Origin of the sequence: Acidovorax sp. SUPP3334, assembly GCF_030159055.1 — a bacterium.
GTDB lineage: Bacteria > Pseudomonadota > Gammaproteobacteria > Burkholderiales > Burkholderiaceae_C > Paracidovorax.
Genome location: NZ_BQXQ01000013.1, coordinates 55,340 through 110,632 on the forward strand (window position 1 = coordinate 55,340; position 55,293 = coordinate 110,632).

Annotated in this window: 52 protein-coding genes, 1 tRNA gene and 4 pseudogenes (1 of these 57 running past the window's edge); 35 read left to right on the forward strand and 22 right to left on the reverse strand. The window is 64.5% G+C overall.

Annotation, left to right across the window (positions count from 1 at the left end; genetic code table 11):
- The first annotated feature begins 95 nt into the window (after positions 1 to 95).
- Both AVHM3334_RS09510 and AVHM3334_RS09515 read left to right on the forward strand, forming a co-directional pair.
- Positions 96 to 455 (forward strand): translation initiation factor Sui1, encoded by a 360-nt coding sequence (locus AVHM3334_RS09510; protein WP_284411711.1) that lies wholly within the window; start codon positions 96 to 98, stop codon positions 453 to 455.
- Between the two features lie 17 nt (positions 456 to 472).
- A complete protein-coding gene (locus AVHM3334_RS09515) occupies positions 473 to 709 on the forward strand; it encodes a DUF3820 family protein (RefSeq protein ID WP_284411811.1) in 237 nt (78 codons plus the stop codon).
- Positions 710 to 736: 27 nt separating this feature from the next.
- On the opposite strand, the pseudogene AVHM3334_RS09520 reads toward AVHM3334_RS09515, so the two are convergent.
- Both AVHM3334_RS09520 and AVHM3334_RS09525 read right to left on the reverse strand, forming a co-directional pair.
- A pseudogene (locus tag AVHM3334_RS09520) lies at positions 737 to 1,411 on the reverse strand (ArgP/LysG family DNA-binding transcriptional regulator); the annotation flags it as partial.
- Positions 1,387 to 1,548, reverse strand: coding sequence for a hypothetical protein (locus AVHM3334_RS09525; protein WP_284411819.1), 162 nt, complete (start codon positions 1,546 to 1,548; stop codon positions 1,387 to 1,389). The gene AVHM3334_RS09525 and the pseudogene AVHM3334_RS09520, both read right to left, overlap by 25 nt.
- A 24-nt stretch (positions 1,549 to 1,572) precedes the next feature.
- Between AVHM3334_RS09525 and AVHM3334_RS09530 the strand changes: the two are divergent.
- Positions 1,573 to 2,199: pseudogene (locus AVHM3334_RS09530) on the forward strand (SDR family NAD(P)-dependent oxidoreductase); the annotation flags it as partial.
- 104 nt (positions 2,200 to 2,303) lie between these two features.
- Here AVHM3334_RS09530 and AVHM3334_RS09535 read toward each other — a convergent pair.
- From AVHM3334_RS09535 to mfd, 4 genes and pseudogenes are all read right to left on the reverse strand, one after another.
- Positions 2,304 to 2,690 (reverse strand): annotated as a pseudogene (locus tag AVHM3334_RS09535) (MetQ/NlpA family ABC transporter substrate-binding protein); the annotation flags it as partial.
- A 111-nt stretch (positions 2,691 to 2,801) separates the two neighbouring features.
- On the reverse strand, positions 2,802 to 3,521 hold the full coding sequence (gene serB / locus AVHM3334_RS09540) for a phosphoserine phosphatase SerB (RefSeq protein ID WP_284411713.1): 720 nt from the start codon (positions 3,519 to 3,521) through the stop codon (positions 2,802 to 2,804).
- 132 nt (positions 3,522 to 3,653) lie between these two features.
- Entirely contained in the window at positions 3,654 to 4,526 is an 873-nt protein-coding gene (locus AVHM3334_RS09545; RefSeq protein WP_284411715.1) for a Bug family tripartite tricarboxylate transporter substrate binding protein, read from the reverse strand.
- Between the two features lie 245 nt (positions 4,527 to 4,771).
- Positions 4,772 to 8,257 (reverse strand): transcription-repair coupling factor, encoded by a 3,486-nt coding sequence (mfd, locus tag AVHM3334_RS09550; protein WP_284411717.1) that lies wholly within the window; start codon positions 8,255 to 8,257, stop codon positions 4,772 to 4,774.
- 142 nt (positions 8,258 to 8,399) lie between these two features.
- Between mfd and AVHM3334_RS09555 the strand changes: the two genes are divergently transcribed.
- Entirely contained in the window at positions 8,400 to 9,287 is an 888-nt protein-coding gene (locus AVHM3334_RS09555) for an IspD/TarI family cytidylyltransferase (RefSeq protein WP_284411718.1), read from the forward strand.
- 37 nt (positions 9,288 to 9,324) lie between these two features.
- The gene (gene ispF / locus AVHM3334_RS09560) at positions 9,325 to 9,840 is read left to right on the forward strand and encodes a 2-C-methyl-D-erythritol 2,4-cyclodiphosphate synthase (RefSeq protein ID WP_284411720.1); all 516 of its coding nucleotides are present in this window, start codon (positions 9,325 to 9,327) and stop codon (positions 9,838 to 9,840) included.
- Here ispF and AVHM3334_RS09565 read toward each other — a convergent pair.
- From AVHM3334_RS09565 to AVHM3334_RS09575, 3 genes are all read right to left on the reverse strand, one after another.
- On the reverse strand, positions 9,794 to 11,290 hold the full coding sequence (locus tag AVHM3334_RS09565; RefSeq protein ID WP_284411722.1) for a sensor histidine kinase family protein: 1,497 nt from the start codon (positions 11,288 to 11,290) through the stop codon (positions 9,794 to 9,796). The two genes, ispF and AVHM3334_RS09565, sit on opposite strands and share 47 nt — an antisense overlap.
- 76 nt (positions 11,291 to 11,366) lie before the next feature.
- Positions 11,367 to 12,098 carry an osmolarity response regulator transcription factor OmpR gene (ompR, locus tag AVHM3334_RS09570; RefSeq protein ID WP_284411723.1) on the reverse strand — a complete coding sequence of 244 codons (732 nt, stop codon included), beginning with the start codon at positions 12,096 to 12,098 and terminating at the stop codon, positions 11,367 to 11,369.
- Between the two features lie 88 nt (positions 12,099 to 12,186).
- Positions 12,187 to 12,471, reverse strand: coding sequence for a hypothetical protein (locus tag AVHM3334_RS09575; protein WP_284411724.1), 285 nt, complete (start codon positions 12,469 to 12,471; stop codon positions 12,187 to 12,189).
- Positions 12,472 to 12,586: 115 nt separating this feature from the next.
- On the opposite strand from AVHM3334_RS09575, the gene AVHM3334_RS09580 reads away from it, so the two are divergent.
- From AVHM3334_RS09580 to AVHM3334_RS09605, 6 genes are all read left to right on the forward strand, one after another.
- On the forward strand, positions 12,587 to 12,985 hold the full coding sequence (locus AVHM3334_RS09580; protein ID WP_284411725.1) for a hypothetical protein: 399 nt from the start codon (positions 12,587 to 12,589) through the stop codon (positions 12,983 to 12,985).
- An 822-nt stretch (positions 12,986 to 13,807) separates the two neighbouring features.
- The gene (locus AVHM3334_RS09585; protein WP_284411726.1) at positions 13,808 to 14,914 is read left to right on the forward strand and encodes a replication initiation factor domain-containing protein; all 1,107 of its coding nucleotides are present in this window, start codon (positions 13,808 to 13,810) and stop codon (positions 14,912 to 14,914) included.
- A 30-nt stretch (positions 14,915 to 14,944) separates the two neighbouring features.
- Positions 14,945 to 15,253, forward strand: coding sequence for a hypothetical protein (locus tag AVHM3334_RS09590; protein WP_284411728.1), 309 nt, complete (start codon positions 14,945 to 14,947; stop codon positions 15,251 to 15,253).
- 470 nt (positions 15,254 to 15,723) lie between these two features.
- Positions 15,724 to 15,960: a hypothetical protein gene (locus tag AVHM3334_RS09595; protein ID WP_284411730.1), complete on the forward strand. Its 237-nt coding sequence runs from the start codon at positions 15,724 to 15,726 to the stop codon at positions 15,958 to 15,960.
- Positions 15,961 to 16,041: 81 nt separating this feature from the next.
- A complete protein-coding gene (locus tag AVHM3334_RS09600) occupies positions 16,042 to 16,665 on the forward strand; it encodes a recombinase family protein (RefSeq protein WP_284411732.1) in 624 nt (207 codons plus the stop codon).
- Between the two features lie 125 nt (positions 16,666 to 16,790).
- Positions 16,791 to 17,507 carry an SIMPL domain-containing protein gene (locus tag AVHM3334_RS09605; protein ID WP_284411734.1) on the forward strand — a complete coding sequence of 239 codons (717 nt, stop codon included), beginning with the start codon at positions 16,791 to 16,793 and terminating at the stop codon, positions 17,505 to 17,507.
- 75 nt (positions 17,508 to 17,582) lie between these two features.
- Here the strand turns inward: AVHM3334_RS09605 and AVHM3334_RS09610 are convergent, their stop codons facing one another.
- Positions 17,583 to 18,365 (reverse strand): 3-hydroxybutyrate dehydrogenase, encoded by a 783-nt coding sequence (locus AVHM3334_RS09610; RefSeq protein ID WP_284411735.1) that lies wholly within the window; start codon positions 18,363 to 18,365, stop codon positions 17,583 to 17,585.
- 69 nt (positions 18,366 to 18,434) lie between these two features.
- On the opposite strand from AVHM3334_RS09610, the gene AVHM3334_RS09615 reads away from it, so the two are divergent.
- From AVHM3334_RS09615 to AVHM3334_RS09630, 4 genes are all read left to right on the forward strand, one after another.
- The gene (locus AVHM3334_RS09615) at positions 18,435 to 19,385 is read left to right on the forward strand and encodes an alpha/beta fold hydrolase (protein ID WP_284411813.1); all 951 of its coding nucleotides are present in this window, start codon (positions 18,435 to 18,437) and stop codon (positions 19,383 to 19,385) included.
- 11 nt (positions 19,386 to 19,396) lie between these two features.
- Positions 19,397 to 21,631 carry a RelA/SpoT family protein gene (locus tag AVHM3334_RS09620; protein ID WP_284411815.1) on the forward strand — a complete coding sequence of 745 codons (2,235 nt, stop codon included), beginning with the start codon at positions 19,397 to 19,399 and terminating at the stop codon, positions 21,629 to 21,631.
- Between the two features lie 69 nt (positions 21,632 to 21,700).
- Positions 21,701 to 21,777 (forward strand) — tRNA-Val (locus AVHM3334_RS09625).
- 445 nt (positions 21,778 to 22,222) lie between these two features.
- The gene (locus AVHM3334_RS09630; protein ID WP_284411737.1) at positions 22,223 to 22,483 is read left to right on the forward strand and encodes a hypothetical protein; all 261 of its coding nucleotides are present in this window, start codon (positions 22,223 to 22,225) and stop codon (positions 22,481 to 22,483) included.
- A gap of 351 nt (positions 22,484 to 22,834) precedes the next feature.
- On the opposite strand, the gene AVHM3334_RS09635 is transcribed toward AVHM3334_RS09630, so the two are convergent.
- The 7 genes from AVHM3334_RS09635 to AVHM3334_RS09665 all read right to left on the reverse strand — a co-directional run bounded on the left by AVHM3334_RS09635 (position 22,835) and on the right by AVHM3334_RS09665 (position 28,807).
- Positions 22,835 to 24,145, reverse strand: coding sequence for a citrate synthase (locus AVHM3334_RS09635; RefSeq protein WP_284411739.1), 1,311 nt, complete (start codon positions 24,143 to 24,145; stop codon positions 22,835 to 22,837).
- A gap of 19 nt (positions 24,146 to 24,164) precedes the next feature.
- Positions 24,165 to 24,464 (reverse strand): FAD assembly factor SdhE, encoded by a 300-nt coding sequence (locus AVHM3334_RS09640; RefSeq protein WP_284411741.1) that lies wholly within the window; start codon positions 24,462 to 24,464, stop codon positions 24,165 to 24,167.
- 5 nt (positions 24,465 to 24,469) lie between these two features.
- Positions 24,470 to 25,171, reverse strand: coding sequence for a succinate dehydrogenase iron-sulfur subunit (locus AVHM3334_RS09645; RefSeq protein WP_272548188.1), 702 nt, complete (start codon positions 25,169 to 25,171; stop codon positions 24,470 to 24,472).
- Positions 25,172 to 25,198: 27 nt separating this feature from the next.
- Positions 25,199 to 27,007, reverse strand: a complete 1,809-nt coding sequence (gene sdhA / locus AVHM3334_RS09650) for a succinate dehydrogenase flavoprotein subunit (RefSeq protein WP_284411743.1) — start codon at positions 27,005 to 27,007, stop codon at positions 25,199 to 25,201.
- Positions 27,008 to 27,035: 28 nt separating this feature from the next.
- Positions 27,036 to 27,401 (reverse strand): succinate dehydrogenase, hydrophobic membrane anchor protein, encoded by a 366-nt coding sequence (gene sdhD / locus AVHM3334_RS09655; RefSeq protein WP_284411745.1) that lies wholly within the window; start codon positions 27,399 to 27,401, stop codon positions 27,036 to 27,038.
- 44 nt (positions 27,402 to 27,445) lie between these two features.
- Positions 27,446 to 27,880: a succinate dehydrogenase, cytochrome b556 subunit gene (gene sdhC / locus AVHM3334_RS09660; protein ID WP_092745397.1), complete on the reverse strand. Its 435-nt coding sequence runs from the start codon at positions 27,878 to 27,880 to the stop codon at positions 27,446 to 27,448.
- Between the two features lie 135 nt (positions 27,881 to 28,015).
- Complete coding sequence (locus AVHM3334_RS09665; protein ID WP_284411747.1) at positions 28,016 to 28,807, reverse strand: GntR family transcriptional regulator; 792 nt, start codon at positions 28,805 to 28,807, stop codon at positions 28,016 to 28,018.
- A gap of 217 nt (positions 28,808 to 29,024) precedes the next feature.
- On the opposite strand from AVHM3334_RS09665, the gene AVHM3334_RS09670 reads away from it, so the two are divergent.
- From AVHM3334_RS09670 to acnB, 5 genes are all read left to right on the forward strand, one after another.
- On the forward strand, positions 29,025 to 30,011 hold the full coding sequence (locus AVHM3334_RS09670; RefSeq protein WP_284411749.1) for a malate dehydrogenase: 987 nt from the start codon (positions 29,025 to 29,027) through the stop codon (positions 30,009 to 30,011).
- 26 nt (positions 30,012 to 30,037) lie between these two features.
- Positions 30,038 to 30,814, forward strand: coding sequence for a trans-aconitate 2-methyltransferase (tam, locus tag AVHM3334_RS09675; RefSeq protein WP_284411751.1), 777 nt, complete (start codon positions 30,038 to 30,040; stop codon positions 30,812 to 30,814).
- Positions 30,811 to 31,821 (forward strand): HpcH/HpaI aldolase/citrate lyase family protein, encoded by a 1,011-nt coding sequence (locus AVHM3334_RS09680; RefSeq protein WP_284411753.1) that lies wholly within the window; start codon positions 30,811 to 30,813, stop codon positions 31,819 to 31,821. The genes tam and AVHM3334_RS09680 overlap by 4 nt, the downstream gene beginning before the upstream one ends.
- 57 nt (positions 31,822 to 31,878) lie before the next feature.
- A complete protein-coding gene (locus AVHM3334_RS09685; protein WP_284411755.1) occupies positions 31,879 to 32,562 on the forward strand; it encodes a hypothetical protein in 684 nt (227 codons plus the stop codon).
- An 88-nt stretch (positions 32,563 to 32,650) separates the two neighbouring features.
- Positions 32,651 to 35,236, forward strand: a complete 2,586-nt coding sequence (gene acnB / locus AVHM3334_RS09690; RefSeq protein ID WP_284411757.1) for a bifunctional aconitate hydratase 2/2-methylisocitrate dehydratase — start codon at positions 32,651 to 32,653, stop codon at positions 35,234 to 35,236.
- Positions 35,237 to 35,296: 60 nt separating this feature from the next.
- Here the strand turns inward: acnB and AVHM3334_RS09695 are convergent, their stop codons facing one another.
- Positions 35,297 to 35,446, reverse strand: coding sequence for a hypothetical protein (locus tag AVHM3334_RS09695; RefSeq protein ID WP_284411759.1), 150 nt, complete (start codon positions 35,444 to 35,446; stop codon positions 35,297 to 35,299).
- On the opposite strand from AVHM3334_RS09695, the pseudogene AVHM3334_RS09700 reads away from it, so the two are divergent.
- Positions 35,445 to 35,942: pseudogene (locus AVHM3334_RS09700) on the forward strand (transposase); the annotation flags it as partial. The gene AVHM3334_RS09695 and the pseudogene AVHM3334_RS09700 sit on opposite strands and share 2 nt — an antisense overlap.
- Before the next feature lie 373 nt (positions 35,943 to 36,315).
- Complete coding sequence (gene rimO / locus AVHM3334_RS09705; protein WP_284411761.1) at positions 36,316 to 37,728, forward strand: 30S ribosomal protein S12 methylthiotransferase RimO; 1,413 nt, start codon at positions 36,316 to 36,318, stop codon at positions 37,726 to 37,728.
- A gap of 358 nt (positions 37,729 to 38,086) precedes the next feature.
- On the opposite strand, the gene AVHM3334_RS09710 is transcribed toward rimO, so the two are convergent.
- Complete coding sequence (locus AVHM3334_RS09710; RefSeq protein ID WP_284411763.1) at positions 38,087 to 38,635, reverse strand: hypothetical protein; 549 nt, start codon at positions 38,633 to 38,635, stop codon at positions 38,087 to 38,089.
- Between AVHM3334_RS09710 and AVHM3334_RS09715 the strand changes: the two genes are divergently transcribed.
- On the forward strand, positions 38,622 to 38,795 hold the full coding sequence (locus AVHM3334_RS09715) for a hypothetical protein (RefSeq protein ID WP_284411765.1): 174 nt from the start codon (positions 38,622 to 38,624) through the stop codon (positions 38,793 to 38,795). The two genes, AVHM3334_RS09710 and AVHM3334_RS09715, sit on opposite strands and share 14 nt — an antisense overlap.
- A 103-nt stretch (positions 38,796 to 38,898) precedes the next feature.
- Here AVHM3334_RS09715 and efp read toward each other — a convergent pair whose 3' ends face one another.
- From efp to AVHM3334_RS09730, 3 genes are all read right to left on the reverse strand, one after another.
- Positions 38,899 to 39,453, reverse strand: coding sequence for an elongation factor P (gene efp / locus AVHM3334_RS09720; RefSeq protein ID WP_272552191.1), 555 nt, complete (start codon positions 39,451 to 39,453; stop codon positions 38,899 to 38,901).
- Between the two features lie 170 nt (positions 39,454 to 39,623).
- Entirely contained in the window at positions 39,624 to 40,739 is a 1,116-nt protein-coding gene (earP, locus tag AVHM3334_RS09725) for an elongation factor P maturation arginine rhamnosyltransferase EarP (RefSeq protein WP_284411767.1), read from the reverse strand.
- On the reverse strand, positions 40,736 to 41,635 hold the full coding sequence (locus tag AVHM3334_RS09730; protein ID WP_284411769.1) for a LysR family transcriptional regulator: 900 nt from the start codon (positions 41,633 to 41,635) through the stop codon (positions 40,736 to 40,738). The genes earP and AVHM3334_RS09730 overlap by 4 nt, the downstream gene beginning before the upstream one ends.
- A gap of 120 nt (positions 41,636 to 41,755) precedes the next feature.
- Between AVHM3334_RS09730 and AVHM3334_RS09735 the strand changes: the two genes are divergently transcribed.
- The 12 genes from AVHM3334_RS09735 to AVHM3334_RS09790 form a co-directional block, all read left to right on the forward strand.
- On the forward strand, positions 41,756 to 42,991 hold the full coding sequence (locus tag AVHM3334_RS09735; protein ID WP_284411771.1) for a CaiB/BaiF CoA transferase family protein: 1,236 nt from the start codon (positions 41,756 to 41,758) through the stop codon (positions 42,989 to 42,991).
- Complete coding sequence (locus tag AVHM3334_RS09740; RefSeq protein ID WP_284411773.1) at positions 42,988 to 43,992, forward strand: hydroxymethylglutaryl-CoA lyase; 1,005 nt, start codon at positions 42,988 to 42,990, stop codon at positions 43,990 to 43,992. Before AVHM3334_RS09735 ends, AVHM3334_RS09740 begins: the two co-directional genes overlap by 4 nt.
- 79 nt (positions 43,993 to 44,071) lie before the next feature.
- The gene (locus AVHM3334_RS09745) at positions 44,072 to 45,058 is read left to right on the forward strand and encodes a Bug family tripartite tricarboxylate transporter substrate binding protein (RefSeq protein WP_284411775.1); all 987 of its coding nucleotides are present in this window, start codon (positions 44,072 to 44,074) and stop codon (positions 45,056 to 45,058) included.
- 74 nt (positions 45,059 to 45,132) lie between these two features.
- A complete protein-coding gene (locus tag AVHM3334_RS09750) occupies positions 45,133 to 46,200 on the forward strand; it encodes a Bug family tripartite tricarboxylate transporter substrate binding protein (RefSeq protein ID WP_284411777.1) in 1,068 nt (355 codons plus the stop codon).
- A gap of 262 nt (positions 46,201 to 46,462) precedes the next feature.
- Entirely contained in the window at positions 46,463 to 47,419 is a 957-nt protein-coding gene (locus AVHM3334_RS09755; RefSeq protein WP_284411779.1) for a MurR/RpiR family transcriptional regulator, read from the forward strand.
- A 101-nt stretch (positions 47,420 to 47,520) separates the two neighbouring features.
- The gene (locus AVHM3334_RS09760) at positions 47,521 to 48,528 is read left to right on the forward strand and encodes an isoaspartyl peptidase/L-asparaginase family protein (RefSeq protein ID WP_284411781.1); all 1,008 of its coding nucleotides are present in this window, start codon (positions 47,521 to 47,523) and stop codon (positions 48,526 to 48,528) included.
- A gap of 60 nt (positions 48,529 to 48,588) precedes the next feature.
- Entirely contained in the window at positions 48,589 to 50,478 is a 1,890-nt protein-coding gene (locus AVHM3334_RS09765; protein ID WP_284411783.1) for a dipeptide ABC transporter ATP-binding protein, read from the forward strand.
- A 95-nt stretch (positions 50,479 to 50,573) separates the two neighbouring features.
- A complete protein-coding gene (gsiB, locus tag AVHM3334_RS09770) occupies positions 50,574 to 52,112 on the forward strand; it encodes a glutathione ABC transporter substrate-binding protein GsiB (RefSeq protein WP_284411784.1) in 1,539 nt (512 codons plus the stop codon).
- A gap of 92 nt (positions 52,113 to 52,204) precedes the next feature.
- Positions 52,205 to 53,125, forward strand: a complete 921-nt coding sequence (gsiC, locus tag AVHM3334_RS09775) for a glutathione ABC transporter permease GsiC (RefSeq protein WP_284411786.1) — start codon at positions 52,205 to 52,207, stop codon at positions 53,123 to 53,125.
- Between the two features lie 43 nt (positions 53,126 to 53,168).
- Positions 53,169 to 54,107 carry a glutathione ABC transporter permease GsiD gene (gsiD, locus tag AVHM3334_RS09780; RefSeq protein WP_284411787.1) on the forward strand — a complete coding sequence of 313 codons (939 nt, stop codon included), beginning with the start codon at positions 53,169 to 53,171 and terminating at the stop codon, positions 54,105 to 54,107.
- Entirely contained in the window at positions 54,104 to 55,210 is a 1,107-nt protein-coding gene (locus AVHM3334_RS09785) for a P1 family peptidase (protein WP_502869888.1), read from the forward strand. Before gsiD ends, AVHM3334_RS09785 begins: the two co-directional genes overlap by 4 nt.
- Positions 55,207 to 55,293, forward strand: the 5' end (the start) of a protein-coding gene (locus AVHM3334_RS09790; protein WP_284411789.1) for a M55 family metallopeptidase. The gene runs 732 nt beyond the window's last position; the window shows 87 of its 819 coding nt (coding positions 1–87); its start codon is at positions 55,207 to 55,209; its stop codon lies off the right edge, out of view. The genes AVHM3334_RS09785 and AVHM3334_RS09790 overlap by 4 nt, the downstream gene beginning before the upstream one ends.

Consider the following 55,293-nt stretch of genomic DNA (forward strand, 5'->3'; position numbering starts at 1 on the left):
GCTGACCATTCATCGCCAGACGCCATGATTTCGATTGCTCCAACGCCCACTTTCACCTTCCAGCTCGCGGCGGTTGCCGTTTCCGGGGGGCTGCCATGCGCTTGAGCGACCTGGGCGGGCTCGTCTACTCGACCGATGCGGGGCGCATGTGCCCGGGCTGCCGCAAACCCGCCGCGCAGTGCGAGTGCCGATCGGCCCGCCCGGCGCCGGCCGGCGACGGCATCGTGCGCGTTTCGCGGGAGACGAAAGGCCGGGGCGGCAAGGCGGTGACGCTGGTCAAAGGCATGGCGCTCGACGAGGCCGCGCTCGCGCTACTGGGCAAGCAGCTCAAGGCAGCGTGCGGCAGCGGCGGCACGGTGAAGGACGGCGTGATCGAGGTGCAGGGCGACCACGTGGACCGCGTGATGGAAGCGCTTCGCCAGCGGGGCCACACCGTCAAGCGGGCAGGGGGCTGATGGGCATGAACCCGGCCATGGACGTGGAGCAGCTGCAGCGCCTTCTGACGGTACAGATGCCGTATGGCAAATACAAAGGCCATGCCATCGCGGACCTGCCCGGCAATTACCTGAACTGGTTCGCCCGCGAAGGCTTTCCGCGCGGCGATCTGGGCCGGCTCCTGGCGCTGATGCACGAGATCGATCACAACGGCCTGTCGGCCCTGCTGGAGCCGCTGCGCGCTGGCAATCATCAGCCCGCTCGCCGCAGTTGAGCGGGCCGGACGCTGCCCGAGGCCCGCTCAGGCGCCTTCGTGCAACGCGTCGAGGGGCGGAGCCGCTCCATCTCTCAGCCACGCGGTGGCCGCATCCATCACGCAACGCGTCAACCGCGCAAGCCCGGCCTGCGCCGACCGCGGAAGCGCCCAGTACAGCGGCACGTCCAGCGCCGCGCCGGGGCACAGTTCCACCAGCGTGCCGTCGGCCAGCTGCCGCTTGATGAGCACGGTGGGGTGCATTCCCCAACCCATGCCGACCTCGCAACTGCGCAAGAAACCCTGGTTGGAAGGCATGAAATGCCGGGGCGGGTGCCGGCGCGAGGCGAGGCCCTGGCGCTGCAGCCATTGGTCCTGCAGCCGGTCGTTTCGGCCATAGACCATCATGGGAGCGAGCGCTGCGGTCTCGGGCGTGACGCCATCACGAAAATAGCGCGCGACGAACTCCGGGCTGCCGACCGCCACGTAGTGCATGGCGCCCAGCGGCCAGATGTTGCAGCCCGCGATGCTGCCCGCGCTGGCCGTGACGGCGGCGATCACTTCGCCTTCGCGCAGCCGCTGGGCGGTGTGCTCCTGATCGTCGATGCGAATGTCCAGCAGCTCGTTGCCACCTGCGGTAAAGGCCGTCATCGCGTCCATGAACCAGGTCGACAGCGAGTCGGCATTCACCGCCAGCTTCAACGTGGGCGCCGTGCGGCGACCAAGGTGCCTCCATCGTTGGAGATGAGCGGCCCTTGCACTTCCACCTCGAACTCGCGCCCGTTCTGCGTGTATTCCCAGCGGTAGAGGTTGCCGCACAGCCGCACACCCAGGCTGGCTTCCAGCTTGCGGACCGTCAACTTCACACCCCAAAGGAACATCCCATGAGCTCACTGACAGGCAAGGTCGCGATCGTCACCGGTTCGTCCAAAGGCATCGGCGCGGGAATCGCCGAGCGGCTGGCGGCGGACGGCGCGGCCGTCGTCGTGAACTACGCCACCAGCGCGGACGGTGCGGACGCCGTCGTGCGCCGCATCGTTGCCGCGGGAGGCCGTGCCGTCGCGGCGCAGGCCGACCTCTCGCAACCCTCGCAGATCCAGCCATTGATCGACGCCGCGCTGGCGAACTTCGGGCGGCTGGACATCCTGGTGAACAACGCCGGCATCTACCGCATGGACTCGCTGGACACCGTGACGGCGGACAGCATCGACGCGCATTTCACGCTCAACGTGCGAGGCCTGTTGCTCACCACGCAGGCCGTAGCGCGCGTGCTGAAAGAAGGCGGCGTCGTGGTCAACATCAGTTCGGGCCTGGCCAAGAGCCCGTATCCCGTGGTGCATGCCTATGCATCCACGAAGGGCGCCGTCGATACGCTGACGCGTTCGCTGGCCATCGAACTCGGGCCGCGCAAGATTCGCGTGGTGGGCATCGCCCCGGGCTTCGTGAAGACGGAAGGCAGCGCCGATGCCCCCCAGGCAATGATCGACATGCTGGTCGGCAAGACACCGCTCGGCCGTCACGGTTTCCATGACAAACGATGGCCGTCCGCCAACGAGGCGGCCCGCATCGCCCTCGTGCAGGGCGTGCGGGCCGGCAATGCCACGGTGGCCCGTGTTCAGAACGCGGGAACGACGGCGCCCTGGTATTTGTCCTGGATGAATTTCTTGACCTTGGGTGTGTGCAGTGCCTTCACCAGTTTTTGGATGCTGGGGTCGTTGGCACGGTCGGCGCGAGCCGCCACGAGGTTGGTGTACGGCGAATCGGCGCCTTCGATGAAGAGCGCGTCCTTCGTCGGATTGAGCTTGGCCTCGATGGCGTAGTTGGTGTTGATCAGGGCCAGGTCCACATCCTGCAGCGCGCGGGGCAGCAAGGCGGCTTCGAGTTCGCGGAACTTCAGCTTCTTCGGGTTCTTGGCGATGTCGATCGGCGTGGCGGTGATGTTCTTCGGATCCTTCAGCTCGATCAGTCCTTGCTTTTGCAGCAGGTTCAGCGCGCGCCCTGCGCCTTGAGCTGTGGTTTGACGAAGTTGAGGATCTCGGCGTGCGGCACCGCCGTGGCGGCGACCTTCAGCACGGCATCGGCGGCGTGGGCGCCCAGGGCGAATGCAGCCGGTTCAGCGCAGCACTTCCAGCAACCGGTCCAGCCCGCCTTCGTTGATCGCCACGTTGGCCTGCGCGCGCACCGTCGGCTTGGCGTGGTAGGCCACCGACAGCCCCGCCACCCCCATCATCGGCAGGTCGTTGGCGCCGTCGCCCACGGCGATGGTTTGCGAGGGAGAAATCCCCATCAGCGAAGCCACTTCCAGCAGCGTGCGGCGCTTTTCCGCGCCGTCGCAGATGTCGCCCCAGGGCTGATCCACCATGCGGCCGGTGAGTTGGCCGCCTTCCGCCTCCAGCACGTTGGCCCGCGACAGGTCGATGCCCAGGCCCGCGCGCACGCGGTCGGAAAAGAAGGTGAACCCGCCCGAGACCAGCAGCGTCGTCAGCCCGGCGGCCTTGGCGGCGGTGATGAGCGTCTGTGCGCCAGGGTTGAAGCGCAGGCGTTCGGTGAAGACGCGCTCCAGATGGCCCATTTCCACGCCGCGCAGCAGGGCCACGCGCTGGCGCAGGCTTTCCTTGTAATCGGTGATCAGCCCCTGCATGGCGGCTTCGGTGATGGCGGCCACCTCGGCCTTACGGCCTGCGGCGTCGGCGATCTCGTCCACGCATTCGATGTTGATGAGCGTCGAGTCCATGTCGAACGCGATCAGTTTGTAGTCCGACAGGGATTGCGGGACGGTCAGGCCTTGAACGACAAGGCCTGGAGCGAATTCGGTGGCGGCACGCTGGGACATGGGCATTGAAAAGCAAAGGAAAGAACGAAGAAAGGGAGGCGAAGGGAGCCAGCAGACCCGCCCGCCGCGCGCGGCCATGGCCGGGGCGCAGGGGGATTATCCCCAGCTCCCGTGCTGCCCCGGGCGCCGGCCTCACTGAGGCGTCAGTCCGGCCGCCTTCACCAGCTCGGCGTGCAGCTTCGTTTCCGCCGCGATGCCGTCCTGCAGTTGCCGGGTGGTGCCCGGCGCTACTTCGATGCCGTTGGCCGCCAGCTTGGCTTGCGTTTCGCCGGTCAGGGCGGCGTGGGCCGCGCCGCGCAGCCGGTCGATGATGGGCTGCGGCGTTTTGGCCGGCGCCAGCAGGCCGACCCAGGCGGAGAGTTCCATCTGCGGCACGCCGCTTTCCGCCATGGTCGGCACCTGCGGCAGCACCGCCGAACGCTGCGCGCTCATCAGCGCCAGCGCATGCAGCTTGCCCGACTGGATGTGCGGCAGCGCTTCCGGCAGCACCGCGAACATCAGGTCCACATTGCCGGCCAGCGTGTCGTTGATGGCCGGCGCGCCGCCTTTGTACGGCACATGCAGCATGCTCGATTGCGTGCGGGTGCCGAACATCAGCGCCGCCAGGTGCTGCGGGCTGCCGTCGCCCGACGATGCGTAGGTCAACCGGCCCGGCACGGCGCGTGCGGCCTGCAGCACGGCGGCCACGGTGGGGTATTTCTGCGCATCGCGGGCCACCAGCACCATGGGCTGGTTCACCAGCTTGGTGATGGGCACGAAGTCGGCCTGCGGGTCGTAAGGCAGCGTCTTGAAGATGCTTTGGTTGGTGGTCAGGAACGAAGCGGGCGACACCATGAGCGTGTAGCCATCCGGCGCGGCGCGCGCCACCATCGGCGTGCCGATCTGGCCGGACGCACCGGCCTTGTTGTCCACCACGAAGGGCTGGCCCAGTTCGGCCGCCATCTTCTGGCTCACCATGCGCGCGATCATGTCGGCGCTGCCGCCCGCCGGCAGCGCGACGATCACCTTGACGGGCCGGTCGGGATAGGTGCCCCAAGCAATTCCTGCACCCGTCCACGGCCAGTGGCGCGGGCCGCCATGCGCTCAACATCTGATTGCTATTATTTTGATAGCTATGTGCCCTAGTGCTTATTGCGCTGGAGGCCTATTCGATGCATATCTCCGTCTGGGCTGCAGGCAGCGCGGGCCCCGAGCCGCCGTCCGCCCACGGCAGCGGCCACGGCATGCCATCGCGCAACGCCGTCGAGCGGTCAGGCCGTCGCGCCCTGCGCCAGCGGCTGTCCCAGGCTGCGCAGCACATCGCGCACCATCTGCACCCGGTCCTTGACCTCGGGCAGTTCGCGTTCGATGCGCAGCTTTTCGTTGCCCGCCAGCTTGATGTGCTTGTTCTTCTGGATCAGGTGAATGATGTTCATCGGATCGATCGGCGGCTTGGGCTTGAACGTGATGTGGATCACGCCCGGCGCCGCATCCACCTTCACCACGCCGTAGGGCCTGCTTAAGGCACGCAGGCGGTGCACGTCGATCAGCGTCTGGGCCTGCGGCGGCAGCTTGCCGAAGCGGTCCACGATCTCTTCCAGCAGGCTGTCGATCTGGTCGGTGCTCTTGGCGGTGGCGAGCTTCTTGTAGAACGACAGGCGCAGGTGCACGTCGCCGCAGTAGTCGCTGGGCAGCAGCGCCGGCGCGTGCAGGTTGATGTCGGTGGTGACGGACAGCGGTGCCAGCAGGTCGGGCTCCTGGCCCGCCTTGAGCGAGCGCACTGCCTCCGACAGCATCTCGTTGTAGAGCTGAAAGCCCACCTCCAGCATGTTGCCGCTCTGGTTTTCGCCCAGCACCTCGCCCGCGCCGCGGATCTCCAGGTCGTGCATGGCGAGATAGAAGCCGCTGCCCAGCTCTTCCATCTGCTGGATGGCATCGAGCCGCTGGGCGGCATGCTTGGTCAGTCCCTCGATGTCCGGCACCATCAGGTACGCATACGCTTGGTGGTGGCTGCGGCCCACCCGGCCGCGCAGCTGGTGCAGCTGCGCCAGGCCGAACTTGTCGGCTCGACTCATGATGATGGTGTTGGCCGTGGGCACGTCGATACCGGTCTCGATGATGGTCGAGCACAGCAGGATGTTGTAGCGCTGCGCCACGAAATCGCGCATGACCTTTTCCAGCTCGCGCTCGGGCATCTGGCCATGGGCCACGGCGATCCGGGCCTCGGGCAATATCTCTTCCAGCTTCTGGCGCCGGTTCTCGATGGTCTCCACCTCGTTGTGCAGGAAGTAGCACTGCCCGCCGCGCTTCAATTCGCGCAGCACGGCCTCGCGGATCACGCCCGTGCCTTCGTTGCGCACGAAGGTCTTGATGGCCAGGCGCCGCTGGGGCGCGGTGGCGATCACCGACAGGTCGCGCAGCCCTTCCAGCGCCATGCCCAGCGTGCGCGGGATGGGTGTGGCGGTGAGGGTGAGCACGTCCACCTCGGCGCGCAGGGCCTTCATCTGCTCCTTGTGGCGCACCCCGAAGCGGTGCTCTTCATCGATGATGAGCAGGCCCAGGTTGTGGAACTTGGTGGATTCGGAGAGCAGCTTGTGCGTGCCCACCACGATGTCCACCGTGCCGTCGCCGATGCCCTTGATCGCGGACGTGATCTCCTTGCCCGAGCGAAAGCGCGATACCTCCGCCACTTTCACCGGCCATTTGCTGAAGCGATCCACCAGTGTCTGGAAATGCTGCTCGGCCAGCAGCGTGGTGGGCGCGAGAAACGCCACCTGCTTGCCGCCCGTGACGGCCACGAATGCGGCGCGCAGGGCCACCTCGGTCTTGCCGAAGCCCACGTCCCCGCAGACCAGCCGGTCCATGGGGCGGGGCGAGATCATGTCCTGGATCACCGCGTGGATGGCGGCGTTCTGGTCGGCGGTTTCCTCGAAGCCGAAGTCGTTGGCGAATTGCTCGTAGTCCTGCGGGCTGTAGCGGAAGGCATGGCCCTCGCGCGCCGCGCGCCGCGCATAGATGTTGAGCAGCTCGGCGGCCGAGTCGCGCACCTGCTCGGCCGCCTTGCGCTTGGCCTTTTCCCACTGGCCGCTGCCCAGCTTGTGCAGCGGGGCCTCGTCGGCGCTCACGCCGGTGTAGCGGCTGATGAGCTGCAACTGGCTCACCGGCACGTAGAGCACGGCCTTGTCGGCGTATTCGAGGTGCAGGAACTCCTGCAGTGCGGGCGATCCGTCGGCGTTCTTCTGGCCCACGTCCATGTTGATGAGCCCGTGGTAGCGGCCGATGCCGTGCGCGCTGTGCACCACCGGGTCGCCCACGTTGAGCTCCGAGAGGTCCTTGATCAGCGCCTCGACATCGCTCACCTGCTCCTGCTTCTTGCGCCGGCGCGTGGTGGCGCCCGCTGCGAACAGCTCGGTTTCGGTGACGAAATCGACGCCATCCTCGATCCAGCTGAACCCCGTCGCCAGGCCCGCCGTGGCAATGCCCACCTTCTCTTCAGGCGTGGCCTGGAACTCGGCCAGCGAGTCGAAGGCCGGCGGGTTCAGCTGAGAGGCGCGCAGAAAATCCAGCAGGCTCTCGCGCCGGCCGGCGCTCTCGGCCAGCAGCAGCACACGGTGCTGGGTATTGCGGATGTGCGCATGCAGGCGCGCCAGGGGGTCTTCGGCGCCGCGCGTCACCGACAGGTCGCCCAGCTTCTGGAACTGGGCGTTGTCCGCGATGTCCTGCACACCCGGCCGCAGCGCGAGCTGCGGATGGGCGTTGGCACGGGAATAGAACTGCTCGGTGGTCAGAAACAGCGATTCGGGGGGAAGGGCCGGGCGGTCCGGGTCGCCCTGCACCAGGCGGTAGCGGTCCTTGGTGTCCTGCCAGAAGCGCTGGAAGGCGGGCTCCAGATCGCCGTGCATCACCACGGTGGCCTCGTCTCCAAGATAGTCGAACACCGTGGCCGTCTCGTCGAAGAACAGCGGCAGGTAGTACTCGATTCCGGCCGTGGCCACGCCGTTGCCCATGTCCTTGTAGATGCGGCTCTTGGTCGGGTCGCCCTCCAGCATCTCGCGCCAGCGGCTGCGGAATTTGGCCCGCGCCTCGTCGTCCATCGGAAACTCGCGCCCCGGCAGCAGGCGCACTTCGGGCACCGGGTACAGGCTGCGCTGGCTGTCCGGATCGAACGTGCGGATGCTGTCGATCTCGTCGTCGAACAGATCCACCCGGTAGGGCACGAGCGAGCCCATCGGAAAGAGATCGATCAGGCCGCCGCGCACGGCGTATTCGCCGGGGCTCACCACCTGCGATACGTGCGAGTAGCCCGCCAGCGTGAGCTGCGCCTTGAATTTCGCCTCATCCAGCTTTTGCTTGACCTTGAAGTGAAAGGTGTAGCCCGCCAGGAAGGAGGGCGGCGCCAGGCGGTACAGCGCCGTGGTCGCGGGCACCAGTACCACGTCGGCGCCGGTGTCCTTGTCCTTCTGGCTGATGCGCCACAGCGTGGCCAGGCGTTCGCTGATCAGATCCTGGTGCGGCGAGAACGTGTCGTAGGGCAGCGTCTCCCAGTCGGGAAACAGCGAGCAGCGCAGCTCGGGCGCGAAGAACGCCATCTCGTCGATGAGGCGCTGCGCGTCGGTCGCGTCGGCAGTGACGATGGCGGTGGTGCGCCGCGCGGCCTTTTCTCGCTCGCCCAGGCGTGCCAGCAGGAGCGCATCGGCGCTGCCCACCGGGCGTGGCAGGGTGAAACGTTTTCCGGGGATGAGTTTGGGGAGTTCCATGCGGTGGACGGTGCGTCGTGCCTGGGGCCACCAGCCCCCCGGGGCGCGGTGTGCGCCGCAGTCAGGCGGTGTGGGCGAACGGCAATTCTAGGCGGCTGTGCTGTCAGATGAGGACGCTTGCCCCTCCTACAATGACCGCCCCATGACCGATCTGCTCACGCCACTCACTCCGCCACCGCTCTCCGGCCAGGGGCGCTTCTGGGCCCTGGTGCCGTGCGCCGGCGTCGGCGCCCGTGCCATGGCAGAGCCTCCCGCGCCGATACAGGCAGCACCGGCAGTACCGGCAGCCTTCGGCGCGTTGGTCGGCGGGCAGGGCGCTGCCCCCGTGTTGCCCAAGCAGTACCAGCCGGTGGCCGGGCATCCCATGGTCTTGCACACCCTGGCCGCGTTCGCTGGCGTGGGGCGTTTGCTGGGCACGCTGGTGGCCGTGGCGCCGGGCGATGGTTTCTTCGACGCCCAGCCCCAGCCGACGTTTTTCGTGTCGCCCTGCGGCGGTGCCACCCGCGCCGCCACGGTGCTGGGCGGCCTGCGTGTGCTGGAGGAGCGCGGCGCACTCGCCGACGACTGGGTGCTGGTGCACGATGCGGCGCGCTGCCTCGTCACCACCGCACAGATCGACGCGCTGATCGATGCCTGCGCCGACGACGCCGTGGGTGGGCTGCTGGCGCACAAGCTGGCCGATACGCTCAAAACGGCGATCGACGGCCCGGGCGGCGTGCGCGTCGCGTCCACGGTGGATCGCACGGACAAATGGCTCGCGCAGACCCCGCAGATGTTCCGCCTGGGCCCGCTGCGCCAGGCGCTCGAACACCTCGGCCCCGCCGCCACCGACGAAGCGAGCGCGATGGAGGCCATGGGCCTGCACCCGCGGCTGGTGCCGGGCGGGGCGCAGAACTTCAAAGTGACCTATCCGGCCGATTTCGCCCTGGCCGAGGCCGTGCTGGCACAGCGCATGCACGCCGCCACCCTCGACCGTTTCGGCGGTGCCCGGGGCGAGGCTTCGGCCGTGCCGGGCAAGACGATTTTTTGAAGACGACAGGCCAATCTCTTTCGCAGGAAACCCGACCATGAACATCCGAATCGGCGAAGGCTGGGACGTGCACGCCCTGGTGCCGGGGCGCCGCCTCGTCATCGGCGGCGTGGAGATTCCGCACACGATGGGGCTGCTCGGCCATTCCGATGCCGACGTGTTGCTGCATGCCATTACCGACGCGCTGCTGGGCGCGGCGGCACTGGGCGACATCGGCAGCCATTTCCCGGACACCGATCCCGATTTCAAGGGCGCAAACTCTGTCGTGCTGCTGGTGGAGGCCGCGCGGCGGGTGCGTGCCCGGGGCTATGACATCGGAAACATCGACAGCACGGTGATCGCCCAGGCGCCCCGCCTGGCGGCCCATATTCCCGCCATGCGGGCCTGCATCGCGCAGGCGTTGGGCCTTCAGGAGGACCAGGTCAACGTCAAGGCCAAGACCGCCGAGCGGCTGGGGCCGGTGGGGCAGGGGCTCGCCATGGAAGCCCGCGCCGCCACCCTGTTGTTCAAGCCTTCGCCGGCTTGGCGCGCCGCGGAGGCAGGTTCCGCTTGATCTGCGGGCGCTGCAGGCGCTGCTTGGGGTCCTTGCCGCCGGGCAGGTCGTTGGCCCGCTGCAGCTGGATGTGGGCCACCAGCCCGCCAGAACCTGAATTGGCCAGCGCGAAGATGCCGCCCATGCGCTGCACCGTCTTGTCCACGATCGAGAGGCCCAGCCCCGCGCCCGCGGCCGCCGTGCGCGCCGAATTGCCGCGAAAGAACGGCTTGGTGAGGTTGGTCAGCTGTTCGGGCGGAACGCCCGGTCCATGGTCGCGCACCTTGATGAGCACCCATTTCTCACGCCCCTTGGCCGCGATGTCCACCGTGGCCGTGCCGCTGTCGTGCGTCTTGCCATAACGGCGGGCGTTCTCCAGCAGGTTGGAGATCACCCGGGCGAGTTCGACCTCGTCGGCCAGCACGTTCAGGTCTTCGGGCACGTTCATCGAGATCTGCAGTTCGCGGTGGTCCTGCACGGCATAGACGCATGACGACACCACGCCATGCAGGTTGACCGGGTTCAGGGTCACGTTGTCGGGCCGGGCGTAGTCGAGAAACTTGTCGATGGTGGCATCGAGCTGAACGATGTCGGCCACCATGTGCTCGCGGGCCACGTTGTCGGACACGCTCATTTCGGTTTCGAGCCGCAAGCGGGCGAGCGGTGTCCGCAGATCGTGCGAAATGCCGGCCAGCATCACCGCCCGGTCCTGCTCCAGCTTGGCCAGTTTCTGCGCCATGCGGTTGAAGCCGATGTTCACCTCGCGGATTTCGCTGGTGACCGCTTCCTCGTCGAGCTGGCTGGCGGCGAAGTCGCCGTCGCGCACCCGGTTGGCCGCATACGACAACTGCTTGAGCGGTCGGTTGATCAGTCGGGCAATGGCCGCTGCACCCGCCAGCGAAAGCGCAGCCGCGGTGATGAGCCAGATCATCCAGGTCTTGCCGCCGGCAGCGCTCAGGCGCGACCGGTCCATCAGCAGCCAGTTCGGGTCGCCATTGATGGTGAAGCCGACCCACAGTCCGCTTTCGCCGTTGACGTTGCTGGCCACGATGGTCCCTGGCCCCAGGCGGGTGGTGAGCTCCTCTGTCAGCCGCATGCCGAGTGCCGAAGCGTCCAGCAGGTCGAAGCGATCGGTGGGCTCGCGCGGCAGGATGCGAACGCCTTCCTGGTCGGCCATGGTCTTGATCAGAGAGACGCGGGCAATCGCGTCGGCATGTACCAACGCAGCGCGGCTCAGGTTCACCAGCGAGGCGATCTGCTGCGCCGTCTGCAGCGTGCGTGGTTCGAATTCCAGCGCCCGCAAGGTTTGCAGCCACGCCAGGATGCTGCCTACCAGCAGCAAGGCCAGCAGAAAGAAGGTGCGCCAGAAAAGGTTGAGCCCCACCCGTGCGCGCTGTGCCCGAAGGTACACGGGCGCCTCGAGGGGGGCGGGGCTGGTGGCGTCGGAAGATGCTTCGTAATTGGCGCTCATGTCGTGAGAATCATCCGGAAATGACCGAAGGCCAGGGGCGCCACGCGCGGAAACGGCGGCCTTCGGTGCAACGCGATCAACTGGTTCCGTCCGGCACGAATACGTAGCCTACGCCCCAGACGGTCTGGATATAGCGTGGCGCTGCGGCATCGACCTCGACCAGCTTGCGCAAGCGGGACACCTGCACGTCCAGGCTGCGATCAAACGGCTCGAACTCGCGGCCTCGCGCCAGCAAAGCCAGCTTTTCCCGCGACAGCGGCTGCCGGGGATGGCGAACCAGGGCCTTCAACATGGCGAATTCGCCCGTGGTGAGCGGCAGTTCCTCGCCGTTGCGCTGCAGCGCGCGGGTGCCGAGATCGAAGGTGAAAGGACCGAAATTCACGACCTCGTTGTCGCCGGATGGCGCGCCCGGTGCCTCTTGCGGGGGGCGGCGGCGCAGCACCGCGTGGATGCGGGCGAGCAGTTCGCGGGGATTGAAAGGCTTGCCCAGATAATCGTCGGCGCCCACTTCCAGGCCCACGATGCGGTCCACGTCCTCACCCTTGGCGGTGAGCATGATGATGGGAGTGCGATCGTTGGCAGCGCGAAGGCGGCGGCAGATCGAAAGGCCGTCTTCTCCAGGCATCATCAGGTCGAGCACGATGAGGTCCACGGTTTCGCGCAGCAGAATGCGGTTGAGGGCCTTGCCGTCTTCCGCAACCATGACTTCGAAGCCTTCTTGCGTGAGATAGCGCCGCAGCAAATCGCGAATGCGGGCGTCGTCATCCACCACGAGAATCTTGTCGGTACGGTTGGTTGTTGAGGCCATTTGTTTCCCAAGTCCTATTTGTAACAGAGCCGATTCTGACCAGCTTGAACCCCGAAGTTCGGCTTTTTGCCAGATACCTGACTAATTGTTACAAGATTTGCCCGGTGTATTTGCCTAATTTCTGAGCCCAAAACTCGCGTTCTTCCTCTGTCGTGTTTTCTTGGGTGAGGTTGGTTGCGGCTATCACTTGTAGCGCGTCCAGCTGTGCTCCTTCTGCGATTTTTGCGATTGCCATGTCAGGCAGTCGGTTTCTGCCTTTCATATATTTATTGAACGTTTGGGCGTTGATGCCTAGTGCTTCTGCGACTTCTTTGTCGAAGCGCAGCCCACATTTCATTTTATAGATTCCGACTATCGATTCCATTGCATTCATGGTGAAACTCCATCAAAAAAAGTCGTAAAAGGATATAAAATAGCGTTAACAGATACAAACAGTCTTTTTAGGCTTTTAACTATCTGAGTTGACTTTACCACTCATGGAGCGACCCATGCCAGCCCTGCAATTGGATTTCGAGGAATTTGCTGCGTTTGACGCGGATAACGATTGCCCCCCTCCCGTCTGTGCAGGTGCATCTGCAACCCTGGTCGCTCAGGTTGGCGGGCAGGGTGGCATTCAATCCGCTTCCTCTACCGGGAACGAAAAGCGCAAGGGTCGCCCAGCAAAGCATGCTGATGCGGCTGCTCGCAAGGCCGCATACCGTGCCGAGAAGGCCCGTATTGACTTCACTGACAAGCCTGAAATCATTGCCAAGCTCCGTGAGACTGCTGCGACGTTGGATTGCAGCGTCAACGAGTTGCTGCAGTCCATGGTCCGTTTTGCTGAGTGCAATCGCAATTGGAAGCAGGTCGGCTTGTACGGCGCACGCAAAAACGGGGTTTTGCAATGAGTCCCGAAGCCAAGCGCGATCTTGAATACCGTTGCCGGCGTGCTATTTCGGCCCCGGTCCCGAAATCCATATGCGACGGCAGTTCCCGAAGGGTTGCGGACTATAAGCAATGCGCTGCCGTGGTCGGCGCCTACTTGCGCAGTGGTGCTCAGGCTGAAAAAGCTCGCCTGCACGTTCTGCGGCTGGAAGCTATGCAGGGCCTGCTCTCATGAAGCCCGTTATTGATCCGCAGCGCATCGCGGAAATTCGTGCAGCGTGGGCTGCTGACCGCCTGGAGCGGCGTGAGGCGTTCCGCCGCGACTGGCCTTACTACGTGGTGGACTTCGCTGTCTCTTGCGGCTTAGGCGTCGTCCTGGGCCTGTCCGGTGTGCTGTGGGCGCTTGATCGCTACGCCGAGTCCCTGGAGTTCCCCGCCGCCCTGGCCGCCCCCTTTGCTGGAGACAAACCGGGGCCCCGCCGAAGCGCGAATAGCGCGTCCCCCGAAGGGGGCTCGGTGGGGGCGGGGTATGGGGTGCCAAACCCCATGTCAACCTGCGTGCCACCCGTGCCCGATGCCATTGCCCCGGACCTTCGCGCTCCCGTGAAAGGGATCGTTACCCGGATGGGCCAAGACCCTCAGGGGCTTGGTGGCGTAGCCATAGAGCCCGGTCCCGCAGGGGTTCGCCCTGCCTCTTCTGGGGCTGCGGTGTCCTGCTGTGGTCTTCATGGCGTTTGCGCCGGTGCGGCGACCGCCGGGCAAGCCTGCGCCGCACGTGCGGGCGCCGCGCGCATCCATGCCCCCTCGAGTAACACGGGGGTAAACAAAGTTTCGGGAGGGTGGGCATGACGGTATCTGATGAAAAGTTGGTTTTGGAAGGTGGTCGTTTGAAGGTTTTGTGTCAGCGTCGCCAGCTGGATGCCAAGGCTCAAAGCGGCATCTTGTTGGACTACCTGCGGTTCACGCTCAAGCGTGAATTGATCCCTCACACCAAACTGATTCCAAAGGACTCCGATGACCAGAATTTGGCTCGCTGGTACGCCCATGTTTTTGCCCAGTTGCTGGGCTACACCGTTGGTGTGGATCGCCCTGGCCGGGACTATTACGAATTCACCACGACTATCGACAATGAGAATGGCCACGAAGTGGCAAGCGTCAGCGCAGGCGGCGAAAGTCAGCGCGGAACCATCTGCTTCACCTTGAAGGGTGAGGGCTGCACCATGGCTCGTCCTGGCTGGGAAAAGAGGGTGCATGACTACTTCGATGAGATTCATCCAACGATCACGCGGGTGGACTTGGCAAAGGATTTTTTCGAAGGTGAGTTGGTCATCGATGAGGTCGTGCATCTCTATAAGCACCACGAATTCAGCTACCGCAACCGAAAACCAAAGTACACGACCCACGGCTGCTGGAGCCTCGGTGTAGATGCTGACGGCATGCCCATGCATGGGCATTCGCGCACTTTTCAGGTGGGCAAACGCGAAAGCGGCAAGCTTGCCCGCTTTTACGAAAAGGGCCATCAGTACGCAATGATGGAAAGCCCCTGGCTTCGTGCCGAAGTTGAGTTTCGCAACGTCAATCGCGTGATTCCTTGGGAGACTTTGGTCAACGCTGCCGAGTATTTCGCCGGTGCTTATTTCGCGATGCAGATGCTCTGCAACCGCGAAACCGCCACGAAGATTTCAACTGCTACGAAGGTGGCTGAGGCTAGTGCGCAGCGCGTCATTAACTGGGTGCAACGCGTCGTTGCGCCTACGCTGGTTCAGATTGCCAAGGTCATGCCCAATGAGGATTGGCTCGTGGCCATGGTGGTTGATCAGCAGCATCGCCGGGTTCCTCGCGGTCTGCGCGGTTTGGACTCCACCACGATGGCGCACGGCATCGAGCAAGCCCTCAAAAAGTTCACGAATGCATTCACGAATCCCTGCGAACCGGCCGCAGTGGGTCTTTGAAAACGCCGGAAACATCGAAGGAAGTTCAACATGAAGTTCACCCAAAACCTGCACGTCGTCGGCATGAAGGCCAGCAAAGGCACCCTGGAAAACGGCAACGCCTACGACTCCACTAAGGTCTATTGCTTGATCGATCTGGATGCCAGCAAGGGCACAGCCAAAGGCATGAGTGCTGCTGAATTCACTTTCGGCACTGCTGACGAGTTCGATGCTTTCAAGCATCTGCCATTTCCGTTTCAAGCCGATGCCGATATGGAAATGGTCACCAATGGCAAGACCATGAAAACCGTCATGCATAAGCTCACGCCGAAGGCTGTTGCCACCGGCAAGGGCCAGTAAAAACTCATTTCGTTCCCGGTGACTTATGCAAATAGTCCCACGGTACTACGTGCAGTCAACGGATGACTACACCTTTTTGCGCGCTGACGGTGAGGGTGGTGTTGACAGCACCCCGCTCATTGTCAACGCCACGCCGTTTTCGACCCCTGAGGCTGCGGTTGATGCGGTGCAGGACCACTGTGCAGGCGAAGCGGTGGTTTTTCGCACCTATGAGGTCGATCGGGCTTAGTCATGGATGACGATTTTCTTTTTCTGCTTGGCTTGCTCTCGTTGGCCGGAAGTCTTTCTGGCATTGCAATTGGCCTTGTGCTCTTGCGCATACGTGAGTGCGGGAGGATGAGAATCTAATTTCGTTCTCGGTCTTTTTTTTGACCGACTGTTTAGAAAAACTAAACGCACTTGGGAGAAAGATTTCAGCCGGTAGGCCTCCAGCGCTGTGAAGCGTCGAGGTCTTCCGGGTGCAATCCCGAATGTCTCAGGACCACCTTTCGAAAGGTTTAAAAATGAATATGAAAACTCTGGCCGCTAAGCTGGCAGTGATCCCCCTGGTCTTTGCCGCAACTGCTCGCGTTGCTCTCGCTGAACTGCCTGCCTCTGTGAAGACCGAAACGGACGGCTATAAGGCTGACACCATTGAAGCCCTTGGGATGATCATCGCTGCCGGTATCGCAATCTGGGCTCTCAAGAAGCTCGGCAACAAGATATAGGTTTTTTTTGGCTTATTGCTTCCGGCGTATTCCTTCAAAAATCTCAAATATCGTTCCCGGTCATCGAAATTAGGAGGGTTCATGCAGCAGGCGGAGGGAAGATTGGTAGGGTATGCGCGGGTGTCAACTAAGGAGCAAGAAACCAGATTGCAGTTAGATGCATTGGAGAAAGCTGGTGTGCGCTGTGTTTTTCAGGAAAAGGCTAGCGGCGTTAGTCACAGGCCTGTGTTGCGGCAGTGTTTGGCGTCTCTTCAAAGTGGCGACGTCTTTGTCTTCTGGAGGCTGGATCGCGTTGCTAGGTCGTTGCGCGACTTGCTGGCCATCGATGAGGATTTGAGATCGCGCGGCGTCATGTTGAGGTCGTTGACTGAGCCATTTGATACGACTACGCCTTTTGGGGTTTGTGTTTTTCAAACGCTAGGCGCGTTTGCCCAGCTAGAGCGATCAACGATTAGAGAGAGAGTGATTGCTGGTCAGGTGTCAGCAATGCGGGCGGGTGTGCAATTTGGGCGCCCTAGGATGGTTTCCGGTGACTTCGCGCGCAAGGCTGCGTCTATGTTCGCTGATGGTTTGTCAAAGGCGGAGATTGGTAGGCGCCTCGGGGTTAGTCAAGCAACTGTTCGACGTTCGCTATTGGACTTGCAGGGCGTGCCTAGGACGGTTTACAAGCCAAGATATATCCGTGATCTTGTAAACCAAAACTAACAAGTTTTGCCCAGCCACGCAAAGACGCTATCGCGCCTTTACCGGCGATTGATCAAGACCGGTTACCGTAGTGTTTCGCGGCGACTCCCATCCCTTTCAAGACCGCTCAAGAGGATTCAAAAAACATGAAGATTGCTACTAAATTAATAGCTGCCAGCGCAGTATTTATGTGCGCTGGGGCCGTATTTTCTCAAACCGCCGTCATCGCGCCACCGCAGAACGTGCTGCAGTTGTCTGCCACCGGGAGCGTCGAGGTTCAGCAGGATCTGCTGGTGCTGACATTGGCGACCACCAAAGAGGGTACGGACGCCGCAGTCGTGCAAACGCAACTCAAGCAAGCCCTGGATTCCGCACTCACCGAAGCCAGGCGCACGGCGCAGCCGGAGCAGATGGATGTGCGCACGGGTACCTTCGGCATGTACCCCCGCTATGGCAAGGAAGGCAAGATCAACGGCTGGCAAGGGCGGGCCGAACTGGTGCTGCAAGGCCGTGATTTCTCGCGCATCACGACCGCTGCCGGCAAGATCCAGTCGATGTCGATCAGTCAGATCGCGTTCGATCTGTCGCGGGAAGCCCGTGAAAAGGTGGAAGGCGAGGCACAGACCAAGGCCATCGAGCAGTTCAAGGCCCGTGCCACCGAATTGGCCAAGGGCTTCGGCTTCAGCGGCTACACGCTGCGCGAGGTGGCGGTGAACAGCAACGAAATGATGCCTGGGCCACGGCCCCGGATGATGGCCATGGAAGCCAAGGCATCCTCCATGTCGTCCGACTCGGCCGTTCCGGTGGAGGCCGGCAAGGCGCAAGTGGTCGTGAACGTATCCGGCGCCGTGCAACTGCGCTGAAGACTGCCAGCCACCTCACTGCCCGGTGCCGGGGCAGTGCGAGGGCAGGGCGCTATCGGGCCATCCGTGCAGCGGTCATTGGGCCGCCCAGCCGCCGTCCATGTTCCACGCGACGCCACGAACGTTGTTGGCGGCCGGCGAGCAGAAAAACACGGCCAACTCGCCCAGTTCTTCGGGCGTGGTGAATTGCATGGACGGTTCTTTTTCGCCCAGCAGTTGCTTCTTGGCGTCTTCGTTCGACAGGCCCTGCGCTGCGGCTTTGTCATCGACCTGTTTTTGCACCAGCGGGGTGAGCACCCAGCCCGGGCAAATCGCATTGCAGGTCACGCCCGTGGTGGCGTTTTCCAGCGCGGTCACCTTCGTCAGCCCGACGATCCCGTGCTTGGCTGCGACATAGGCCGACTTCTGGGCGGAACCCACGAGTCCATGCACTGAAGCGATGTTGATGATGCGGCCCCAGTTGGCCGCCTTCATCGACGGCAGCGCCAAGCGCGAGGTGTGAAAGGCGCTGCTCAGGTTGATGGCCAAGATCGCATCCCACTTCTCGACGGGGAAGTGCTCCACGTTCGCCACGTGCTGAATGCCTGCGTTGTTCACCAGAATGTCTACGCGCCCGAACTGGCTGGCGCTGTATTTCATCATGTCCTCGATGTCTGCCGCGCGGCTCATGTCGGCTCCATGGTAGGCCACCTGCGCGCCATGGATTTCTCCCGCAGCCAGAACCTCGGCACGGGGGCCGTCCACATCGCCGAAGCCGTTGAGAACGACGTTGGCGCCCTGGCGTGCGAGCGCCTTCGCGATGCCCAGTCCGATGCCACTGGTGGAGCCGGTGACGAGGGCCGTTTTGCCTTGAAGCATGTGAGTCTCTCCGAATGAATTAGGATGAACGCAACCATTATCGAGCGCCCCCGTGACGAATTCGTTCCCATGACCGAGCCTACGCTGAATTACGTGAATTGCCCCGGCATCGCCGCCAAGGAGGCTGCAGCGAATGGCGCGGCGCCCAGCCATCGCATGGCCTACTGGGAGTGGAACGCGACGGGGCGGCCCGACCATCCCGATGTCGTGATCTGCGTGCATGGCCTGTCGCGCCAGGGCCGTGATTTCGATGTGCTGGCCCGCCGCCTTTCGCGGCATGCCCGCGTTCTTTGCCCCGATGTCGCCGGCCGCGGCCACAGCGACTGGCTCGCCGATCCGATGGCATACCAGGTGCCGGTCTATGCCGCCGACATGCTCGCTTTGCTGGCCCATATGCACGGCCAGACACCCATCGGGCAGCTCGATTGGGTGGGCACCAGCATGGGAGGACTGATCGGCATGGCGCTGTGTGGGCAGCCGGGCTTGCCGTTGCCAGTGCCGGTGCGAAAGTTGGTTCTCAACGATGTGGGCCCCGTGATCGAATGGAGCGCGCTTCAGCGCATCGGGCAATACGTCGGCCGGCCCGCGCATTTCGAGACGGAGCAGCAGGCGGCAGACGCGCTGTGGGCCATCTCGGCGAGCTTCGGCCCGCACACCCCCGAGCAGTGGCTGGCCCTGTCGCGTGCCATGCTGCGCCCTGCGCCCAAGGGCGGCTTCGTGCTGCATTACGACCCGGCCATCGCGGTGCCTTTTCGAGGCATGACGCAGGACACCGCCATCGCTGGCGAAGCCCAGCTGTGGCAGCTGTATGACCAGATCACCGCGCGCACCTTGCTGCTGCGTGGGGCGCAGTCCGACCTGCTGTCTCCCGCAACCGCTCAAGCCATGTCTCAGCGCGGACCCCGCGCGCAAGTCGTTGAGTGGGCCGGCGTGGGGCATGCGCCTACCTTGGTGGCGGACGAGCAGGTGAACGTGGTGGAGGCCTTTCTTTTCGATCTCGGCGCAAGGGGCGGGCTGTGAAGAGCCTGTCCATCGCGTCTCACACGGGTCAGAGCGCGGGGGGGCTTGAGCCGCGCGCCGAAGGAGTGCCACAACTCATCGCTGCCACGGCGCTCTCGCTGCCTGAACAGGCCGGAGCGCTAGTGCGTGCCCGTGCGTTTGCCGAGCCGCTGCTTTCCAGCGAAACGCTGGAGACGGGCGAGAACACGTTCGCCCATGCCGAGGCCGTGGCCGCCATTCTCAAGAGCATCGGAGGCTCTGAAGCGATGCAGGCCGCCAGTTACCTGGTGCATGCCTGCTCGCACCTGAACAAACCGGAAGAAGTGATTGCCAAGGCGTTCGGCCAGAACTTCGCGGCATTGGCCGTGGAAACCACGAAGCTCATGCGCGTGCAGCAGCATGCGCGGGAAGCCCAGATGGCCGGGCAGCCCGTGGACGACCCTGCGACCCAGACCGAGAACGTCCGCAAGATGCTGCTGGCGTTCTCACGCGACCTGCGCGTGGTGATGCTGCGCCTGGCGTCCCGCCTTCAGACACTGCGGTTCTATGCGGCCACCAAGCGCGCGGTTTCCCCTGGCATCGCGCGGGAGGCCCTGCAGGTGTTCGCCCCCCTCGCCAACCGGCTCGGCATCTGGCAGATGAAGTGGGAGCTCGAAGATCTCTCGTTCCGCTTTCTGGAGCCGGAAACCTATAAACAGGTGGCACTGCTGCTCGACGAGAAGCGCGCTGAGCGCGAGGTCTACATGGAGCAGTTGCGCGGCAGGCTCGAATCGGAGTTGCGCGCCCGCAGCATCAGCGCCAGCGTGCAGGGCCGGCCCAAGCACATCTACAGCATCGTCAAGAAGATGCGGGGCAAGTCGCTCGACTTCGACCACGTGTTCGACATCCGGGCCTTGCGTGTCGTGGTGCCTTCGGTGAAAGATTGCTACGCCGCGCTGTCGTGGGTGCACGAGCACTTCAAGCCCATCGATGCAGAGTTCGACGACTACATCGCAAAGCCCAAACCCAATGGGTATCAGTCGCTGCACACGGTCGTGCGCGACGAGGCGGGCAAGGCCATCGAAATCCAGATCCGTACCCAAGCGATGAACGATCACGCCGAGCACGGCGTGGCGGCCCATTGGGCTTACAAAGAGGCCGGTACCAAAGGATATGCGGGCGTATCGGCGTCAGGGGAGTACGACGCCAAGATCGCCGTGTTGCGGCAACTGCTGGCCTGGGAACGGGACATGGCGGGCGCCGTGCAGCACGGGGGATTGTTCGAGGACCGCATTTACGTGCTGACCCCGGATGCCGCCGTGGTGGAGTTGCCTCAGGGCGCCACCCCGGTCGATTTCGCCTACGCGGTGCACACGAGCGTCGGTCATCGTTGCCGAGGCGCACGCGTCGACGGCGCCATGGTGCCGCTCAATACCCCGCTGCAAAACGGCCAGACGGTGGAAATCACCACGGTGAAGGAGGGACGCCCTTCGCGCGACTGGCTCAATGCGGAGCTGGGCTATCTCACCAGCCACCGTGCCCGCGCCAAGGTCAGAGCCTGGTTCAACGCGCAGGCCACGCACGAGACCACGGCACGGGGCAGGGAGGCGGTCGAAAAGCTGCTGCAGCGCGAGGGCAAGACGGCCATCAAACTCGACGACTTGGCCGTGCAGTTGGGCTTCAAGACAGCGGATGCATTGTTTGAAGTCGTGGGCAAAGACGAATTTTCGCTGCGCACCATCGAGACACTGTTGCGCCCGCCGGAGCCGGTGCTGCAACCTGACGATTACCTGCTGCTCAAAAAGTCGCGCACCTCCGAATCGGCCCCCAAGGGCGGCGTGCTGGTGGTGGGGATTGATTCACTGATGACGCAATTGGCCAAGTGCTGCAAGCCTGCGCCGCCCGACAACATTCGAGGCTTCGTCACTCGGGGCAAGGGCGTGAGCGTGCACCGTGCCGATTGCAGCAACTTCCGCGAGATGGCCGCGCGCAGCGCAGAACGCGTCATCGAAGTGGAGTGGGGACAATCCAAGTCTTCTGCCGGGACGGGGCCGTCGGTCTATCCGGTGGATGTCTCCGTCGAGGCTGCGGACCGGCAGGGCTTGCTGCGCGACATTTCAGAAGTGTTCGCCCGCGAAAAGACCAATGTCATCGGTGTGCAGACCCAGTCGGTCAAAGGAACCGCTTGGATGACGTTCACCGTGGAAGTGTCTGACTCGGGGCGTTTGAATAAAGTGCTCGGAATCGTTGCCTCTGTACAAGGCGTGCGCTCCGCGCGCCGAAGATAAAAGAAAGCACGTGAGAGCGTCCGAAGCGCCCATTTTTTACTGCTACAATCTCGTTTCTCGAATACACGCAGGCGCGTAGCTCAGCTGGTTAGAGCACCACCTTGACATGGTGGGGGTCGTTGGTTCGAGTCCAATCGCGCCTACCAAGTTTTCCTCTGAAAGAGACCAGCTTTCAGTAAATCAGAAAACTTGCAAAGACAGAGTTAAAAAATTCTTGATCGTTCAAGCCACCTATCGGTGGCTTTTTCGTTTCTGAGTTGCGTTGGCATTGGCATTGGCGTGGGCTGTCTGAGTCTCTCTCTTCAATTCGCTGCCCACTTGTCGTGGACACTGTGAACAACCTTTTGATTCCTCACCAAGCAATCCAGCAGAGTGGGCCCCTCGCTCACCGACATTGGCCATTCCATGATTTTTCTATCTACCGCTGAGACGAGTCCAGCGCGGTGATGCCTGCTTCATGTCGAATGGAACCTGTACCGTGAGCCTTGCAGCATTTCGAAACAGCGCCTTCAAAGGATGAGGCTATGGTGAGGCGGTTGGCTGCAGCTCGTTGCAGCGCGACAAGCACTATCGTTCAGGAGATATCGACGTATGGCACTCGTTCAATGCCCCGAATGCACCCGCCAGATTTCCGATCAGGCCCTGGCATGCCCAGGCTGTGGTCATCCAATGGCATCGGCTGCGCAGAAGCGTTCCGTTTTCGAATCGGGAGCCAATGAGGGGCGCCATTCCGGGACAGTGAAGGCCGGCATTGCAGGACTGACCGCGGACAGCCTGGGAGGCTGGGCTGCCCGGGCGTTGGCGGTCATCGTCATCGGCATTGTCGCGGTGGTGGCGGTTCTGAGCCGATAGTCGTATGAGGGGTGGTTTCACGCCGGTCTTTGATCGTGCGCGTGTTGGTTCCTGTCGTGATGCCTGCGCCTTCAATACCCTGGGTCGAATCGCCGTCGGATAAAACAATCCAGCAGGTTTGACCGACCAAGCCTGTGCCATGTTTGTGGACGGGTTGTACATTGCGGCAATCCGATAGATGGAGCCCAGGGCATTCAACCCGCGGCGCCATTGGGCGCCATCGGCTCACAGCCGCAATGCAATTCGCCCATGAAAAATGCCAGTCAGCATTCACTGACTGGCACTGCATATTCAACGCGCTTATTGTGGAACGGCCCAGCACTGAGTCTCAGCCGTCTCCAGTAGCGTGGCTTAGCGCTGGCCCAGCGGGCGCACGTCACGGCGTTCGGCGCCCACGAACAACTGGCGGGGACGACCGATCTTATATTCGGGATCGCCGATCATTTCGTTCAGTTGTGCAATCCAGCCCACGGTGCGAGCCAGCGCGAAGATGCCGGTGAACAGGTTGACAGGAATGCCGATGGCGCGCTGCACGATGCCGGAATAGAAGTCCACGTTCGGATAGAGCTTGCGCTGCACGAAGTAGTCGTCTTCCAGGGCGATCTTTTCCAGCTCTTTGGCCAGGGCGAACAGCGGGTCTTTTTCAAGGCCCAGTTCTGCCAGCACTTCATTGCAGGTTTCCTGCATGAGTTTGGCGCGTGGATCGTAGTTCTTGTACACGCGGTGACCGAAGCCCATGAGCTTCACACCGGAGTTCTTGTCCTTGACCTGCTTGATGAACTCGCCGATCTTTTCCACGCCGCCCTGGGCCTGGATGTCATGCAGCATGTTGAGGGCCGCTTCATTGGCGCCACCGTGGGCGGGACCCCAGAGGCAAGCCACGCCAGCAGCGATGGCGGCGAACGGGTTCGTGCCCGAAGAGCCGCACAGGCGCACCGTGGAGGTGGATGCGTTCTGCTCGTGGTCGGCATGCAGGATGAAGATGCGGTCGAGCGCGCGTTCGAGCACTGGATTGACCTTGTACTCTTCGCACGGCGTGCCGAACATCATGCGCAGGAAGTTGCCGGCATAGCTCAGGTCGTTCTGCGGATACATGTAGGGCTGGCCCACACCGTACTTGTATGCCATCGACACCAGCGTCGGCATTTTCGCTATCAGGCGGATGGCCGAGATCTCGCGGTGCTGGGGATTGTTGATGTCCGTGCTGTCGTGATAGAACGCGGACAGCGCACCGACCAGACCCGTCAACACAGCCATCGGGTGGGCATCGCGGCGGAAACCACGCAGGAAAAACTGCATCTGCTCGTTGACCATCGTGTGCTTGGTCACGCTGTCGCTGAACTCGGTCTTCTGGGCGGGGTTGGGCAGCTCGCCCTTCAGCAGCAGGTAGCAGGTTTCCAGAAAGTCGCATTGCGTGGCCAGCTGTTCGATGGGGTAGCCGCGATACAGCAGTTCGCCCTTGTCGCCATCGATGTAGGTGATCGACGACTGGCACGCTGCGGTGGAAAGGAAACCGGGGTCATACGTGAACATGCCCGTCTGCGCGTACAGCTTGCGGATATCGACCACGTCGGGGCCGATGCTGCCTTGGTACACGGGGAGTTCCACGCTGGGGCTGCCGTTGCTGAACGATAGCGTTGCCTTGTTGTCTGCCAGTTTCATTTCCAGTTTCCTTCTGTTGTTAGCCTGCAAGCGGTGGAGGGGGTGCTGACGCTCTGCGGCGCAGCTGTTCAAGCACTTCCTTGACGTCCCCTGTATCGATCTCTCCCGAAGGTTCCTTGCGCAGCAGCAGCAGGTCCAGCAGGTCGTTGTCGGAGAGGTCCATCAAGGTCGTGAGACCTTGGGCCTGGCGCTGAGTCAGGCGCGAGCCGTACGTGGCAAAGAACTGCTCGATGAACAGATCGTTTTCCACCAAACCGCGGCGGCTGCGCCACTTCAGCTTGGCAGCCTCGCGTTCGTCGAGCAAGTCTTCGTCGGCCATTGCGATCAGATGGCGCGACGCACCATCAGTTCCTTGATCTTGCCAATGGCCTTCGTGGGATTGAGTCCCTTGGGGCACACATCCACGCAGTTCATGATGGTGTGGCAGCGGAACAGGCGATAAGGATCTTCGAGGTTGTCCAGTCGTGCACCGGTCGCTTCGTCGCGGCTGTCCGCAATGAAACGGTACGCCTGCAGCAGCCCTGCGGGGCCCACGAACTTGTCGGGGTTCCACCAGAAGCTGGGGCAGCTCGTGGAGCAGCTGGCGCACAGAATGCACTCGTAAAGTCCATTGAGCTCATCGCGCTCTTCCGGGCTTTGCAGGCGTTCTTTCTCAGGCGTGATGCCTTCTGTGATGAGGTACGGCTTGATCGAGTTGTACTGCTTGAAGAACTGCGTCATGTCCACGATCAGGTCGCGGATCACGGGCAGGCCGGGCAGGGGCTTGAGCACGATGGTGCCCTTGAGCGTGTTCATGTTGGTGAGACATGCCAGGCCGTTCTTGCCGTTGATGTTCATCGCATCGGAACCACACACGCCTTCGCGGCATGAGCGACGGAACGAGATGGACGGGTCTTGCGCCTTGAGCTTCACCAGGGCGTCCAGCAGCATGCGCTCATGGCCGTCGAGTTCGATCTCGACGGTCTGCATGTAGGGCTTGGCGTCCTTGTCCGGATCGTAGCGGTAGATTTGAAAGGTGCGCTTCATGGTGTTCTTTCTCGTGGGCTTGTAGGGTCAGAACGTACGGACCTTGGGGGGCACGCTGTCGACCGTCAAAGGCTTCAGGTTCACGGGCTTGTAGGTCAGGTTGTTGCCAGCGCTGTGCCACAAGGTGTGTTTCATCCACTCTTTGTCGTTGCGGCCCAGCGGGAATTCCGCGTGGTCGGCCGGGTGCTCGTAGTCATACACGGTATGGGCGCCGCGGCATTCCTTGCGGGCTGCAGCGGAGGTCATCGTGGCCTGCGCCACTTCGATGAGGTTGTCCACTTCCAGGGCTTCCATGCGTGCCGTGTTCCAGACCTTGGACTTGTCCTTGAGCGTGACGGAGCCGACGCGATCGCGGATGGCGTTGATCTTGAGCACGCCTTCGTCCATGCTTTCCTGCGTGCGGAACACGCCGGCATGCTGCTGCATGGAGGCGCGGATGTCGTTGGCCACGTCCTGCGCGTAGGTCCCTTCGTTGGAATCCTGCAGCTGGTTCAGGCGAGCCAGGGTGCGTTCAGCGCCGTCGGCCGGCAGGGGCTTGTGCTCGCCGCTGCCCTTGATCATGTCCACGATGTGGCGGCCGGCGGACTTGCCGAACACCAGCAGGTCGAGCAGCGAGTTGGTGCCCAGGCGGTTGGCGCCATGCACCGATACGCAAGAACATTCGCCCACGGCGTACAGACCGTTCACGACCTGGTTGTGGACGTCGCCGTTCTGGATCACCACCTGACCATTGATGTTGGTCGGAATGCCGCCCATCTGATAGTGGATGGTGGGCACCACGGGAATCGGTTCCTTCGTGATGTCGACGTTGGCGAAGTTGACGCCGATCTCATACACGGAAGGCAGGCGTTTGTGGATCGTCTCGGCACCGAGGTGGTCGAGCTTGAGCAGCACATAGTCCTTGTTGGGGCCGCAGCCACGGCCTTCCTTGATTTCCTGATCCATGGAACGGGAAACGAAATCGCGGGGGGCCAGGTCTTTCAGCGTGGGTGCGTAGCGCTCCATGAATCGTTCGCCATTGCTGTTGAGCAAGATCGCGCCTTCGCCACGGCAGCCTTCCGTCAGCAGCACGCCCGCCCCGGCCACGCCGGTGGGGTGGAACTGCCAGAACTCCATGTCCTGCAGCGGGATGCCGGCGCGCGCCGCCATGCCCAGGCCGTCGCCGGTGTTGATGAAGGCGTTCGTCGACGCTGCAAAGATGCGGCCAGCGCCGCCGGTGGCCAGCAGCACGGCCTTGGCCTGCAGTGCATACAGTTCGCCGGTCTCCAGCTCCAGCGCGGTGACGCCGACCACGTCGCCATCGGCGTCGCGAATCAGGTCCAGTGCCATCCATTCGACGAAGAAGTTGGTCTTCGCCTTGACGTTTTGCTGGTACAGCGTGTGCAACATCGCGTGGCCGGTACGGTCGGCTGCGGCGCATGCGCGCTGAACCGGCTTTTCGCCGTAATTGGCCGTGTGGCCACCGAAGGGGCGCTGGTAGATGGTGCCGTCGGGGTTGCGGTCGAACGGCATGCCGAAGTGTTCGAGTTCGTACACGACCTTGGGCGCTTCGCGGCACATGAACTCGATGGCGTCCTGGTCGCCCAACCAGTCGGAGCCCTTGATGGTGTCGTAGAAGTGATAGTGCCAGTTGTCCTCGCTCATGTTGCCGAGCGATGCGCTCACGCCGCCCTGCGCCGCAACGGTGTGCGAGCGGGTGGGGAACACTTTGGACAGGGAGGCCACGTTCAGGCCGGCCCGGGACAGCTCAAGAGCGGCGCGCATGCCGGAGCCGCCGGCACCGATGATGACGACGTCGAACTTGCGCGTGGTGATGTTCGCTTTGGTGTAGCTCATTGTTGTTGCCTTCAGTCGCGGGAATGGATCAGAGACGCCAGAGGATCTGGATGCCCCAGCCGGCACAGCCGACGAGCCAGAAGATCGCGACGGCCTGCAAGGCCAGGCGCAGGCCCACGGGCTTCACATAGTCCATCAACACATCGCGCGTGCCGACCCAGACGTGCCAGGCGAGGCCGACGATGACGGAGAAGGTGAGAACCTTCATCCATTGCGCCGAAAAGATGGAAGCCCAGCGGTCGTAGCCGATGGGGCCTTTGGTCAGCAGCACTTGCGCCAGCAGGATGACGGTGAAGAGCGCCATCAGGGCAGCGGTCACGCGCTGGCTCAGCCAGTCGCGCGTTCCGTAGTGGGCACCGACGACGATGCGCTTGGAGCCGTAATTCACGGACATAGGAAATCCTTTTTTTGTGGGGTTCGTGGGAGTGTCGGTGTGGCTCAGTACAGGCCGAACAGCTTGGCGCCCAGCACGAGAGTGAGTGCGATGCTGATGACCAGCGTGGCCGTGGCGGACTTCGCGCCGAAGTTCTTGTTCACGGCGTCATGGCTGATGTCCATCCAGAGGTGGCGCAGACCGGCGATGAAGTGGTGCAGGTAGGCCCAGATGAGGGCCAGCACGACGAGTTTGAGAAACCATCCTGGCACGAAGCCAAGGCCGACCACGAAGGCCGCCTTGAATCTGCCGAACGAGATTTCCGAAGACACCGAGGTGTCGAACATCCACAGGATGAAGGGGAGCAACACCAGCATGATCACACCGCTGACGCGGTGCAGGATCGACACCCATCCCGCCGCAGGAAGGCGGTAGGTGGGCAGGTCCGTGAGGGCATTGATGTTGCGGAATTCAGGCCGCTTTTTGGCGATCTCGGTCATGGCGGTGCTTTCGTGGATGTAACTGCTTTGTTATTTCGCGCGAACGAAACAACCCAAAATTCTATTGCAATGCAACAACCGCAGTATTTCGGTACGGCGTAATTTCGCCCGGCGGTATCCGCGCCTACCCGCGGTTCAGCTCAGCTCGTTGTGATAGTGGTGCGTATCGGTGCGGTAGAGACCCTTGCGTAACTCCATCGGAACTTCGTTGTAGGTATAGGCAATGCGCTCAACGCTGAGCAAGGGCGTGCCGGGCGCCACCTGCAGCAGCCGGGCCTGTTCTTCGTCGGGCTGCACGGCACGCAGCTTCTCATCGGCCCGCACCATTCTCACGCCGAAATCGATTTCGAACATGGCGTAGGTGGGGCCCTGGTAGCTGGACATCTGTTCGGCGGTGAGCCCCTTGAAGGCCTGTCCAGGCAACCAGATTTCCTCCAGGATGGTGGGCACGTCGCCGAACGACAGGATACGCTTGGCATGCACGACGGCGTCACCGCCCCGAAGTGCCAGGGCCCGCGCGATCTCGGCGCTTGCGCGGATGCGGCGGCAGTCGATGATGTGGCGCTGCGCTGGCCCCTCGACGCTGGCATCGCCCGAATCGGGCATGAGCTTCAAGAACCGGTATTGGACGTGCCGTTCGGCGTGGGTCGCCACGAAAGTGCCTTTGCCTTGGCGGCGAACGACGAGGTTTTCCGCAGCCAGTTCGTCGATGGCCTTGCGCACGGTGCCCTGGCTGACGCGAAAACGTGCGGCCAGCTCCATCTCGCTGGGGATGGATTCACCCGGTTTCCACTCGCCATGCTGCAGGCTGTGCAGGATGAGTCCCTTGATTTGCTGGTACAGGGGACTGAATGCCGGCGTGGGCGCACCAATGCTCCCTGCAGCGGCTGCAGGGTTGTCGGAGGCGGCAACCGGGGAGGTAGACATGGGCTTATCGAGAGGCGGCAGGCGCGAAGCATCCGGGAAGGTTTCGTGCACTGGCGATGCAGGATGATATCTTATATAAGACATAAGACAAATTGACCGGCCTCGGATTTCAGCAGTACACTCGGGAGCTGTTCTGCAGGGCACGGGCTGCTTGGTTTGACTGGCGCTGGTGCATTGACTGCACCGACACCCGTTTTTCCACTTTCTGGAGTTTTTCATGAGCAAGAAGCCCGTCCGTGTTGCTGTTACCGGCGCCGCTGGTCAAATCGGTTACGCCCTGCTGTTCCGTATTGCCTCCGGCGAAATGCTGGGCAAGGACCAGCCCGTCATCCTGCAATTGCTCGAAGTGCCTGTCGAAGGCCCGCAAAAGGCGCTCAAGGGCGTGATGATGGAACTCGACGACTGCGCCTTCCCGCTGCTGGTCGGCATGGAAGCCCACAGCGATCCGATGACGGCTTTCAAGGATGCGGACTACGCCCTGCTGGTCGGCTCGCGCCCCCGTGGCCCCGGCATGGAACGTGCCGAGCTGCTGGCCGTCAACGGCGCCATCTTCACGGCCCAGGGCAAGGCACTGAACGCCGTGGCCAGCCGCAACGTGAAGGTGCTGGTCGTCGGTAACCCCGCCAACACCAACGCTTACATCGCCATGAAGAGCGCGCCCGACCTGCCGCGCAAGAACTTCACCGCCATGCTGCGCCTGGACCACAACCGTGCTGCCAGCCAGATCGCCGCCAAGACCGGCAAGGCCGTGGCCGACATCGAAAAGCTGGCCGTGTGGGGCAACCACTCGCCCACGATGTACGCCGACTACCGCTTCGCCACCATCAACGGCGAAAGCGTCGCCAAGATGATCAACGACCAGGAATGGAACGCCGACACGTTCCTGCCCACGGTGGGCAAGCGCGGCGCCGCCATCATCGAAGCGCGCGGCTCTTCCTCGGCGGCTTCGGCCGCCAACGCCGCCATCGACCACATGCGCGACTGGACCCTGGGCACCAACGGCAAGTGGGTCACCATGGGCGTTCCTTCGGATGGCCAATACGGCATTCCCAAGGATGTGATGTTCGGCTTTCCCGTCACCTGCGAAAACGGCGAGTACAAGGTCGTCGAAGGCCTGGAGATCGACGCATTCAGCCAGGAACGCATCGACAAGACGCTGGCCGAGTTGCAAGGCGAGCAAGACGGCGTGAAGCACCTGCTGTAATTTTTTCCTCTCTCGTTTCGTTCTCCATGCTCGACTGGAATCCCGCGCTTTATCGCCGCTACGAGGACGAGCGCACGCGTCCGGCCCACGAACTGCTCGCGCGGGTGCCCCATCCCGCACCGGTCCACGTGGTGGACCTGGGCTGCGGGCCCGGCAATTCCACCGAGCTGCTGGTGCGGCGCTTCCCCGAGGCGCGAGTCACCGGCATCGACAACTCCGAAGCCATGCTGGTCAGCGCGCGGGAGCGCCTGCCCGGTGTGGACTTCGTGCTGGGCGATATCGCCCGCTGGGTGCCCGACGTTGCGCCCGACCTGATTTACGCCAATGCCTCCCTGCAATGGGTGGCAGAGCATGAAACGCTCATTCCGCGTCTGTTCGACAGCCTCGCCCCGGGTGGCGTGCTGGCGATCCAGATGCCTGATAACCGCCAGGAACCCACGCACCGCCTGATGCGTGAGGTGGCCGCCGAGGCGCCGTGGCGCGAGCCCATCGGGGACGCCGATGCGTTGCGCACCGAGCTTTTCGGCATTGGCCGCTATTACGACTTGCTGGCGCCGCGCGCCGAACGCATGGACGCATGGCACACCGTGTACCAGCACGTGATGGAGTCGCCTGCCGCCATCGTCGAATGGGTGCGTGCCACGGGCCTCAATCCTTTCATCGATCCGCTGTCCGACCCGCTGCGCGAAAGCTTCCTGGCCGAATACCAACGCCGCGTCGATGCGGCGTATGCCGTGCGCAGCGATGGCCGCCGGTTGCTGGCGTTCCCGCGCATGTTCATCGTGGCGCAGCGCCCGTCATGACCGCAGCCGGCGCCCACCCCGCCACGGTGCTCATGGGTGCCCAGGCCAGCCCCGTGCGCTTGCCGGTCTGCGACCACTACAGCGGCGTGGCAGCGCGCATGCGCAAGAGCCTGGAGCTTCAGGCCGCCATGGCGGCCGAGTTCGGCCACTGCGTGTTCGATGTGACGCTCGACTGCGAAGACGGCGCTCCCGTCGGACAGGAGCGCGAGCACGCCAGTTTGGTGGCCGACCTGGCTCGCACCGCGCAGCCCGGCGCCCGGGTCGCGGCCCGCGTGCATGCCGTGGATCACCCGGCATTCGCCGAGGACATGGCCACGATTGCCGGCGAAGCTGCCGCCCACCTTTGCCACATCATGGTGCCGAAGGTCGAGTCGGTGGAAGACGTGCTCCGTGCCGAAAGGGCGTTGCTGGCCGCGTCGGCCGGGCAGGTGCCTTTGCATGTGCTGATCGAGTCGCCCCAAGCCGTGCACCACGCCTTCGAGATCGCCGCGCATCCGCGCGTGCAGTCGATCAGCTTCGGCCTGATGGATTTCGTGTCCGCGCACGGTGGCGCGATTCCTGCCCAGGCCATGGGCTCGCAGGGACAGTTCGAGCACCCGCTGGTCGTGCGCGCCAAGCTCGAAATCGCTGCGGCCTGCCACGCCCACGGCAAGGTGCCCTCGCATTGCGTGGTGACCGAATTCAACGATGCCGATGCCCTGCGCGCTGCAGCCGGCCGCGCCGCGCGCCAGTTCGGCTACACGCGCATGTGGAGCATCCATCCCGCGCAGATCCGTCCCATCCTGGAGGCGTTCGCGCCAGCGCAGGAAGAGATCGCGCAGGCTGCCCAGCTTCTTTCCACCGCCGCGCACGCCGACTGGGCTCCCGTCAGCGTGGATGGCGTATTGCACGACCGCGCCAGCTACCGCTATTTCTGGCAGGTGCTGGAGCGTGCGCACCAGACCGGCCGCGTGCTGCCCACCGAGGCACTGGCGTGGTTTGCATCGCCGGCCGCAGGCCCTGCCTGAGCCGTCTCGACCGACAACGTTTCCCCACCCCTACATCTCCTTTTCGTCGGAGTTCCCATGAAAACCTTCATCGCTTCTGCATTGATGCTGCTGGCCCCTGCGCTCGTGATGGCGCAAGACGCCGCTCCCGCCAAACCCGCACCGGCCAAGACCCCTGCGAAAGCTGCACCTGCCAAGGCCGCGCCTGCCAAGGCAAAAGAAAAGTCCACGGAAGCCAAGCCTGCGGCCAAGAGCGCAGCGAAGCCTGCCGCCACGTCCAAGAAGGCCTCCAGCAGCCGCACCCAGCTGAAGAGCGCGACCAATCAGGTCGCCACGGGCATCATCGCCGCCGAGGCCGCGTTGACCCCGCAAGAACTGGCGATTGCCGAGCGCGTGCACACCGGCCACATTCCTTGCGAACTCGGTGCGTCCGTGCACATCGAAGCCGACGCCAAGTCGCCTGGCCACTTCCGCATCGACGGCAAGGGCTTCAATTACTACATGTCGCCGATCGCGACGAGCACGGGTGCGGTGCGCCTGGAAGACCAGAAGGCCGGCGCCGTCTGGATCCAGATCGCCAACAAGTCGATGCTGATGAACCAGAAGCTCGGCCAGCGCCTGGCCGACGAGTGCATGAGCCCGCAGCAAGTGGCCGTGACCGAATCGATCAAGAAGAACCCGCAGCCGAGCCTGCTGGAGGCGCTGCCCGCGACCGCTCCTGCAACGGCCTCTGCCCCGGCCGCGCCAGCGCCGGCCCAGTGATCGCAGAGGCCCCGGGTGCGTGCCGCACCCGGGCCTGCACGGCGTGCACCGCCGACCATCACCCACTAGAAACCCACCGGAGAAAAACATGTTGAAAGCCTACCGCGACCATGTGGCCGAACGCGCCGCACTGGGCATTCCACCCTTGCCGCTCACGGCCACGCAAACCGCCTCGCTGATCGAACTGCTGAAGGCGCCGCCCGCTGGCGAGGAAGCCACGCTCGTGGAGCTGATCACGTACCGCGTGCCCGCCGGTGTGGACGATGCCGCCAAGGTCAAGGCGAGCTACCTGGCCGCCGTGGCGCACGGCACCGAAAAGTGCACGCTGATCGGGCGCGAGAAGGCCACCGAACTGCTGGGCACCATGCTGGGCGGCTACAACCTCACGCCGCTGATCGATCTGCTGGACGATGCCGCCGTGGCGTCCGTCGCGGCCGAAGGCCTCAAGAAGACGCTGCTGATGTTCGACCAGTTCCATGACGTCAAGGAAAAGGCCGACAAGGGCAACGAATTCGCCAAGGCCGTGCTGCAAAGCTGGGCCGATGCCGAGTGGTTCACGAGCCGCCCCGAAGTGCCGCAGAGCATCAAGCTCACCGTGCTCAAGGTCACCGGCGAAACCAACACCGACGACCTGTCGCCCGCGCCCGATGCCTGGAGCCGTCCCGACATCCCGCTGCATGCGCTGGCCATGCTCAAGAACAAGCGCGATGGCATCACGCCCGAAGAGGACGGCAAGCGCGGCCCGGTGAAGTTCATCGAAGACCTGCGCGCCAAGGGCAACCTCGTGGCCTACGTGGGCGACGTGGTGGGCACGGGTTCCAGCCGCAAGTCGGCCACCAACAGCGTGCTGTGGTTCACGGGTGAAGACATTCCCTACGTTCCGAACAAGCGTTTCGGCGGCGTGTGCCTGGGCTCCAAGATCGCTCCGATCTTCTACAACACCATGGAAGACGCGGGCGCGCTGCCCATCGAACTGGACGTGAGCCAGATGAACATGGGCGACGAGATCGAGTTGCTGCCCTATGCCGGCAAGGCGCTCAAGAACGGGCAGGTCATCGCCGAGTTCGAGGTCAAGAGCGAAGTGCTGTTCGACGAAGTGCGCGCCGGTGGCCGCATTCCGCTGATCGTGGGCCGCGGCCTCACCGCCAAGGCGCGCGAGTCTTTGGGTCTTGCGCCTTCGACGCTGTTCCGCCTGCCGCAGAATCCGGCCGCCACGGGCAAGGGCTTCACGCTCGCCCAGAAGATGGTCGGACGCGCCTGCGGCCTGCCGGAAGGCGAAGGCGTGGTGCCCGGCACCTACTGCGAACCCCGCATGACCTCGGTCGGCTCGCAGGACACCACCGGCCCGATGACGCGCGATGAACTGAAGGATCTGGCCTGCCTGGGCTTCAGCGCCGACCTGGTGATGCAGTCGTTCTGCCACACAGCGGCGTATCCGAAGCCCGTGGACGTGAAGATGCACCACGAGCTGCCAGACTTCATCAGCACGCGCGGCGGCATTTCGCTCAAGCCCGGCGACGGCATCATCCACAGCTGGCTCAACCGCATGCTGCTGCCCGACACCGTGGGCACCGGCGGCGACTCGCACACGCGCTTTCCGATCGGCATCAGCTTCCCCGCCGGCTCCGGCCTGGTGGCGTTCGCTGCCGCCACGGGCGTGATGCCGCTGGACATGCCGGAATCGGTGCTGGTGCGCTTCAAGGGCGCGCTGCAACCCGGCGTGACGCTGCGCGATCTGGTGCATGCCATTCCGCTGTACGCCATCAAGGCTGGCCTGCTGACGGTCGAGAAGAAGGGCAAGAAGAACATCTTCTCGGGCCGCATTCTGGAAATCGAAGGCCTGCCGGACATGAAGGTGGAGCAGGCTTTCGAGCTGTCCGACGCTTCGGCCGAGCGCTCGGCCGCCGGCTGCACGGTGCGGCTGAACAAGGAGCCGATCATCGAGTACATCAACTCGAACATCGTGCTGCTCAAGAACATGATCGCCCAGGGCTATGCCGATGCGCGCACCATCACGCGCCGCATCAAGGCCATGGAAGCCTGGCTGGCCAATCCCCAGTTGCTGCAGCCTGACGAAGACGCCGAATACGCCGCCGTGATCGAGATCGACCTGGCCGAGATCACCGAGCCCATCGTCTGCTGCCCGAACGATCCCGACGACGCCAAGACGCTGTCGGACGTGGCCGGCGCCCCGATCGACGAAGTGTTCATCGGTTCTTGCATGACCAACATCGGCCACTTCCGCGCGGCCTCCAAGCTGCTGGAAGGCAGGAAGGACATCCCGGTCAAGCTGTGGATGGCTCCGCCCACCAAGATGGACGCGCACCAGCTGACCGAAGAAGGCCATTACGGCGTCTTCGGCGCAGCCGGCGCGCGCATGGAAATGCCCGGCTGCTCGCTGTGCATGGGCAACCAGGCGCAAGTGAAAGAGGGCGCGACGGTGATGTCCACCAGCACCCGCAACTTCCCCAACCGCCTGGGCAAGAACACCAACGTGTACCTGGGCTCGGCCGAACTCTCGGCCATCTGCTCCAAGCTGGGCCGCATTCCCTCCAAGGAAGAGTACCTGGCGGACATGGGCGTGCTCAGCCAGAACGGCGACAAGATCTACAAGTACATGAACTTCGACCAGATCGAGGAGTACAAGGAAGTCGCGGACGGCGTCGCCGCCTGAAGGGCGCTCGCCCGATGACGAAAGCCCGCTTCGGCGGGCTTTCGTCATTTGCTATTGAATTTATAGCGCAATGCCGCCGTCTTTATTCTGTCCTGAACAACTCGCAAGTTGTTGATCCTGCTTGCAGTTCTTGGGGTTGATGGCCGCAGCCTTTGCAAGGTATGGTTCTGCCAATACCTGTTTTCTTGCAAATTCCTCCGGAGATTCCATGGGTCCGAAGCCTTCGCAGCCGCAAACGGCCGAGCTGTTCCGTCCAAGGTTGGACGAGCAGATCAACATGCGTCACCCGCTTGTGCGGCTGGCCGCACTGATCGACTGGGCCGAGATCGAGCGCACCTTCGCGGTCACGTTCACGTCCGTACGAGGCCGACCCGCGTTGCCGCCGCGGCTGGTGGCTGGGCTGCTGTACCTGCAGCACGCCTTCGATGCCTCTGACGAGGCAGTGGTGAACACCTGGGTGGAGAACCCGTACTGGCAGTTCTTGTGTGGCGAGACCTACCTGCAGACCGAGGCGCCCATCGACCCGTCCAGCCTGACGCGCTGGAGAAAGCGCGTTGGAGAGGAAGGCGTGCAGACGCTGCTGGCGGCCAGCATCGAGGCCGCCCGGCGCGGTGGCGTCGTGCGTGCCTCCAGCGTGGACAGTGTGATCGTGGACACGACCGTCATGCCCAAGGCCATCGCCCATCCCACCGACAGCCGGCTGCTGTCACCGACCGCCATATAGGAGCCAGTCCGTGATCGGCATGTAGGAGCCAGTTGCGGATCGGCATATTGGAGCCACCGCTGCTGACGACTCTCCTTCGCGCATGCGCTGTACGGCCAGCATGCGCATTTCTTCCAACACATTGTGGGCCAGGGTGCGTCCGTCTCGTTTCATGCTTTCAATGAAAGCACCGATCGCCGCACTGCGCAAGAGAGTGTTCTCTAAGTTACTGACTTATGAGTAATTCATGCCGGATCAATAATAGGATCAGAGCCCCGAATTCGAAGGTATAGATCAAGTATGTCTGTGATCAATTCGCGGCCTGGCTTACAATTCGCGCGCCTGCTCATCCGCCAGGTCGTCCCGCGAAATCCAAATGAAATCAGATAGTTATGATGCAGTTGCAAAGCTAGAAGCCGCCAAAACTCCGAAGATTGGCTTCATAAGTCTTGGCTGCCCCAAGGCCCTGACCGACTCCGAACTGATCCTCACGCAACTGAGCGCCGAGGGCTACCAGACCTCCAAGACCTTCAAAGGTGCCGATCTCGTCATCGTCAACACCTGCGGCTTCATCGACGATGCCGTGCGTGAAAGCCTGGACACCATCGGCGAGGCGCTGGCCGAGAACGGCAAGGTCATCGTGACCGGCTGCCTGGGCGCGCGTGCCGGCGAGGGCGGCGGCAACCTGGTGCGGCAAATGCACCCCAGCGTGCTGGCCGTCACCGGCCCCCATGCCACGCAGGAGGTGATGGATGCCGTCCACCTCAACCTGCCCAAGCCGCACGATCCGTTCATCGACCTGGTGCCGGGCAATTTCGGCGTGGCGGGCATCAAGCTCACCCCCAGGCATTACGCGTACCTCAAGATCAGCGAGGGCTGCAACCACCGATGCACCTTCTGCATCATCCCCTCGATGCGCGGCGACCTCGTGTCGCGCCCCATCGGCGATGTGCTGAGCGAGGCCAAGGCTCTGTTCGAAGGCGGCGTGAAAGAGCTGCTGGTGATCAGCCAGGACACCTCGGCCTTCGGCGTCGATGTGAAGTACCGCACCGGTTTCTGGGACGGCAAGCCCGTCAAGACCCGCATGCTGGAGCTGGTGCAGACATTGGGCGAAATCGCCGAGCCCTACGGTGCGTGGGTCCGCCTGCATTACGTGTACCCCTACCCGAGCGTTGACGAAGTGGTGCCCCTCATGGCCACGGGCAAGGTGCTGCCTTACCTGGACGTGCCCTTCCAGCACAGCCACCCCGACGTGCTCAAGCGCATGAGGCGCCCCGCCAGCGGCGAGCGCAATCTGGAGCGCATCCAGCGCTGGCGCGAGGCGTGCCCCGAGATCGTCATCCGCAGCACCTTCATCGCCGGTTTTCCGGGCGAAACCGAAGAGGAGTTCCAGCACCTGCTGGACTTCGTGCGCGAGGCGCAAATCGACCGTGCCGGCTGCTTCGCCTACAGCGACGTGAACGGCGCCGTGGCCAACGAATTGCCCGGCATGCTGCCCATCGAGTTGCGCCAAGAGCGCCGCGCGCGCTTCATGGCCGTGGCCGAGCAAGTGTCCGCCGCCAAGCTGCGCGGCCGCGTGGGCGCCACCATGCAGGTGCTGGTCGATTCCGCGCCGGCCCTCGGCCGAAAGGGCGGCACGGGCCGCACCTACGCCGATGCGCCCGAGATCGACGGCGTGGTGCATCTGCTGCCGCCCGAGAAGATCAGCAAGACGATGAAGGTGGGCGAGTTCACCCGGGCTCGCATCGTGGGCACGCAAGGGCACGATCTGGTGGCCGTGCCGATCTGACCGATGCCGCTGCCGCACGCACAGGCGGGCATTTGCCCTGGCCTTGGCTTGCAGTGCGGCGGGCGCCGTGGTTTCAGGGCCAGAGGCCGTTGCTGGTACCAGCAGCACCGGCAGCCGTCAGGTGGTTCTGCTCCAGTGTCCAAAAGCCTCGCGGTGTATCTGGAGTCGCCGCCTCCGGACTCCGAGGACGGCAATAGCTGCGAGGTTTCTGCGGCAGCTTGGGTCCCAGCCGAGGCGGCGGGTGAGTCGGCGCCACGGATCAAAAACGTGCGTTGACCCATCGACTGGCCCGGTACCGGTCGGGCTGCGGTGTCGGCGTACCATTGCTCCAATGTGCCTGCGGCCCGCTGTCATGGGTTCAGTTGGTCGGATAAGCCGTCAGCAGGATCCACTGGCCTTGGACCAATTTGAAGTCGAGCTGGATTTTCTTATGCTGCGATTTTGTTTTGGAGGTGCACTCGCCTTTGGCATTGGCTGCCGTGCAGTTGAAGCCACCGATCATGTCTTTTTTCAATACGCTATAGACCGTCACCTTCTGCCGCGCTTTCGTACCGGAGCAAGCAATGGCATCACCCCGGAATTTTTCCGGGTTCTGGTAGTTGTTCCAGACGTTGCTGTATTCCCCGATGCTCGTGAACAGCGTCTTGCCGGTCTGGCTGGAGCCCTTGGGCGGCGTAGCGCCGAAGATGTGCTGATTGAGGTGGCCACCAGCGTCGTTGTTGTTGCTCGAAACGGCACTTGCCTGCACCGAGGCGATGGTGCGGCATTCCACGGCGTGAGCGGGGCGGCTAAGTCCCGGCGCCATCAGCAGCGCGGCCATGGCGGAGAGCGCGAAGGGGGGTTTGGAAGAGAAAAAGCGGATCGGATGCATGCAGGCTCCCTGGGTGTTTTTGATGGAAATCGCCACCGGAAAGCCTCGGCAATTCCTCACCCTTAAACCCCACATGCCATGGCAACCGGGATTCTTGCAAGGGCTGCGTACTGTCAGCGTTCCGGTGGTTTCCATTCTGGAAAAATTCCCCTTGCCGCGCTCTGAAGATTGCGTGAATCCTCCTGAAATTGGCTGAAACCCGGAACACAGATCCATGGAGCGCTGAAAGAAAAAAGACAAAAAAAGGGCTCCCGTACAACGGGAGCCCTTTTTGGGGATTGGGATCGGTCGGCTGCCGATCAGACGCGTTTGCGGTATTCGCCCGTGCGGGTGTCGATTTCGATCTTGTCGCCCTGGCTCACGAACAGCGGCACGGGCACTTCGAAGCCGGTGGCGATCTTGGCGGGCTTGAGCACCTTGCCGGACGTGTCGCCCTTGACGGCGGGCTCGGTCCAGGTCACTTCGCGTTCCACGCTGGTGGGCAACTCGACCGAGATGGCCTTGCCGTCATAGAACACCACTTCGACGGTCATGCCGTCTTCCAGGTAGTTCAAGGCGTCGCCCATGTTCTCGGCTTCGACTTCGTACTGGTTGAACTCGGTGTCCATGCAGACGTACATCGGGTCGGCGAAGTAGGAGTAGGTGCACTCCTTCTTGTCCAGGATCACGTTGTCGATCTTGTCGTCGGCCTTGAACACGTTTTCGGTGCCGAAGTTGCCGATCAGGCTCTTGAGCTTCATGCGGACCGTGGCGGCGCCGCGGCCACCGCGGGCGTATTCGGTCTTCAGGACGACCATGGGGTCCTTGCCGTGCATGATCACATTGCCGGCGCGGATTTCTTGAGCGATTTTCATAGCAGATTGCTGGGCTGGGGTTGAAGCCGCTCTACGCGCCGGGGCGCTGCGGGCGCTGCCTGAGAGATGCAGCGCAAGGTCCGAGCGCCAGCGCATGTTCCGCGGCGGGATGCGCCGGCTGGTCACTTCGTCAGAAAGTGCCGCCTTGGATTGGCGCAAAACCGTGGATTTTAGCTTTTTTCGGCCACGAACCCCAGCAATTGGGTCAACAGATCGTCCTGCGCCAGCAGCCGTGCCCGCGCGGCCTGCACCGTTTCGCACCATTCCTGCAGGGTGGCGGTGTCCAGCGCGGGCAGGGGCCCGCCCCGTTCGATGCCGTTCCAAATCGCATGAAAGCGCCGCAGGGAAGGGGGCGCCTGCAGCCAATCCAGAAACGCCTGCAGCTTGGCGTGGTGGGAGTCGTCGTCCTGCGGATAGATGTGCCACACGAGCGGCTGGCCGGCCCAAAGCGCCCGCACCAGAGAGTCTTCGCCGCGCACGCAATTGAGATCGCACGCCCATAACATTTCGTCGAAGGCAGGCTGAGGACAGGGAGTCAAGTATGAAATTGATAGCAGAGTGCCGGCGTATTCATTGCGCTGGAGGTCGATTGGGCTCACATTCTCCAGCGCCCGCACCGCCGCCGCCGCGCGGCCGGGCGTGACCAGCAGATGGGCGCCGGGCCGCTGCTGCAACTGGCCCAGCATTTGGGGCAGCGCGGGCGGCTCGTAGCAAAAGAGCGAGACGGCGAGCGCATCGGCCGCGACCCCTTTGCGCGCCCGCCAGGCGCCGCGGTCGAACGCACGCTGCCGCGCCATCAAGCCCGGCTCGCGCAGAAGGCCGCCGGTGCGTTCGGTGAAACCGGGGTAGAAAAACCACCGCGTGCAGCCGGCGCCGGGGCCGGACATCAAAAGGGATGGCAGGCGGTGGCTGCGCTCCACGTAGGGTTCGGCGCTGAGGTATTCCAGGTTGATCCACAAGCTTTTTTGGCCTCCAGCGCTGCGTGGATCTGCGATGGATGCTATGAAATCAGGAGCAATTTCGCAGCCGAAGGCTTCCAGCACCACGTCGCCCGGGCCATCGGGCGGGGCGTGCGCGGGCCAGGGCAGCACCTGCACGCCCGGGGCTCCGTCCGGGGCCATCCAGGCGAGTGCGCTGGGGTCGTCCGTCCACAGCCGTACCGAATGGCCGCGCGTTCCCAGGTCGGCGGCGAGGCGCCAGCAGACGCCGATGTCGCCGTAGTTGTCGATGACCTGGCAGAACAGATCCCAGCGCAGGGGGGGCGTCACGGTGCTCGTAGGATTCATGCCTGGTCTCCGGCCGTCGCACGCAAGTGGTCCACCAGCAGCCGCGCAACGCTGGAAAGCGACTCCTCGGACCGCACGCACAGCGAGAGTTGCCGGTGCGCCCACGGCTCGGCAAGCGTCACGGGCCGAAGGGCGAGGGGGCTCAGGTACAACTGGGCGCTGCCGCGTGGCAGCACGCCCACCCCCAGGCCGGCCGAGACCATGAGGCACAGCGCGTCGTAGCTGGTGACCTGGATGCGCAGGCGCAGCGGCAGGCCCGCTTGCGCCGCGGCGCGCGTCAGCAGGTTGTTGATGGCGCTGCCCGGGTGCACGCCCACGAAGTCGAAGGCGAGCGCTTCGGCCAGCCGCACCGAGCGCCGCCGCGACAGCGGGTGCCCCTTGGGCGCGATCAGCACCAGTTCGTCGGTGCGGTAGGGCAGCAGCGTGACGCCCTCGCCGTAGCTGCCGTGGTTGAGGATGCCCACGTCCGCCGCGTTTTCGGCCACCGACTGGGCGATGGCGGTGCTGATCTGCTCCTGCAGCCGCACCTGCACCTGGGGGTGCGCCGCCATGAAGGCCGGCAGTTCGGCCGGCAGGAACTGCGTGATGGCCGAGATGTTGGCCACCACGCGCACCTGGCCGCGCACGCCGGCCCGGAAGTCCCGCATCTGCAAACCGATGCCGTCCAGCTCGTTGAGCACGCCGCGCGCCATGTTCAGCAGCGCATAGGCGGCGTCGGTGGGTTCGGTGCCGCGGTTGCTGCGGCTGAAGAGTTCCACCTGCAGCGTGCCTTCCAGCTCGGCGAGCCGGCGGCTGGCGGCCGAGGGGGCGATGTGCTCGCGCGCCGCGGCGCGGGCGATGGCGTTTTCTTCCATCACCGCGACGAAAAGGCGCAGGGAGACCGGGTCGAGCTTCATGGGCGCCGATGGTAATGCGCCAATGCACCGGCCATGCCGTTTTGCGATGGCGGCGTCGCGCATCGGGGTTTTGCAGCGGGCGGGCGGCGCGGCATGATCCGCGCCATTCCAAGGAGACACATGACGAACGAAACGGAGCCTGCTGCGGCGCCTGCATCCGCCAACGCCCCGGCCGCCCTTGCGGGGGTGCGGGTGATCGAGATGGGCCAATTGATCGCCGGGCCGTTCTGCGGCAAGACGCTGGGCGAGTTCGGGGCCGACGTAGTGAAGATCGAGGCGCCGGGCGCGGGCGACCCGCTGCGCAACTGGCGCCTGATCAAGGAAGGCACGTCGGTGTGGTGGCAGGTGCAGTCGCGCAACAAGCGCTCGCTGGCGCTGGACCTGCGCCAGGCCGAGGGCCAGGACATCGCGCGCCGGCTCATCGCCGAGGCCGACGTGCTCATCGAGAACTTCCGCCCCGGCACGCTGGAGGGCTGGGGCATGTCGCCCGAGGCGCTGCATGCGCTCAACCCGGGGCTGGTGATCCTTCGCATCTCGGGCTATGGCCAGACCGGGCCATACCGCGATCTGCCGGGCTTCGGCGTGATCGGCGAGGCCATGGGCGGCCTGCGGCACCTGACGGGCGAGCCGGGCCGGGTGCCGGTGCGGGTGGGCGTGTCCATCGGCGACACGCTGGCGGCGCTGCACGGCGCCATCGGCGTGCTCACGGCGCTCTACCACCGCAAGGTGAACGGCGGCCAGGGCCAGGTGATCGACGTGGCGCTGCACGAAGCGGTGTTCAACGTGATGGAAAGCCTCATCCCCGAGTACAGCGCCTTCGGCGCGGTGCGCGACGCGGCCGGCAGCGCGCTGCCGGGCATCGCACCGTCCAACGCCTACCCGTGCACCGATGGCTGGGTGCTGGTGGCGGGCAACGGCGACAGCATCTTCAAGCGGCTGATGGAGACGATCGGCCGGCCCGACCTGGCGACGGCCCCGGACCTGGGCAGCAACGCCGGGCGCGTGGCCCGCGTGGCCGAGATCGATGCCGTCATCGGCGCCTGGACGGCCCCGCGCACGGTGCAGGCCGTGCTGCAGGGGCTGGGCGCGGCACGCGTGCCGGCCGGCAAGGTGTACACCGCGCAGGACATCGCCGAGGACCCGCATTACCGCGCCCGCGACATGCTGCTGCCGCAGACCACGCGCGACGGCTATTCGGTCGAGGTGCCGGGCATCGTGCCAAAGCTGTCGGGCACGCCGGGCACGATCCGCTCCAGCGCGCCGCACCTGGGCGACGACACCGATGCGGTGCTGGCCGAGGCCGGGCTCACGGCCGATCAGATCGCGCTGCTGCGCAGCAAGGGAGTGATTCAATGACGCCCATCGAAAGCGGGCCACGGCCTGGCGTCTGGCATGGCAACGGCCGGCGCATCCACCTGCAGGAAGTGGGCACGCGCGACGGCCTGCAGATGGAGCAGGCCTTCGTGCCCACGGCAGACAAGATCGCGCTGGTGAATGCGTTGTCCGACGCGGGCCTGTCGAAGATCGAGGTGACGGCTTTCGTCTCGCCCACGGCGATCCCGGCGTTGCGCGATGCCGAGGTCGTCATGCGCGAGATCGCGCGGCGGCCGGGCACGGTGTACAGCGCGCTGGTGCCCAACGTGCGGGGCGCCGAGCGCGCCATCGAGGCCCGCACCGATGAGCTGAACCTGGTCATGTCAGCCAGCGAAACGCACAACCTGGCCAACCTGCGCATGGGGCGCGAGCAATCGTTCGCCGCGCTGGCGCAGGTGGTGGCTACGGCGCAGGCCGCTGGGGTGGCGGTGAACGTTTCGCTGTCGTGCGCGTTCGGCTGCCCCATGGAGGGCGATGTGGCGCAGGAAGCGGTTTTCGGCTGGGTGCAGCGCTTTGCCGACCTGGGGGTGCGAGGGATCACGCTGTGCGACACGACCGGCATGGCCTACCCGACGCAGGTCGAGCACCTCACCGCCGCTGCCCGTGCGCGCTGGCCGGGCGTGGATTTCACCCTGCATTTCCACAACACGCGCGGCCTGGGCCTGGCGAACGTGCTGGCTGCCATCGATGCGGGGGCGGACCGCTTCGATGCGTCCCTCGGCGGCCTGGGCGGCTGCCCGTATGCGCCCGGCGCTTCGGGCAACGTGTGCAGCGAAGAGATCGCGCACGCGCTCCAGCTGATGGGCTACGACACGGGTGTGGATCTGCCGACATTGATCGCGGCGGCCGGGCGCCTGCCTGGCCTGATCGGCCACGACATTCCGAGCCAGATCGTGAAAGCCGGGCGCCGGCTCGACCTGCACCCGGTGCCCGAGGGCTTCGAGGCGATCCGCGAGCGGGCCCTGGCGCGCGCCTCGCCCTGATCGAGCCGCCAGCGGCAGCGCCAAGAGCAGAGCAGAGCAGAGCAAACCACGACAACAAAAGACGAAGGAGACAAACGCCATGCCCATTCCATCCATTTCCCGACGCGGGGCGCTGGCTGCGCTGGCGGCATCGCTGTGCGGGGCCGCAGGCACTGCTGCGGCGCAGGCCGGCTATCCCGGCCGCGCGATCACGCTCGTGGTGCCGCAGCAGGCCGGTGGCGCCAACGATGCGATCGCGCGCGTGGTGGCGCAAAAGCTGTCGGAGCAGCTCGGGCAGCCCGTGGTGGTGGACAACCGCCCCGGCGCAGGCGGCAACGTGGGCACGGCGGCAGCGGCGAAGGCCAAGCCGGACGGCTACACGCTGCTGCTCACGGCCGACAGCGCGCAGGTCATCAACCCCTGGCTGTACCAGCACACGGGGTTCGATCCGGTGAAGGATTTCGAGCCGGTGGCGCCCTTGGCCACGGCGGGCTATGTGCTGGTGGCCCATCCGGCGTTTCCGGCCTCCAACGTTGCCGAGCTGGTGGCACTGGCCAAGGCGCGGCCGGGCCACTACGCCATCGCCTCGGCCGGCAACGGCACGCTCAACCACCTGATCGGCGAGATGCTGCAAAAGACCGCCGGCATTTCGCTGCAGCACGTGCCGTACAAGGGCTCCGCCGCAGCCGCGACCGACGTGGTGGGCGGGCAGGTGCCGTTGTCGGTGCAAAGCCTGCCGTCGTCCATCGCGTTCATCAAGGCCGGCAAGCTCAAGGTGCTGGGCGTGGTCAACACGCAGCGCGTGGCGGCGTTGCCGGACGCGCCCACCCTTGGCGAGACGCTGTCGGGCTTCGGGCAGACGCCGTGGTACGGGCTTTTCGCACCTGCGGGCACGCCCCCCGCCGTAGTGGCACGGCTGCAGGCCGAGGTGGCCAAGGCGCTGGAGCAAAAAGACGTGGCCGACCGGCTGGCCGCCGTGGGCTGCGAGCCCTTCAAGGGCGGCTCCGCACAACTGGCGGCCTTGGTGCGAGACGACTTGGCGCGCTGGGGCCGGGTCGTGAAGGACACCGGGGCCAAGCTGGATTGACGACCGATGCACCGCCACCAGCGCGGCGCATCGGAGCGATTTTTCGAACATTTCAAAAACCAAGGAGACAGTGCATGGCACAGACAGACACGACGATCCCGGCCTTTCCTCAGGCCACTTCCCTGGGCGCTTCCCCGGTCACTTCCCCGGGCAGTGCGAGCCGCTTCGCAGCGGCCCTGGCCCACTCCCTGCTGGCTGCAGCGCTGGCTACCGCGTTCGCCGGCACGGCCTGGGCGCAGGGGAGCGGCTACCCGATCAAACCCGTCACCCTCGTCGTGCCCACGGCGGCCGGGGGCACGACGGACCTCTCCGCACGCATGCTGGCGCAAACGCTCGGCCCGGTGCTGGGCCAATCGGTGGTGGTGGACAACAAGGGTGGCGGCAACGGCAGCATTGCGGCCTCCGCCGTGAAGCGGGCCGAGCCGGATGGCTACACGCTGCTCATGCAGTACTCGGGCTACCACGTGATTTCGCCGCTGCTCACCCGGCAAAAGCAGTGGGAGCCCACCGACTTCCAGCCGATCGCGAACGTGCTGTCGGCGCCGCAGATCATCGTGGTGCGCGACGGCCTGCCGGTGAAGACGCTGGCGGAATTGATCGCCTACGCCAAGGACCATCCGGGCAAGCTCAACTACGCCTCTTCAGGCAACGGGTCGCTGCAGCATGTGACCGGCGCCATGCTGGAGCAGCAGGGCGGCATGAAGATGGTGCATGTGCCCTACAAGGGCACGGGCCCCGCGCTGCAGGATCTGCTGGGTGGACAGGTGGACCTGACTTTCGGCACCGCGCCGCCGTTCATGCCGCACATCCAGGCGGGCAAGCTGCGGGTGCTGGCAGTCACGGGCAAGGAGCGCCTGGCCAGCCTGCCGAACGTGCCCACCACGGCCGATGCGGGCTACCCCAAGGTGGATGCCACCTCATGGTTCGCGCTGTTCGCACCGGCCAACGTGCCGAAGTCGGTGATCGACAAGCTGGTGGCCGATGTGCGCACCGTCGTGCAAAACCCTGCGTTCCAGCAAAAGGCCCAGGAGCAGGGCGCCACGGCCGATTACCAGGGGCCGCAGCCGCTCGCGGAACGGGTCAAGTCCGACTTGGCCAATTGGGCGCAGGTGGTGAAGGCGTCGAAGATCGAGGCGGACTGAAGAGCGGTTGACAGGACGGCCGGGTCGACCGCCCTCGGCACGTGATGGATGGAAAGCCCTGCGCACCCTGCGCAGGGCTTTTTTCATGGGGCCATTCGGTGCGTCCGCTGGCGCTCCACCCATTCGAGACGGGATGGTGAGAAGGCGGCCCATTCACGGCTTTGTAAAAATTCTTTGAATGATTGAATTTTTTCTTTAATATGAAAACGTTGTAAATTTTTTATCAAAACACCAGTCGCTCTTTCGGCCTTTCGCCGCCTTTATGTCCGCCGCACCTGAACCGAGCAACGAAGCCGCGACCATCGCCATCCGCATTGGCCGGGTGCGGCCGACGCTGACGCGGTCGCACCAGCAGATGGCCGACTACGTGCTGGCCCACCCGTTGCAGGCAGCGACCATGCCGATCGACGAACTGGCGGCGGCGGTGGGGGTTTCCATCGCCACGGCCAACCGGTTCGCGCGGGCCATCGGGCTGGACGGCTACCCCATGCTGCGGGCCGAACTGGTGCGCGGGTTCGAAGCCATGCTGGCGCCCATCGAGAAGATGCGCATCAAGCTGGAAAAGCCCAGCAGCATCGGCGATGTTTTCGCCGCCGCGCTGGAAGAAAGCCAGCGCAACATCGCTGCCACGCGCGAGGCGCTGGACCCGGCTGCCTGCGAAGCGGCGGTGCAGGCCATCGTCGGGGCGCGGCGCATCTACCTCGCAGGCTTTGGCGCCAGCGGCTGGCTGGCCGGGCTACTGCAGCGCGGGCTGGACGCGCATTGCGACGGCGTGCACCTGCTGGCCGGCGTGGCCGGTGCTTCCTACGGTGCGCGGATGCTGCCCCGCATGGGGGAGGACGATCTGTTCATCGCCATCAGCTATCCGCGCTACCTGACCGACACGGTGGTGCTGGCGCAGGGCGCGTACGAGCGTGGCGTGAAGGTTCTGGCACTCACCGACGGGCTGCATTCGCCCCTGGTGCCCTTCGCCCATGGCTGCCTGTTCGCGCAGACCGAAAACCAATACGCCGCCAATTCCGAGTCGTCGGCGCTGGCCATGATCGAAGCGCTGACCAGCGCCGTGGCGCACCAGGCGAAGGAGTCGGTGAAGACCGCCGCGCGCATGACCGAGGCCGTGCTGCCCTGGCTGCACGACAGCTCCCGCACGCGCCTGGCGCCGCGCTCGGCCGATGCCGCAGGCAAGAAGGGCGATGCCAAGGGGAACGGCCGCGCCTAGCCGCAGCCGCCGGTTCTTTCCTGCTCCCCATTGCGTCCTTTTACCCGGAACCTGTATTGCTCGGCCCGGTTCCTTTTCGTTGACCGTCCCCATCCTTTCCCATGACTGTTTTCCCGTCTCCCCTCGGCGCCTGCACTCCCGTGATCGCTATCCACGGCGGTGCCGGCACTTTGAGCCGCGCGCAGATCGATGTGCAGCAGGAGCGGGCCTATCACGGTGTGCTTCAGGACGTGCTGTGTGCCGGGCAGGCCGTGCTGGCGAAGGGCGGCTCGGCGGGGGAGGCGGTATGTGTCGCCGTGCAGATGCTGGAGGACTGCCCGCTCTTCAATGCCGGGCATGGCGCGGTGTTCACCGCCGACGCGACGCATGAGCTGGACGCCGCGCTGATGGAAGGCGGCACGCTGGCCGCCGGTGCCGTGGCGGGGCTGCGCCATGTGCGCAACCCCATCCTCGCGGCCCGCGCCGTGCTGCAGCAGGGCCAGCATGTGCTCATGGCGGGCGAGGGGGCCGAGCGCCTGGCGCGCGAGGCGGGCCTGGCGATGGTCGATGCCGGCTACTTTTCGACCGATGCGCGGCGCGCGCAACTGCTGGCCGCACAAGCTCGCCAGTCGGGCGCAGTGCTGGACCACGACGGCGCTGCCGCGCTGGCCGGCCTGTCGGGCCGCGTTCTGGACGAGGACCGCAAGATGGGCACCGTGGGCGCCGTGGCGCTGGACGCCCAGGGGCACCTCGCTGCCGCAACCTCGACCGGCGGCATGACCAACAAGCGCCCTGGCCGCGTGGGCGACAGCCCGCTCATCGGTGCAGGCACGTATGCCGACGACCGCACGGCGGCAGTGTCGTGCACGGGCCATGGCGAGGCTTTCATCCGCGTGAGTGCGGCGCACGACATCTGCGCCCGCATGGCCTACGGCGGCGCTTCGCTGCAGGCGGCTGCGGAAGCGGTGATGCACATCGCACTGCCCGCGGTGGGCGGCACCGGCGGGCTCATCGCGGTGGATCGCCACGGCAACGTCTGCCTGCCTTTCAATACCGAGGGCATGTACCGCGGACTGGCCCGCGTGGGCCAGGCGGCCGAATCCTTCATCTTCCGTGCCTCCGGTGCCTGACGGCCTGCTGGCTCGCGGATCGACCGAACGACTGATCGACTTTCTTTTTCCTGTGCTGCCATGACCCCAACCCCTTCGAGCACTAAACCGTCCCTTGCCCTGCCGGAGCAGCGCGTGCTGGCGGTGGACGATCTGACGATCCGCTTTGCCAATTCGGAACGCACCGTGGACGCCGTGCGCAACCTTTCCTTCCATGTGGACCGGGGCGAGACGCTGGCCATCGTGGGCGAATCGGGATCGGGCAAATCGGTCACTTCGCTCGCGCTGATGCGCCTGGTGGAGCATGGGGGCGGAAAGGTCCTGAACGGTTCCATCGCGCTGCGGCGCAGCAGCGGGCAAGTGCTGGACATGGTGCGTGCCGGCAATGCCACGCTGCAGTCGGTGCGCGGTGCCGACGTGGCCATGATTTTCCAGGAGCCGATGACCTCGCTCAACCCCGTGTTCACGGCGGGCGAGCAGATCGCGGAGTCGATCCGCTACCACCAGGGCAAGGACCGTGCAGCGGCCCGTGCCGAGGCGCTGCGCATGCTGGAACTGGTGCGAATCCCCGAAGCGCGCAATGTGCTAGACCGCTTTCCGCACCAGTTGTCCGGCGGGATGCGCCAGCGCGTGATGATCGCCATGGCGCTGTCGTGCAAGCCGCAGCTGCTGATCGCCGACGAACCCACCACGGCTCTGGACGTGACCATCCAGGCGCAGATACTGCAGCTGATTCGCCAGCTGCAGGATGAGATGCGCATGGGCGTGATCTTCATCACCCACGACATGGGCGTGGTGGCCGAAGTGGCCGATCGGGTGCTGGTGATGTACCGCGGCGACAAGGTCGAAGAGGGCCCGTCAGCGCAGATCTTCGCGTCCCCGCAGCATGCCTACACCCAGGCGCTGCTGTCGGCGGTGCCCAAGCTGGGCGCCATGCAGGGCACGGACCTGCCGCGCCATTTCGAACTGCTGCGGCCCGACGGGGATGCGGCCAAGGCAGCGGCGGTCGCGGTGCAATCCACGCCGGTGGACACCCGCCCGGCGGGCGCCCAGCCCATCCTGCGCGTGAAAGACCTGGTGACGCGCTTCGATCTGCGCTCGGGGCTGTTCAACAAGGTCAAGCGCCGCGTGCATGCGGTGGAGAAGGTGAGCTTCGACCTGTACCCCGGCGAAACGCTGGCGCTGGTGGGTGAATCCGGCTGCGGCAAATCCACCACTGGGCGGTCGCTGCTGCGGCTGGTGGACAGCCAGAGCGGCGCCATCGAGTTCGGCGGCCGCAACATTCTCGATCTGCCGACGAGCGAAGTGCAGGCGCTTCGCCGGGACATCCAGTTCATCTTTCAGGACCCCTTCGCGTCGCTGGACCCACGCCTGACCGTGGGCTTTTCGATCATGGAACCCCTGCTGGTGCACAAGGTGGCCAGCGGCCGCGAGGCGCAGGAACGCGTGGACTGGCTGCTGGAAAAGGTGGGGCTTCCGCGGGACTACGCGCAGCGGTATCCGCACGAGTTTTCGGGCGGCCAGCGCCAGCGCATCGCCATCGCGCGCGCGTTGGCGCTCAACCCGAAGGTGGTGGTGGCCGACGAATCGGTGTCGGCGCTGGACGTCTCCATCCAGGCGCAGATCGTCAACCTCATGCTGGACCTGCAGCGCGAGCTGGGCGTGGCGTTTCTGTTCATCTCGCACGACATGGCGGTGGTGGAGCGCATCAGCCACCGCGTGGCGGTGATGTTCCTTGGCCAGATCGTGGAGATCGGGCCGCGCCGCGCGATCTTCGAGAACCCCCAGCACGCCTACACGAAGAAGCTGATGACCGCCGTGCCGGTGGCCGACCCTGCGCGCCGGCACCTGAAGCGTGCGCTGCTGGAGGGCGAAATCCCCAGCCCCATCCGCGCCGTGGGCGACGAGCCCGTGGTGCTGCCGATGGTGCAGGTGGGCCCTGGTCATTTCGTGGCGCCGCAAGGGGGTTAATGTTTCAAGCCAATCGACCTCCAGCGCTTTTCTGACAAGCGAAAGCAGCTATCAATTTTGAAAACCCTCGATCTTTTTCACACCGGAGTTCAACCATGAAGAAAGCTTCCACTCGCCGCATCGCCTTCAGCCTGCTGGCCCTGGCCATGTCCGGCTCCGCGCTGGCCGCCGGCAACGCCGTGCTGGCCATCTACCAGCAGCCCGAGACGCTCGACCCCTACAACACCAACACGACCATCACCACCGCCGTGACCAAGAGCTTCTACGAAGGCCTGTTCGCGTTCGACAAGGACATGAAGGTCAAGAACGTGCTGGCCGAGAGCTACGAAGTGTCGAATGACGGCCTCGTCTATACCTTCAAGCTGCGCTCGGGCGTCAAGTTCCACGACGGCACCGACTTCAACGCCGCCGCGGCCAAGGCCACCCTCGACCGCGTGATGAATCCCGAGAACCGGCTGCTGCGCGCCAACCAGTTCAACCGCGTCGCCAAGGTCGAGGCCGTGAACCCGACCACGCTGCGCATCACGCTCAAGGAACCCTTCGGCCCCTTCATCAATGCGCTGGCCCATGCCTCGGCCGCGATGATCTCGCCCGCCGCGCTGGCCAAGTGGGGCAGCAAGGACATCGCTTTCCATCCCGTGGGCACCGGCCCGTTCGAGTTCGTCGAATGGAAACAGACCGAGGCGATCGTGGGCAAGAAGTTCGCCGCTTACTGGAAGAAAGGCTACCCCAAGGTCGATCAGGTCACCTGGAAGCCTGTGATCGAGAACAACACGCGCGCCGCCATGCTGCAGACGGGCGAGGCCGACTTCGCCTTCACGCTGCCCTACGAGCAGATCGCCACGCTCCAAAAGAGCGACAAGGTCACGGTGGTGTCCGCGCCGTCGATCATCCAGCGCTTCCTGACTTTCAACATGCTGCAAAAGCCGTATGACAACCCCAAGGTGCGCGAAGCCATCGGCTACGCCATCAACAAGGAAGCGCTGGCCAAGGTGGCCTTCAACGGCCACGCCTTCCCGGCCCAGGGCTTCGTGCCGCAGGGCGTGGAATACGCGGTGAAGATGCAGCCCATCCCCTACAACGTGGCCAAAGCCAAGGAACTGCTGAAGGAAGCGGGCTACCCCAACGGGTTCGAGTCCGTGCTGTGGAGCGGCTACAACAACACCACCAGCCAGAAGGTGATCCAGTTCATCCAGCAGCAGTTGCAGCAGGTCGGCATCAAGGTGTCGGTGCAGGCGCTGGAGCCCGGCCAGCGCGCCGAGCAGGTGGATTCGTGGCCCGATCCCAAGACCGCCAAGGTGCGCCTGTACTACATCGGCTGGTCTTCCTCCACCGGTGAGGCCGACTGGGCGCTGCGCCCCCTGTTCTCCACCGAGTCCTGGGCGCCCAAGCTGGCGAACTACGCCTTCTACAGCAACCCCGTGGTGGACGAGTCCATCGCCAAGGCGCTGCTGACCACCAATGGCGCCGAGCGCGCCACGCTCTACAAGACCGCGCAGGAGCAGATCGCCAAGGACCTGCCACGCATTCCGCTGGTGACGGAAGACGTTCTGTACGCCCACTCCAAGCACTTGTCCGGCGTGCATGTGATGCCTGACGGCAACATCAACAGCGACGAGATCGACCTGAAATAACAGGCCAAGACAGCCCCGCGCGCTGATCCGGCGTGCGCGGGCTGCCCCTGCTTTCATCTAAAAAACATCGCTGCGCCCGCAGCGCCGCACCCATGCTGAACTACTTTCTCAAACGACTGCTGGGACTCCTGCCCACGCTGCTGATCGTGGCCGTGCTGGTGTTCCTGTTCGTCCACATGCTGCCCGGCGACCCCGCGCGCCTGGCGGCCGGTCAGGACGCCGACGAGGCCGCCGTCGCGGTCGTGCGACACGACCTGGGCCTGGACAGACCGCTGCCCGAGCAGTTCGTGCACTTCTTCACGCGCATGGTTCAGGGTGACTTCGGCAAGTCCATCCGCACCGGCCGCACGGTGGCCGCCGAGATCAGCGAGCGCTTTCTGCCCACGCTGGCGCTCACGGTCACCAGCATGGTCTGGTCGGTCATCTTCGGCATGGGCATCGGCATCATCTCGGCCGTGTATCGCAACAAGTGGCCCGACCGGCTGGGCATGACGCTAGCGGTGTCGGGCATTTCGTTCCCCGCGTTCGCGCTGGGCATGGTGCTGATGCAGGTGTTCTCGGTCAACCTGGGCTGGTTGCCCACGGTGGGGGCTGCGAGCTGGCAGCACTACATCCTGCCCTCCATCACGCTGGGGGCGGCTGTCGCCGCAGTGATGGCGCGCTTCACCCGGGCCTCGTTCGTCGAGGTGGTGCAGGAAGACTTCGTGCGCACGGCGCGCGCCAAGGGGCTCAACGAGCGCCTCGTGATCCTCAAGCATTGCCTGCGCAATGCGCTCATTCCCGTCGTCACCATGATGGGGCTGCAGTTTGGTTTTCTGCTGGGCGGCTCCATCGTGGTGGAGGCCGTCTTCAACTGGCCAGGCCTGGGCCGCCTGCTGGTGGATGCCGTGACCATGCGCGACTATCCCGTCATCCAGACGCTGGTGCTGCTGTTCTCGCTGGAGTTCATCCTCATCAATCTGGTGGTGGACATGCTCTACGGCTTCATCAATCCCACCATCCGCTACAAGTGACCCCGGTGGCCCGCTTGCCTTTCCACGAACACGAAGAGACGGTATGACAACGCCTTCCATCCCCACGCCTCCCGATGCCGCGCAACTGGCGGCTGCCTCGGTGGCGCCCGTCGCATCCAGTGCCGGTGCGGTGCGCACGCCCTGGCGCGAGTTCTGGCGCAAATTCAAGAAGCAGCATGTCGCGATGGTGGCCCTGGCTTTCGTGCTGCTGCTGGTGCTGGTGGCCGTGCTGGCGCCGGTGCTCGTGCCCTACGACGCCGAAGGTTTCTTCGACTACGAGCGGCTGAACGAGCTGCCGTCCGCCGTCCACTGGTTCGGAGTCGATCCGCTCGGCCGTGACATCTTCAGCCGCATCCTGATGGGCGCGCGCATCTCGCTGGCCGCAGGTTTCCTGTCGGTGCTCATCGGCTGCCTGATCGGCACGGCCCTCGGCCTGCTGGCGGGCTATTACGAAGGCTGGTGGGGCCGCATCGTCATGCGTATTTCGGACGTGCTGTTCGCCTTTCCCGGCATCTTGCTGGCGCTCGGTGTGGTGGCCATCCTGGGCAGCAACATGACCAATGTGATCGTCGCCGTGTCGGTGTTCAGCGTGCCGGCCTTCGCACGGCTGGTGCGCGGCAACACGCTGGTGCTCAAGCAGATGACCTACATCGAATCCGCGCGCAGCATCGGTGCCTCGGACTGGACCATCATCGTGCGCCACATTCTGCCGGGCACGATCTCGTCGATCGTCGTGTACTTCACGATGCGCGTGGGCACGTCGATCATCACGGCGGCCAGTCTTTCGTTCCTCGGCATGGGGGCGCAGCCTCCCACACCGGAGTGGGGCGCGATGCTGAACGAGGCACGGGCCGACATGGTCAACGCACCGCACGTGGCGCTGTTCCCGAGCCTGGCGATCTTCTTGACCGTGCTGGCGTTCAACCTGCTGGGCGATGGCCTGCGCGACGCCCTCGACCCCAAGATCGACCGGCAATCATGAGGCCCTCCGCGATGGCCGCGAGGGCCGAGGTTGCAGCCCTTGCGCCACCGCGCATCGGCAACCTGCTGGCAGGGCCGCTCGACGCCATCACCGATGTGGCGGGCGTGACGGTCGGGCACGCCACGCGCAGTGAGGGACCGGTGCAGACCGGCGTCACCGTGATTCACCCGCACGGGTTGGACCCATTCCGCCACAAGGTGCCTGCGGGCATGGCGGTGATCAACGGCTTCGGCAAAAGCGTGGGGCTGGTGCAGCTGGCTGAACTGGGACAACTCGAAACGCCCATTGCGCTGACCAATACGTTTTCCGTCGGCGCCATGGCGCAAGCGCAGATCCGCCAATGCATAGCCGCCAACCCCGAAACGGGCCGGGCGCAGCCTACGGTCAATCCGCTGGTGCTGGAGTGCAATGACGGGTTCTTGAACGACATCCAGCGCATGGCCGTGGGTGAGAACGACTATCTGCAGGCCTGCGGCGATGCCGGGCCGTGCTTTGCGCAGGGATCTGTGGGCGCGGGGCGAGGCATGTCGAGCTTTCAGCTCAAGGGCGGAATCGGCACTGCGTCGCGCCGGGTGCAGCTGCGCCACGGTGGAACCTGCACGGTGGGCGCGATGGTGCTTGCCAACTATGGTCTGCTCCCGCACCTGGTATGGGGCGGGGCCGCCATCGGCGCCGATGTCGCTACCTTGCTCGACGATATCTCGCGCGCGCAATCGGCGGAAACCGAGCGGGGTTCGATCATCATGGTGCTGGCCACCGATGCACCGCTGGATGCGCGCCAACTCGATCGCCTGGCCTTGCGGGCGGGGGCAGGCCTGGCACGCACCGGCTCGGTCTATGGCCATGGCAGCGGCGACATCGCCCTGGCGTTTTCCACCGCCTACACCTTGCCCCATCTGGCGGAGCAGCCCATGCCCGCCGTGCCGATGCTGCACGAAACGCTGTTGGATGGCCTGTTCCAGGCCGCGGCAGACGGCGTGGAGCAAGCCATCGTCCATGCCCTCTGGCATGCCGCGCCGGTCATTGGCCGGGACGGACACCACCGCCATGCACTGCGCGATTTGCTGCCCCGGCTGCCGATTCTTTCAAAGACTGCACCATGAAAATTCTCATCTCCGTCGACATCGAGGGCGTGGCAGGGGTCTACCACCCTGAGCAGGTGCGCCCCGGCAATCCTGAATACGAG

Coding starts and splice junctions, on each gene's coding strand:
- AVHM3334_RS09510 (WP_284411711.1), top strand. CDS start 96: ATGCGCTTGAGCGACCTGGGCGGGCTCGTCTACTCGACCGATGCGGGG.
- AVHM3334_RS09515 (WP_284411811.1), top strand. CDS start 473: ATGGACGTGGAGCAGCTGCAGCGCCTTCTGACGGTACAGATGCCGTAT.
- serB (WP_284411713.1), bottom strand. CDS start 3,521: ATGTCCCAGCGTGCCGCCACCGAATTCGCTCCAGGCCTTGTCGTTCAA.
- mfd (WP_284411717.1), bottom strand. CDS start 8,257: ATGGAACTCCCCAAACTCATCCCCGGAAAACGTTTCACCCTGCCACGC.
- AVHM3334_RS09555 (WP_284411718.1), top strand. CDS start 8,400: ATGACCGATCTGCTCACGCCACTCACTCCGCCACCGCTCTCCGGCCAG.
- ispF (WP_284411720.1), top strand. CDS start 9,325: ATGAACATCCGAATCGGCGAAGGCTGGGACGTGCACGCCCTGGTGCCG.
- AVHM3334_RS09565 (WP_284411722.1), bottom strand. CDS start 11,290: ATGAGCGCCAATTACGAAGCATCTTCCGACGCCACCAGCCCCGCCCCC.
- ompR (WP_284411723.1), bottom strand. CDS start 12,098: ATGGCCTCAACAACCAACCGTACCGACAAGATTCTCGTGGTGGATGAC.
- AVHM3334_RS09575 (WP_284411724.1), bottom strand. CDS start 12,471: ATGAATGCAATGGAATCGATAGTCGGAATCTATAAAATGAAATGTGGG.
- AVHM3334_RS09580 (WP_284411725.1), top strand. CDS start 12,587: ATGCCAGCCCTGCAATTGGATTTCGAGGAATTTGCTGCGTTTGACGCG.
- AVHM3334_RS09585 (WP_284411726.1), top strand. CDS start 13,808: ATGACGGTATCTGATGAAAAGTTGGTTTTGGAAGGTGGTCGTTTGAAG.
- AVHM3334_RS09590 (WP_284411728.1), top strand. CDS start 14,945: ATGAAGTTCACCCAAAACCTGCACGTCGTCGGCATGAAGGCCAGCAAA.
- AVHM3334_RS09595 (WP_284411730.1), top strand. CDS start 15,724: ATGTCTCAGGACCACCTTTCGAAAGGTTTAAAAATGAATATGAAAACT.
- AVHM3334_RS09600 (WP_284411732.1), top strand. CDS start 16,042: ATGCAGCAGGCGGAGGGAAGATTGGTAGGGTATGCGCGGGTGTCAACT.
- AVHM3334_RS09605 (WP_284411734.1), top strand. CDS start 16,791: ATGAAGATTGCTACTAAATTAATAGCTGCCAGCGCAGTATTTATGTGC.
- AVHM3334_RS09610 (WP_284411735.1), bottom strand. CDS start 18,365: ATGCTTCAAGGCAAAACGGCCCTCGTCACCGGCTCCACCAGTGGCATC.
- AVHM3334_RS09615 (WP_284411813.1), top strand. CDS start 18,435: ATGACCGAGCCTACGCTGAATTACGTGAATTGCCCCGGCATCGCCGCC.
- AVHM3334_RS09630 (WP_284411737.1), top strand. CDS start 22,223: ATGGCACTCGTTCAATGCCCCGAATGCACCCGCCAGATTTCCGATCAG.
- AVHM3334_RS09635 (WP_284411739.1), bottom strand. CDS start 24,145: ATGAAACTGGCAGACAACAAGGCAACGCTATCGTTCAGCAACGGCAGC.
- AVHM3334_RS09640 (WP_284411741.1), bottom strand. CDS start 24,464: ATGGCCGACGAAGACTTGCTCGACGAACGCGAGGCTGCCAAGCTGAAG.
- AVHM3334_RS09645 (WP_272548188.1), bottom strand. CDS start 25,171: ATGAAGCGCACCTTTCAAATCTACCGCTACGATCCGGACAAGGACGCC.
- sdhA (WP_284411743.1), bottom strand. CDS start 27,007: ATGAGCTACACCAAAGCGAACATCACCACGCGCAAGTTCGACGTCGTC.
- sdhD (WP_284411745.1), bottom strand. CDS start 27,401: ATGTCCGTGAATTACGGCTCCAAGCGCATCGTCGTCGGTGCCCACTAC.
- sdhC (WP_092745397.1), bottom strand. CDS start 27,880: ATGACCGAGATCGCCAAAAAGCGGCCTGAATTCCGCAACATCAATGCC.
- AVHM3334_RS09665 (WP_284411747.1), bottom strand. CDS start 28,807: ATGTCTACCTCCCCGGTTGCCGCCTCCGACAACCCTGCAGCCGCTGCA.
- AVHM3334_RS09670 (WP_284411749.1), top strand. CDS start 29,025: ATGAGCAAGAAGCCCGTCCGTGTTGCTGTTACCGGCGCCGCTGGTCAA.
- tam (WP_284411751.1), top strand. CDS start 30,038: ATGCTCGACTGGAATCCCGCGCTTTATCGCCGCTACGAGGACGAGCGC.
- AVHM3334_RS09680 (WP_284411753.1), top strand. CDS start 30,811: ATGACCGCAGCCGGCGCCCACCCCGCCACGGTGCTCATGGGTGCCCAG.
- AVHM3334_RS09685 (WP_284411755.1), top strand. CDS start 31,879: ATGAAAACCTTCATCGCTTCTGCATTGATGCTGCTGGCCCCTGCGCTC.
- acnB (WP_284411757.1), top strand. CDS start 32,651: ATGTTGAAAGCCTACCGCGACCATGTGGCCGAACGCGCCGCACTGGGC.
- AVHM3334_RS09695 (WP_284411759.1), bottom strand. CDS start 35,446: ATGGAATCTCCGGAGGAATTTGCAAGAAAACAGGTATTGGCAGAACCA.
- rimO (WP_284411761.1), top strand. CDS start 36,316: ATGAAATCAGATAGTTATGATGCAGTTGCAAAGCTAGAAGCCGCCAAA.
- AVHM3334_RS09715 (WP_284411765.1), top strand. CDS start 38,622: ATGGAAATCGCCACCGGAAAGCCTCGGCAATTCCTCACCCTTAAACCC.
- efp (WP_272552191.1), bottom strand. CDS start 39,453: ATGAAAATCGCTCAAGAAATCCGCGCCGGCAATGTGATCATGCACGGC.
- earP (WP_284411767.1), bottom strand. CDS start 40,739: ATGAATCCTACGAGCACCGTGACGCCCCCCCTGCGCTGGGATCTGTTC.
- AVHM3334_RS09730 (WP_284411769.1), bottom strand. CDS start 41,635: ATGAAGCTCGACCCGGTCTCCCTGCGCCTTTTCGTCGCGGTGATGGAA.
- AVHM3334_RS09735 (WP_284411771.1), top strand. CDS start 41,756: ATGACGAACGAAACGGAGCCTGCTGCGGCGCCTGCATCCGCCAACGCC.
- AVHM3334_RS09740 (WP_284411773.1), top strand. CDS start 42,988: ATGACGCCCATCGAAAGCGGGCCACGGCCTGGCGTCTGGCATGGCAAC.
- AVHM3334_RS09745 (WP_284411775.1), top strand. CDS start 44,072: ATGCCCATTCCATCCATTTCCCGACGCGGGGCGCTGGCTGCGCTGGCG.
- AVHM3334_RS09750 (WP_284411777.1), top strand. CDS start 45,133: ATGGCACAGACAGACACGACGATCCCGGCCTTTCCTCAGGCCACTTCC.
- AVHM3334_RS09755 (WP_284411779.1), top strand. CDS start 46,463: ATGTCCGCCGCACCTGAACCGAGCAACGAAGCCGCGACCATCGCCATC.
- AVHM3334_RS09760 (WP_284411781.1), top strand. CDS start 47,521: ATGACTGTTTTCCCGTCTCCCCTCGGCGCCTGCACTCCCGTGATCGCT.
- AVHM3334_RS09765 (WP_284411783.1), top strand. CDS start 48,589: ATGACCCCAACCCCTTCGAGCACTAAACCGTCCCTTGCCCTGCCGGAG.
- gsiB (WP_284411784.1), top strand. CDS start 50,574: ATGAAGAAAGCTTCCACTCGCCGCATCGCCTTCAGCCTGCTGGCCCTG.
- gsiC (WP_284411786.1), top strand. CDS start 52,205: ATGCTGAACTACTTTCTCAAACGACTGCTGGGACTCCTGCCCACGCTG.
- gsiD (WP_284411787.1), top strand. CDS start 53,169: ATGACAACGCCTTCCATCCCCACGCCTCCCGATGCCGCGCAACTGGCG.
- AVHM3334_RS09785 (WP_502869888.1), top strand. CDS start 54,104: ATGAGGCCCTCCGCGATGGCCGCGAGGGCCGAGGTTGCAGCCCTTGCG.